Source organism: Clostridium brassicae (assembly GCF_026738875.1).
GTDB classification, from domain to species: domain Bacteria; phylum Bacillota; class Clostridia; order Clostridiales; family Clostridiaceae; genus Clostridium_H; species Clostridium_H brassicae.
This window is the reverse complement of sequence record NZ_JAPQFJ010000018.1, coordinates 1-57,671: the sequence shown is the minus strand read 5'-3', so window position 1 is coordinate 57,671 and position 57,671 is coordinate 1. Positions and strand designations below refer to the sequence as shown.

The window sequence follows — 57,671 nt, the reverse complement described above, 5'->3', positions numbered from 1 at the left end:
TAATTTTATATTGTTTTTCTTTACTTCTTGCACTATTTTTTCCTCAGGAACATCTTTTCCCAAATCCAAAATATCAAACCCGTAATTTTCTAATATAACTTTCACTATGTTTTTTCCTATATCATGAATATCTCCCTTAACAGTAGCCATTAATATTCTCCCTTTATTTATTTTAGGACAATTTTCGTTTCTAAGTTTTTCTTTTATGGCTGTAAAGGCTCTTTTTACTGTTTCCGCTGATTGAATTAACTGTGGCAAGAAAATTATTCCTTTTTCATATTTTTCTCCAACTTCATCTAGTGCGGGAATCAGTTCTTCATTTATTATTAAAAGTTCATCAGTATATTTGAGAAGTTCCTTTGTTTTACTATATGCCTCTTTCTTTATTCCTTTAATAACTATTTCTTTTAAAGTTAATTTTTCACTTTCAATTTTTACTGTCTTTTTAATTAAGGTTTCATTACCATATACTTCTATATAATTTATAGCTCCTTTGTCCTCATTATTTAAAACTTTAAAAGCATTTATAACATTTATCATTTCTTTATTGTTAGGATTTAATATTGGTAAATCCAATCCAGCTTGAAGGCTCATAGCTAAAAAAGTTTTGTTTATAAGTTCTCTATTGGGTAATCCAAAAGATATATTAGATACCCCCAGCACTGTTTTAACTTTCAATTTTTCTTTAACTAAAGCTACAGCTTTAAGTGTTTCTCTAACCTCTTCTTGTTGTGCTGACACCGTTAAAACTAAACAATCAATAAATATATCTTCTCTTCTTATTCCATACTCTAATGCTTTATTAACTATTTTATAAGCTATTTTTAGCCTTTCTTCAGCCTTTTTAGGTATACCATTATCATCCAAAGTTAATCCAACAACTGCTGCTCCATATTTTTTTATTAATGGTAATATATTTTCAAGTACTTTATCTTCTCCACTTACAGAATTAACTATAGGTTTACCATTATATACTCTTAGTGCATTTTCTATAACTTTAGGATTATTTGAATCTATTTGAAGAGGAGTATCAATTATGGATTGAATCTCTTTTATAACTCTCCTCATCATTTCATCTTCATCTATTTCTGGAAGTCCTACATTTACATCCAATAGTTCTGCACCAAATTCAACCTGGTTTATTGCTTCTTTTAATATATAATCCATATCATTATTGCGTAATGCTTCTTTAAATAACCTCTTACCTGTTGGATTAATTCTTTCTCCTATTATCTTAACACCATCTATTAAAACTGTTTTTGTAGAAGAACATACACCGCATATATTTTTTTCTTCTAGCTTTCTTACCCCTATGTTATTTAGCTTATTTACAATTTCTCTTATAAATTCATCATCTGTTCCACAACAACCACCTACAATTCTTACTCCTTTATCTACAATACTCTTTTGAAAGTTTGCGAATTCTTTAGGTTTAATATTATAAATAGTCTTTCCATTTTTAACTATTGGAAGTCCTGCATTAGGTTGAACCATAATAGGTATGCTTGAATATTTTATTATATCATCTACAATGTCACCTAATTCATTTGGTCCTAGTGAACAATTAACACCTAAAGCATCTACACCTAATCCCTCTAAAGTAAGAACCATAGATAATGGAGTGCATCCTGTGAAAGTTCTCTTATTTTTTTCAAAAGTCATAGTGCAAAACACAGGAAGATTTGTGTTTTCTTTTGCTGCCAAAATAGCTGCCTTAGCTTCGTAAAGATCCGTCATGGTTTCTATTAAAATTATGTCTGCACCACTTTTTTCCCCTTGTATGATCTGTCTTTTGAAGATTTCATAGGCTTTTTCAAATTTTAATGTCCCCATAGGCTCTAAAAGTTGTCCTATTGGTCCTATATCCAATGCTATAAATATTTCTTTGTTTTCCCTTGCTATTTTTACATTATCTATTGCTTTATCTATAATACTTTCTACAGAAAATTCACTATTATTAAGCTTAAGCTCATTTGCACCAAAAGTATTAGTTGTTATAACCTTTGCTCCTGCCTTTATATACTTTTTGTGTATATTTATTATTTTTTCAGGCTCCTTTATATTTAATTCCTCTGGTAAATCAGAAAATTTTAGCCCTAATTTTTGAAGCATTGTTCCCATAGCACCATCAAATATTAGTATATTTTCCTTTATATATTCTCTAATGTTCACATATATCACCTATCTTTCTAAATTCACAACTATTAAATTTATTACATTGACTACAAGTCTTTTTCTTTACTATAACTTCTTTTTGAATTATCCCTATAATAGCAGTTACAGATTTTCTAGGTATTAATATATTATAGGTTGAAACCGTTAATCCTATAGATCTTTCAGCATCTAATGCTTTTAATAAACTTCCTTGTACATATATATCCAAATCTCCATAACCTGGACTATATCTGAAATTTATACTTAATTTATCTTTTTCTACTTCTCTTTTTATCTGATTTTCTATAAAATCACAATATTCCTCTATTGCTGTTGTAGCACAAGCATCTAAAATTACTGCTTTAGTCATATTAGCTTTTTCGTAATACAATATTTTTCTATCAACTGCACTACCTAAAGTTGCAGCCATTATACAACATTTACTAGATTTATTTAAATGATGTATAATATCATTTCCATTTAATTTTAAATTAATATCTATTAAATTAACCTGATTATCTATTTTAACCATAGAATACATATAAGTACTTCTTAAATTAACTAAGTTTCTCATTTCTTTTATACATTCTTCTATAAGGTCATTTATTTCATTAGTTATTTCCTGTCCCCTATATCCTAAGTACCTTAAAACCTGATTCTTATCTATATTTAGATTATTATTGTCCATTTTACATTCACCCTACCTATTAAATTCAAAAATTTTTGTTTTTTAGGATATATATTTTTAGTCTTTTTATATTCTAAGTAAAAATTTTCTGTTATTTAATCATCAGTACCAATCAATATATTTTTAACTAGTATTAATTTTCAAACTGCCATTTCTTTATTTATTGAATTAAATATTGACTTTGTACTTTCTGTTATTTTTCTAGCTACATAAGGATTATTCATTGTATATAAATGTATTCCTTTTACTCCACTAGATACTAAATCAACTATTTGTTCTACTGCATAAGCTATCCCTGCATCCCTAATAGCTTCTTTATCATATTCATATTTATCTAATATTTTTATAAATTTTCTTGGTAATGTTGCACCAGTTATTTCAACTATTCTCTTAATTTGCTTTTTATTGACTACAGGCATTATTCCCGCTTGTATAGGTACGTTTATATTGTTTTGATATACTTTATTTAAAAATTCATAGAATATAGCATTATCGAAAAATAACTGAGATATTAAATGTTCTGCTCCTCCATCTACTTTTCTTTTTAATTCTTTTATATCTTTTTCTAAACTTTCACATTCAATGTGACCTTCTGGATAACAAGCCCCTGCTATTCCAAAGCTTTTATTTTCATTTATTTTTCTTATAAGTTCAAATGCATAATTGTATTCTCCAATAATACTTTTCTCCTGTGGAATATCTCCTCTCAAGGCTAATATATTTTCAATATTATTTTCCTTGAGTTCATTTAGTATTAAATCTATATCCTGTTTTGTTGAGTTTATACAAGTTAGATGTGCTAATGATTCTATGCCATATTTATTTTTTACAAGTGAAGATAATTCACAGGTTTTATTATGTTTTAAACTTCCACCTGCTCCATAAGTTACACTTATAAAATCTGGTGTTAAATCTTTTAATTCTTCTAAAGTTTGATATATTGTTTTTATAGATGATGTTGCTTTTGGAGGAAAAATTTCAAAAGAAAACACCAAATTTTTTTCATTAAATAAATTTTTTATACGCATTTTAAATCCCCCTAATTAAAATATTTTTAGCCCCTTTAAAATTTATAAATCTGTTTGAAAACTATATAAATCTGGAAATATTAAATTTTTAATTTTTTACATTGTCTACTTATTCTTTAACTGGTAATCTAAGATATTATTTTATTTATTGAACATATTAACTATATTAATATTTAAAAAAGTTTTGTTATAATGGCATTTCATTATATTCTAAAGATTTGCCTTCTTATAAAGTTACATATATTTAAATCTTGAGAAACTAAAAAAACCTAAAGGATAATTCCCTTAGGTTTAATATTCCTAGACATATCCTCATCTCCCAGCTTCTGCTGCAGGATTTAGCACCTTATATGCTTTTTTACATATAGGTTGCTGGGTTTCATAGGGCCAGTCCCTCCACCACTCTTGATAAGTATTAATTTTAATTGTAATTATATAATAAAAATTTGTTATTGTAAATAGCTTTTGCAACTTATGTTATATTTAACTATCCTTATGTTCTCTCTATTGTGCACTTTTGTATTTACATAAAACTGCTTTTATAGCATTATAGTCCACTTCATTTGGCAATAATTCCTTAATAGGTTTCAGTCTGTCAGTAGCAGCTTCTTGAATCTTTTCTAAGATAAGCTTTTCATACTTTTCTGGAATAAATATATCCCAATTTACTTCTAAACCTTCTAATCCACATCTCATCAAATGATCTTGTACAGTAAGGAGTTTTAACCCTCTCCTCTGTGAAATTTCATCTAATGACTTACCTTCATTATACATATTTAAAGTTACAATATGACTTGGTACTTTATCCTCTTTTTCTTTATCCGCTTGAGTTATCGCTATCTCTTCAAAGTTTCTAATTTTATTTTCATTATTATACTCTATTAAAACATTCAAGAACTCTTCTCCATATCTTTCAAATTTCTTTTCCCCTACTCCTTTAATATTTAACATCTCTTCTTTATTTAAAGGTATCTTTTCACTCATATCCTTTAGGGAAGTATCCGCAAATACTATATATGGTGGAACTGCTTCTCTTTGAGCAATTTTCTTTCTAATATCACGAAGCATATCAAATAAAGATGTATCCACCTGAATTCTCTCTTTCTTCTTATAAACTTTTTGTGTAACTTTTAGTTTATTTTTAAGAACATCTATTGCTTTATTTTTAAGTTTGACTACTGCAAATTCCTCTTCTGTTAAATTTAAATAATCCTCTGCAATAAGCACATTTATTAAGTCTTTTATACCATTTATTGTGTAATTCTTCATTATTGCATAAGTAGATAATTTATCAAAATTTAAATTCAATACTTTTTGATTTTTAGATCCTCTCAGAACTTCTGCTATGAGAGTAACACCATACTTTTCTCTCATTCTGTATATACAAGAAAATATTTTTTGAGCTTCTATTGTAATATCAATAATTTCACTATCACTATTACAATTACTACAATTATCACAGGTTTCTTTAATATTTTCTTCTCCAAAATACTCTAATATGTATTTTCTTAAACATCTAGTAGTATGACAGTAATCCACCATTGATTGAAGCTTTCTATACTCATTAATCTTTCTTTCTTCATTAAAAACTGTTTGTTCAATAAAATATTTTTGAAGAATAGTATCTCTAGGTCCAAACAACAAAATACATTCTCCATTTTCTCCATCTCTTCCTGCTCTTCCTGCTTCTTGGTAGTAGGCTTCAATATTTTTAGGCATATTATAATGAATAACAAATCTAACATTGGATTTATCTATTCCCATTCCAAATGCATTTGTAGCCACCATTATTTTAATATCATCATATAAAAATTCTTCTTGACTTTTTTCTCTTTCATTATCACTCATGCCAGCATGATATTTTCCTACAGAATATCCCTTTTTATTGAGCATACTGCATAGATTATCTACTTCTTTCCTGGTTGACGCATAAATTATACCAGACTTTTCTTTGTTATCATCTAAATATTTTAATATAAATTTTTCTTTATTTTCATTTTTTATAACGGAAAAGGAAAGATTTTCTCTATCAAATCCCGTTACAAAAATATTAGGTTCATCTAATGTTAGAAGATTTACTACATCTTCTCTAACATCTGTAGTTGCCGTTGCTGTAAAGGCAGATACAACTGGTCTTGGATTAAACCTCTTAATAAATGGAGCAATTGATCTATAACTTCCTCTAAAATCATGACCCCATTGTGAAGCACAGTGAGCTTCATCTACTGCAATTTGAGAAACATTCAAGGTTTCAAATAATCTATAAAAAGATTCTACTTCCAATCTTTCTGGAGCCACATATAAAAGTTTTAATCTTCCAAAAGCAGCTTTATGTATTGTATCCTTTACTTCATTTATACTTTGACTACTATTTATAACTCCTGCTGATATACCTAAACTATTTAAAGAGTCCACTTGATCTTTCATAAGAGAAATCAATGGAGATATAACAATAGTAAGTCCTTTCATTATTACTGCAGGTATTTGGTAACAAAGAGATTTTCCTCCTCCTGTAGGCATAATAGCAAAGGTATCTCTACCTTCTAATATGCTATCTATAATCTCCTTCTGTCCTTTTCTAAATTCACTATACCCATAATACCTTTTTAAAATTTCTTCTGCTTGCATTTCTGCCTCCTATATAATAAAACCTTATTCCTATAATAACACATCTATAATTATAAAACATATCCATATATAAATAAATGCCCCTTATAAGGAGCATTATATTTCATATTATTAATACTTTTATTTTTTATCCCTTAAGAACTATTTTTATATTAATATTATTTCAATAGATCTTAATTCATCTATATTTATATCCTTATCTAAAATTTTTATAACTTTTCCTTCAACCTTTTTTGAGCCCTTTATATATTTAATTAATTTTAGATAATTAATTCCTGCTATTATACTTTTTGTATCGGTTTCATTGAATACTTCTTTTTTCCCATTTTTGTAGTTAAGTCCAAGCCTCATTTCTATTCCCCCATTATAATAGATCTTACATATAATTTATATTCGTCATCTATTATAATATGTATTAATTTCACACTAATTATTTTATATAGTGTTATCTTTAAAGTTACATTTAATATTTAAATTTCATATATTAAATTAACTATTAAATAAATTATGATATAATAATATAAATTTATATTTTATTTTGAAACTTTTCTAAAATTGATTAATTTAAAACTTATTATAGACAGAATAAAAATTCTTAATTTAGGTGGATTCTTAATCTCACATCAAATATATAAAATAGTATGTAAAATGAGTATATAAACCATATAAGAATAAAAGGAGTAATTTATGATTTATTATTTAGTTGGATTATTGGATAAACATTCTTATAAAGCTGTAGAGAAAATTCAAAAATATCTTTCAGATAAATTTGACTTATATACCGATTTACCTGTTCTTCATATAACATTAGAAGTTATTAAAGACCCAAATATAAATAGCCTTTTACCAGTATTAGAGCAAATAATAAAAAAATATAATAAGTTTTATATTAATATTGATGGAGCTATTTGTTTCAATCCTCCATATAAATCTGTAAATCTAAAAGTTGAAAAAAATGACTATATAATGGATCTAATAATTGATATAAACTCAACTTTGAAAAATAATAAATTTACTGTAAGAGAAAATGTAGATGATTGGGATTTGCATATCTCCTTAGCTAATCCATATTTCGCCAAAAGAGATTGGTCAGAAGAGGATTTTTCTAATGCTTGTATAATTGCACATGAAAATAACTTTCAAAAAACTGGACAAATAACAAAAATTGAACTTTGGAAACCTGTTAATGATAAAGATTCTATGGTAGTTCAAAGCTTTGATCTGTATTCTGAAGCTTAGATTTACACTAGTTTTCCTACACTTTACAATTTAATAGGGGTAATAAAGTAGTAACTTCTCTTTAACATTTAACTTTTTAAAATTTATTAATTTAAAAATATGTTTTTAAATTGCTGAGTTTAATTATAATAGGGTTTATTTTAAAAGTATGCTAACTCAACAATTTAAAAACAATAAAAAATAAATTAGATATTGTTTCTATTTAAATATTTTTTTGAATATATTTCTAGGCTTAGATGGAGACTTATCATCTATTTTACATTTTAAATCTTTTTGGAAAATAGTTTCACCATTTTTATATAATACAAATTTTCCAAAATAATCTTCTGGATATATAGTTGAGTGAATAACCTTAGGTTTTATTACTTTTGTTTCATAACTTTCTCCTTTTTTAAAAGGAAGGATTATATCTTCGTCACTTATTAAACTTACTTGTTTATTTTCATCATAATTATATTTCTCGATGATTTGATCTTTACTTGCTACTTTTTTAAATTCATAATTATTTTTTACATAATCATATATTTTTTTTGTCTCACTCCATCTTGGGGTACAATTAAGTACTACTATAATAATATCGTCTTCTCCCATATCTACAGAACTTACTAAACATTTACCCGCACCACCTGTATACCCAGTTTTAACACCATTAGCATTAGGAATTTGATACAATATTTTATTTATATTGTGATAGCTTCTGCTAAAACCATATTCTGAAGCTTCTACATCTTTCACACTTACAATTTTATTAAATAAAGGTTCCTCTTTAGCTTTAGCTGTTATTAAGGCTAAGTCATACGCAGTAGAATAATGATATTGACTATCTAATCCATGAGGAGACTCAAAATGAGAATTTGTAACACCTATTTCCTCGGCATATTCATTCATAAGCTTTGAAAACTCATCTACACTACCACACATACCTTCTGCTATGGTAATAGCAGCATCATTACCAGATCTTAGCATAAGGCCATATAGAAGCTCTTTTAATGTTATCATTTCTCCTTTTTTATACCCTACTTCTGAACCATGAATATTAGCCGCATTAGATGAAACTTCAAATTTCTCATCTAAATTACCATATTTTAAAGCTACCAATGTAGTCATAATTTTTGTCGTACTTGCAATGGATACTATCATATCTGAGTTTTTTTCGTATAATACACATTTTGATTTACTATCTATAGCAATTGCACTTCTAGCATTAATATACATTGGACTTGCTTTTACGTTACTTACTGGTACACTAAAAAAAAATAAGGTACATAAAAATACACATATAGTATTTTTTAGTTTCATACTTTAAATTTCACCTACCTTTATTTCTTATTCTTTTCAAAAATAAAATTAATAATCGTGTAATGTTTTTCTTTATCTGATGTCTATCTACCAATATTGCCATATCATTTGAAATAGAAATTAAGAATATGTTACGACCTTAGATAATCAATTTTTATTTTTAATTAAAATAAAAAAGCTCCACTTAAGAATAAGAATTCTGCTTATAATTGTTATATTAAATAGATATTAGGTAAATAATAATAACTATAATAATATTTGGAGGATTTACAGTGAATTGGTTATTAATTGTATTGATTATGTTGATTTTCATATTTTTACCTTTTCCTATATTAGTAAATATAAAATATGAAAATTCATCCCTTTTAATATATCTATTTAAAATTAAAATATATCCAAGAAAAAAAACAAAAAAACCCTCAAAAAATAAAAGGAAAAAATCTAAAAATTATTCTATAAATCAATATCTTTCTATATGGAATAGTATAAAAACAAATGCATTTAAGCCAAATTTAAATTTTGATTTACACATAACTTATGGACTCGATGATGCTGCACAAACAGCAATATTTAACGGTATACTATGGAGTTTTTCTTCGATTTTATATAACTTATTTTATTCAATTTTTAATGTTAAAAAATTCAAACTAAATATTAACCCTAATTTTGATAAATCTATGTTATATATAAATATTAAAAGTATAATTTTTATTAATATAGCTAAAATTATCTACATAAGCCTTATATTGTTTTTTTCATTAAAATTTAAATATAAAACTTTTTTAAAACCAAAGGAGGTAATTTAATTGGATAATCATCCTATAGAAGGTCTAATGAAAAGCACATTAGAAAATTTAAAAGACATGATCGATGTTAACACTATAGTAGGTGATACTATTGAAACCAAAGATGGAACTCTAATCATTCCTATATCCTGTGTGTCTTTAGGTTTTGCTGCTGGTGGCAGTGAATTTTATCAGAAAAATGTTCCATCAACTGATACAAAATATCCTTTTGGTGGTGGATCTGGTTCCGGAGTTACTGTCAAGCCCATAGCCTTTTTAGTTATAAAGGGAGACATGATAAGACTTCTTCCTGTTAATCAAAAAAATACATATGATAAACTTGTAGATAGTATTCCCCAGATAATTGACACATTAAAAAATTCATTTTCTCAAAAATCTTGCAAAAAAAACAAGGAAGAAATTAAACAAGAGATTAAAGACGCAGTAGAACAAGAGTTAAAAAGAGAAGTAACTGTAGAGGAATATTAATATTACTCCTCTACAGACATGGTAGTTTCTTCTTCAATAGATGTTGATTCTTTATCATAATCTATAAAACTCTCCAAAAGAGGCATTTGATTTAAGTTCTCAAGACCAAAATGCTTTAAAAATTCATCTGTTGTTGCATACATAATTGGTCTTCCAGGAACTTTTTTTCTTCCTGCCTCTTTAATTAACTCTTTTTCCATTAAAGTTTGAATAGCTTTATCACTCTTAACTCCTCTAATTTCATCAATTTCTATTCTCGTTATAGGTTGTCTATAAACTATTATTGCAAGAGTCTCTAATGCTGCTTTAGACAAACCTTGCCTAGAATTGGTTTTTAAAAGTTTTTGTATGTAATCACTATTTTCAGACTTTGTTACAAACATATACTCATCATTAATATTTATAAGGGTTAATCCCCTATCTTTTAACTCATATTTTTTTCTAAACTCTTCTAATAAATCTTTAGTATAATTTTCACTACAATTTATGATTGAAGCTATTTCTTTATAAGCTAATGGTTCTCCACTTACAAAAAGTAAAGATTCTATTATTGAAAAATATCTATCTTTAGTAGATGCTTCATTCATTTCAATTTGATTTATGTCATTAACGTTCATTAACACCTATCTCCTCTACATATATTTCCTTAAAGTTATTTTCTTGCACTACAGATATTACTCTTAATCTTATAAGTTCTAATAATGCTAAAAAAGTAACTACTTTTTCAATTTTACTTGAACAATTTTTTATAACTTTTGAGAAATATAGCTTTTTATTATCTATTAATTTATTAGTTATTTCAGCCATCTTATCTTCAATTTTAAATTTATCTAAAGGTATTTCTTTATCCATTGCATTTTCAGTATTCATCTTATTTCTATACGTAGATATTAATCCATTATACAAATTAAATAACTTTAGAATTGTTATATCCTTTAAAATATCCACATCTTTAGTTTTGTCTTTTTTTTCTTCTATTATCTCAGGCTTTTTCTTAAAAACAACTCCTACCTTCTGTTCTCTTTTTTCTAAAAATTCAGCAACCAACTTATATTTCTTATATTCTATCAACTTATTTATAAGCTCTTTTCTAGGATCATTTTCCTCCTCGTTTTCTTCCTCTTTGGATATTGGAAGAAGCATTCGAGATTTTATTTCAAGTAAAGTAGCTGCCATAACAATAAATTCAGATGTAATTTCAAGGTCCACTTCCTTCATGCTATCTAGATATTTCAAATATTGAGTAGTTATCTCATAAATCTTAATATCATATATATCCATCTCATTTTTTTTAATTAAGTGTAAAAGCAAGTCAAAAGGTCCTTCAAAATTTTCAATTTTTATATTCAATATCATTTAAAATCTCTCCTAAATTTCTTATAAGATACTCTTTTTCTATAGAGATTAACGTATTCATTCTTAATTGCATTAGAATTTTTATTACTGATCCTATAAGTTTACCATTGTTTACTCCTAAATTACCTACATCTTTTCCAGTTATAGAAAGATTCACTTCCATAAGGTTGTTTAAGTAATTTATTATTTTATATTTTAATTTTTTTTCTAAACTTAATAGCTTTAACTCATTTAAACTAAAATTTTTCATTAATTTATATATTTTATAGTTATCTGATGTAGTAAATAGATTATCACAAATAGTAAATCTTGAATTAGCAAAATTTTTAAATGATTTGATTAATTGCTTTTTTAAAATAGAATTATTAATAAAAATATCTATAAATTTTTCATCTCTTAAAACTGAGAATAAATTTAAAATTCTATCATCAATCTTATTATAATCAAAAAATTTATTTTTTTTACCAAGCAAACTAGAATCTATACTAAATATATTATAATAGTCACATAATATCATGTTTTCTATCCATTTCTTTTCAGAACACATTAAAAATATTTCTCTTATAATTCTATCATTGCTGATATTAAAAATCATTTTATTATCTATAGCTAATCTAATTTCTTCTTTATCATAAATCTCAAAATCATATCTTACTGAATATCGTATAGCTCTAAATATTCTAGTAGGATCTTCTGCATAGCTATATTTATGTATTTTTTTTATCTTTTTTAACCTAATATCCTCTATGCCTTTATAGGGATCAACAATCTTTCCACTTGAAATATTATATGCTACAGCATTTACAGTAAAATCTCTTCTGAAAAGATCATCCTTTAATTTAGACGGTATAATGTTTGGAAGAGCACCATTATAGCTATAAGATTCCTTTCTACATCTTATAAGGTCTATTTCTATGCCATTATTAAACTTTATATTACTTGTTTGGAATTCTTTATGATATCTATACTCTTTTATATAAGATAGTTTGTTTATTATATTAATAGGATCTTCTGTAATACAAATATCTATATCATTAATTTCACTATTTAAAATTATATCCCTAACTGCTCCACCTACTATGTAAGCATCTATTTTCTCTCTATCACATATATTTTTAATTAAATTTACTATATACCGCTGCTCTTTGTTGAGCTTATTTATTAAATCCATAACCTTCCCCTCTATCTTTAAATACTTATTTATATTATAATACAAAATAATAATCTATGTATATAAACTATATATAACTGTATAAATTATTAATATATCTATGTTTATAGAGTATAACATTAAACTTTAATTAGAGAAAATTGATATATTTGAGAGAATAATTTTTGCCGAATTTTTGACGTCAAAACAAAAGACTAAGATTAATTCTTAGTCTTTTGTTGCTATATATAATAGTAGAGATTTTTCTATTGCAAATTATCTTTTAATTTCAAAACAAAATCAAAAATAGCTCCAAGTATAAATAAATCTATAAACTTTCCAGTATAATATTGTAATATACTTACAGTGCACAATAACTTTTTTTCAGGAAATACATAGAATCCACCTAAAGAATATTTTGAAAGAATAATTAAAGACTTTAAAGATGAATTTGTAATAAATTTATTGATAATTTCGTCTGACCAAAAACCATTAATTAAATAGTACGATCCAAAACTCCAGCTTCCAATAATCACTATTAATAAATATGACAAAATAATGCACCTACTCTAATCCATATACTCTTTGATACAACAAATGACCCAATTAAGCACCCTATAGAAACTACTATAAATATTAAGAAGATTACTAAAAATATCTTCTTGTTTTTAATTGAATATATAGTTGTATAAAATGAAGACATTCCTAAGAAAAATGTAAAGCAATACATAAATAAGACACCTATTATTCTAACTTCCATATTATAATTATAGATAGTATCTCTAAAATAAATAATTATCAATATAGATAAGAGAAGTACTCTTATAATTACAAGACATATTGTTAAATTAGTATTTGTGGAAAACTTAATCATTGATTCAATAAAAAGCAAGTTAGATACTAATAAAAAATATTTAATTCTTATTGGTTGATTAATGAAAAAATTATTAATTTTTATAATCTATATTAGCTCTTTGGACTCTAGTTTTTGTAATTTTCTCCTTTGTAGCTGTCAGCCTTATCTATTTGCAGATAAAGAACTTCATGCCCAGCTGATTTTAATAAATCAGCAGTCTTTACAGCAATTTTTCTTACTTCTTTACTTTCATTTAAAAAACCTACAGCTCCACTACCTGTACCACTTAATGTATGTCCTGCTGCTACTGCTATTTTCATAAATACTACCTCCTACTTTTTTAAAATATTAAAGAGCAACAATTACTGCTGCTCTTTGTTTTCTTTTACTGCTTGTCTAGCACTAGACTGACCAAAGTAAAATCCTATTATTAATGTAAATACAGAAAGAAACTCTGTACTGGATAAGCTACCTTTAGTGCTTAAATAACAAAATACTATAGTAGTCAATAAAGCTATTATCTTTTTTATTTGTAAAAACTCTTTTAGAAATCCCATATAAAAACCTACCTTTCTAATTTTTCTTCTATCTTATCTACACTTTTCTTAACATCATCTAGTACATTAAATTTCTGTGTTAGATCTGATATGATTTCTTGGTATTTACCCTCTCTCTTTGAATTTTCTTTTAAAACATAAAAAAGGAGGTAAGTGAAAAATATCGCAAACACCCCTTGACTAGCAACCATTTTAATTACTTCATTTTCCACATTACACCTCCAAGTATAAAAAATTTAAATTTGCCTAAACTATTTGTATACCTTCACTAGCTTGAATTTAAATAAGAGTAATTGACCACGTAGGGATTACTCTTATTTTTTTACAATAAAAAAAGACCTTATCGGTCTAATATTTTTTAATACATAATAGTTCATTAAAAGACAAAGGTTTTAAAAACAATCTTTCTGATTCTAATACTTTTTTACTCAATATAGCACCTCCGCTCTATACTTTTGCTTATTTAACAATTTTGTCATAACTCAGTGTGCCATATTTGCTACACACTTCTCTTTTAAGATGTTTCAGTTACTTTCTTAAATATTTAATTTTAATAGCGATATTCAATAAATAAGTTTATATTTTCATATTTATAATAATTTATCTATTCAATGCTGGTATATAAAATCTTTTAAACTCAACTCCTTGAATAAATCCAAGTTCATAATAAACTGATTCTGCAGGATTTCCCAAAGTTACAAATAAGCGTAACACAGGATATTTATTATTTAAAACAGTTAATGCCTTTTTAATCATTGTTTTTGCGAGATGCTTTCCTCTATATGAAGGATGAACCCCTATATTATATATTAGAGGCCACTCCTCAAAATATGAGATGAGGCAGCAACCTATTAATTTTCTTCCTTCTTTATCATATATAAGTGTAGATGCTTCAACTAATATCTCTTTAGTACTATCCTTAAAATACTCATTTACTTCTTCTAAAGTATCTTCGTACTTAGAATATGTATCACTATTAAAGCTTTCATAAAACAGTTTAGCAATTTCTATACTATTGCTCTGTTCAGGTGTTTTTACTATTATACTCTCATCCCAATCAAATTCAAAAACTTCAGTAGGTCTTATCATCCATCTCTTATTTTTGTCTGATGAAAACCCCATCATTTCAAAATATTGATATTGTTCTTGTGGAATTTGATAAGCATATATGTTTTTGCTTGAATCTGACCATTTAACCAATAATCTTTTTAGTAACTTTGTTATTTCAAATATGTTTGTAAACGAAGGAATAATAAATAATCGTGATAGTACATTAGGTTCTATTAGTACTCCACCTATTCTCACTTCACGGTATTTTATCCAGTAAAAACTATTATTTTTTGCAAAGGGATTATCTAAACTTACTGCTAATCGCAAATCCCAATGTTTAACTGCAAATCTATTATAAATTTTATCCCCATAAATTGATTCATATATTGCAAATTCTTTAGGATTAGCTCTCACAATTGAATATTCATCTGAAAGTTTATAATAATCTATATTTCTTGACCAATTTTGCATATTATCTAAAACTCCTTTACATAAATATATTAAATGCTGCATATATGTTCATAAATCAAATATATTATATTTTAAACTCTTTACGCCATTATTGCTTTATAATAACCAATAATAATACATGTCCAATTATACCATATTTAATATTAAAATATATATTATGTAAAAACAGGAGTGCTACCTCTATTTAATTGGTTTTTAGAGAGATATTTAGCAACCTAAAAAAGAGCCATCAGGCTCCTTTAATTTTATTACTAAAGTCGTTGGATATATTTTTCCTTTTCCATTTTCCTGCATTGTTCTTCTATGATGAAATCCTAAGAAATCAAAACCTCCTTTGCCATCCCACAAGTTAACAAACTTAGTTTTCTCGGGGTGTAATCCTAGCTCAAGTTTTCTCATTATTAATTTAATTGCATTACAGGCATGATTAATTTCCTTTTTGGTTCTTGAAATAACTATAAAATCATCACAATATCTTATTAACGTTCCTAAATGTGAATAATACTTCTCCTATACTGTATCAAGATAGTTTAAATATATATTTGACTAATTACTCCACCTTGCGGTGAGCCAATTAGGCTCTCTTTGTATTCGCTATTCTCTATAATTCCTACCTTTAGCCATTTCCTAATCAGCTTTAGAATTCTTCTATCACTAATTTTCTGTTCTATTAATATCATTAACTTATTGTGGTTAATATTATCAAAATAGGATTTTATATCAGCGTCTAATACTTAGATTCTGTAAAGAAAATACATGGTATGGTTAAAAAAGGTCTAAAAGAATCTACAATTACAAATGGTAATTATAATTTTGATAATGCAGAAGAAGCTATGCAATTTATTCTAAAACAGCCTAGCATAATGGGCTTTGGTGGATTTGATACTTCGAAAATGAGTGATGATGAAATTGTAGAATTTGCTAATGAATTATTAAATGTACTAAAAATGTTAAGGCCTAAATATAAAAAATAATTATGCAAATGGTGGGGATAAGATGTATTTATGGATAGATAACATATTAGAGGGTCTTAAAGATACATATAATACTAATAATGTTTACGAACTATATGATTATTTAGAAATACAAATGATTAAATTAGAACCAGCTAATATCTTATTAAGATGTAATGAATATTTTTACTACAGGAATTACTTCGGAAATGAAATAGTTCTTGTAAGAAATGATTTAAATTTAGAATATGAAAAATTTATATTAGCACATGAGTTAGGACACGCATTACTCCATACTGAAACCTGTGAAGCAGCTTTTAATAAAAATTTAATTAATACTGGTAAATTAGAAAAACAATCTAATTATTTCGCCTTAAAATTATTAAATTTAGATATAGATCCTGTAGCATTTAAAGGTTTTAATATAGAACAAATTGCTAGTAGTTTATATTTACCAACAAATTGTTTTGAAAATATTACAGATAAGATTTAAGTAGTGTAAGCACCCCGAACTAATTTTATATATTAAAAAGAGGTGATAAAATGTCAAAAGTAACTATTATAGAACCAGATATTACTCCAGAGGGAATGAAGAAAACTTAGAAAAAGTAAAACAAGTATTGGAAAGTATTACACATAGGACTGTTGTAATAACTCATAAGGAAAGAAGGTGAACTAAATGGACTACAACGTTACTTGGAGAAAAAAAGATAAAGGTTGGCAGTGTATTATATCTTATAAAGATTCAATTGGAAAATGGAAACAGAAAAGTAAACAAGGATTTAAAACGCAGAAAGACGGTAAAGCTTGGTTAGATAAAACAGTAAAAGAATTAAAAAAGAAAGTTAAAGACTCTATTGATCCTACGTTAGATAAAATAACTTTTGGTGAATTTTGTGATATGTATTTAGAGCATATAAAATTATATAAGGCTATTAATACCATTAATTCATTTGGAGTTGTTATAAATATGTTTTCTGAACTAAAAGACAAAGACATAAATAAGATCACTAATGTTGACATACAAAAGATAATTGATAAGGTTGTGAAAAAAGGAAATCGAACCTTTGCTACATTAGAACAATATCTTATAAAATTAAGTTTAATATTTAAAGCCGCTTTAAATGATTATCACATTATATCTACTCTACCAACAAAAAATATAAAATTAAAAACTGACAAAAAAAAGAAATCTAAAAAAGCTTTAACTAAACAAGAATTGGATAATTTATTAAAAGATTTTAAAGACTCTAAGTATTATCTAGTTATTCTTATAGCATCTACTTGTGGGTTAAGATTAGGAGAAATATTAGGTATTACATGGGATAATGTAGATTTTAAAAATAATACCTTAACAGTAAATAAACAGTGGAACAAAGTAAGTGGTGGATTTGGATTTTGTGAATGTAAATCTAAAAATTCTTATAGAGTTGTTCCAGTTCCTAAAGAACATTACAGGAACTTAAAAAATATAGAAATGTAATAAATATAGATAATAGAGTATTTGATTTTAGAAGCACTAATTCTATTGGTATAAGTGTTAGTAGATGTTTTAAGATAAAAGGTTATGATATAAGTATCCATGAATTAAGACATACTTATGCCACAATGTTAATAGCTTCTGGATTAGATTTCAAAACCGTTGCTAAACTACTCGGGCATGATATACAACAAACAATGAAAACTTATTCTCATGTCAACGATGATATGATGAAAAAAGCAACAAATATTATTGAAAATATTTTTTAAAAATAATTTTTGACGTTACTTAATATATCCTTATATTTTAAGGATTACGTAAACTTTTTTGTTTTTTAATACAAAAAACAAAAAGTCCACAGTTTTAAACTGCAGACTTTATATAGTTATACCGCTTTATCAAATAAATCCATTAGATGATATTTTATATTATCTATTACACTATTAAGTCTAATATCTCTATCACTGTATATAGGAACCTTTGCATATAGCTTATCATTAACATAGATTTCACAGTGTCCTACTTCTTGATTTTTCTTGTATTCTTTTATTCCTTGCTTTAGAACACATTTTTTTGTTATCTTATTTTCTGTACCTCTTTGTAATATTACATTGAAATCTTTATTAGATTTAGCCATTATGAACTTATCACCTTTTTTATTTAATGGAATCTTTTCCACATCACCATCTTTTGTTAAAACCTTTTTAGATTCAAACTTTGAAAATCCGTAATTCATTAACATACTTGCATCCCTATTTCTTATCTTATAAGTTGGTGCTCCAACAATTACAGCTAAAACTCTTATATTATCTCTTACAGCTGTAGCAGATATACAATACTTAGCTTCACTTGTATATCCTGTTTTTAATCCATCACACCCTCTATAAAATCTTACAAGTTTATTATGGTTAACTAAACCTATAGGTTGTTTTCTACCTTCCGATATAGTCTCCATATATGTTCCTGTATACTTTAAAATTTTTTCATGTTTTAATAATTCTCTAGACATAAGTGATATATCATAAGCACTAGTTAAGTGACCTTCTGCTGAAAGACCATGACAATTTTTAAAAGTAGTATCTTTCATTCCTAATTCTTTGGCTCTTTCATTCATTTTCTTTACAAAAGCTGTCTCACTTCCACTTATGTATTCAGCTAAAGCAACAGCAGCATCATTTCCTGATGCTATAGCAACCCCTTTTAAAATTTCTTCTAATGTTCTTACTTCGCCAGTATCTAATAGCATACTACTGCTTCCATTGCCACCCATTTTTTTTGCATTTTCGCTTATTACAATCTTATCACTTAATTTAATTTTACCTGAATCAACACCCTCCATTGCCAAAAGCATAGTCATTATTTTTGTTACTGATGCAGGCGCAAATTTTTCATGAATATTTTTTTCAAAAATAATTTTGCCTGTATTAGGCTCCATTAAAAGTCCTGATTTAGCTTCTACATCAAGTCCTTTTTCATCTGCCTTAGCTGATAATACAAATATGTTACTTACAAAAAAGCATATTAATAGTATACTAATGATTTTTTTACTTTTATTGTTCATACTTATCCCCTTCCTATAAAACAATCATTTCTAATTTTATTTTTACCAATTTAGTTTAGATTATGACAAAATATAAAAAAAATAAAAATAAGTTCATTTATCACTTATTTTTATTTAAAATTATATATTTGAACCAATTCTATAAAATGAAGTTTTTTAACACAATAATTAGACTTCTACACTCCACATAAAATATTAATATACTAATAATATAAAGATATTTATAAAAAATAAAAGTGCACATCCTAAAACATTAAGCTCTAGGATGTGCACTTTTATATACATCTACAATTTTACTTTGCTTTGATATGCCAGAATAAATTTGAGTTGTAGCTATAGAATTATGTCCTAATAACTCCTGAACTGATTTCATATCCGCTCCATTTTGAAGTAAATGTACTGCAAAAGAATGCCTTAAAGTATACGAATCAATTCTTTTATTTATTCCTGATTCTGTCGCATATTCTTTAACTATCTTCCAAAATCCTTGTCTTGTCATTTTCCCTCCCCTTAAATTAAAAAATAAAAGGTTAGAATTATTTAAGTTTATTCTATTTCGAATTTTAAGATAGCCATTTAAACAATTTACAGCATAAGATCCAATAGGTATTATTCTCTCTTTATTTTTACTTCCTTTGCATTTTATGTAGGATAACTTTGTACTTATATCAAAAATTGATAAAGTTAATAACTCTGATACTTTTATACCTGCTGCATACATAATTTCTAACATAGCTCTATCTCTTACGCCTTTTGAAGTACTTAAATCTGGTGCACTTAGAAGCTTATCCACTTCTTCTACACTAAGTATTTCAGGAATATTTCGTTTGTTTTTAGGTACTTCATAATTGATAAGAGGATTTTCATTTGTTTTTCCTATCTTTATAAGATATTTATAAAAACCTCTAATTGATACTAAATTTCTAATTATGGAGCTATTAGCACTTCCCTCTTTTTTTAATGCTTGTACATAATCCATAATAGAAACTATATCTATTTCCTCTACTTTCTCTTTTCTTTTAGATATAAATTTATTGAATTTACTTATATCTCTCTTGTAAGCTTGTATAGTATTATTGCTTAATTCTTTTTTTCTCATATCTTCTATAAAATTAATTAAATATTCATTCATAATATTTACTCCAATGCTTATAATCTATTTACTATATAGTAAAAAATTCATTTACAACATTAATAAATCTTAGTAGTATGAGTTTATTTTCGTTCAATATATTAAATACTAAAATGCTATCCTTACAGTATTTGTTTTTTATCATAAAAACTTTTATCAATAAATCGAGAAGATGAGGTAGAATTATTCCCAACATAAGTATTATTAAAACACACTTAAGGATTAGTATAAAAAAATCTAATATATTTTTAACATCACTCATGCAAATGCACATCCAGTTTCCATAACTATTAATTTTAGTATACTAGAAGTTAGATATCCTTCAAGTATAAATCCTATAGTCATAAAACAAAGAATAATTAAAAACACTGTTGAATATGGCATAATTTTCATTAAATTATTAGTAGGTTTCAAATTATTTAGTGTATTATTTTTCAAAAGACTTAATGAAAACTCCATAGATGCCACAGATACTATAACAATACATGGAATATATATTATATTTTGAGGAAATACCGTTAACAAATTAACTAATATACCTTTACTGCCTAAACAATTAATCATAAAACTTGCTGTAAATCCCATAGTAAAACCTTTTATACCGTCTAATATTAATATAATAGGTATTCCAATCATAGATAATCCTAAAAACCATATAATGATTAAAAAAGGTATATTGTTTTTTAATGCTTGCAAAAATACTTGTTTTTTACTTACTTGTACAGAGTTAATGTTATTAGTATATTGTAAAATATAGTCTATTAAATTATGTTTCTCAGATTCTCCCATATACTTAACTGCATAAATTCCAAGTACTATACCTATACAAAGAAACAAAAGACTTATAATATATAAAAATAAATTTTTTTGCATGTATTTAAATATCCCACCAAAAAGCTTTTGGTTTTGCATTTTTATTCCTCCTTTTGTTAATCATCTTTTTTAATATTTATGATAACAAAAGAAGTAATATGCACACTTTTAAAGTGATAAATTTAAATAAGCATAAAAGCAGAAATGGTTTTAGCGTCTATTATTTCACCTTTTTTTATCATATCTTTTACTTTTTGTACTTCTACCTCATGTAAATTAATAAATTCATCTTCATCTCCACCTATTTGTCCTTCATATAAATCCTCTGCTTTGAAAATATGAATATACTCATCGCAAAAACCAGGGCTTGTTACAATTTTCCCTAAGAAAGTAATTTTACCAGCCTTGTATCCTGTCTCTTCTTCTAACTCCCTTCTACAACAAGTTTCTATGTCTTCACCTTTTTCTAGTTTACCTGCAGGTATTTCTAATATATTTTTTTCTATAGGACTCCTAAATTGTTCCACTAAGATAATAGTATTATCTGTTTTATACGCTAAAATTGCTACTCCTCCGGGATGTTTTACAATCTCTCTCTCTGAAATTTTTCCATTAGGCAATTCAACGGTTTTTATATCTAAAGTTAGTATTTTGCCTTTAAATTGATTTTTTTCTTCTAGAGTTTTTTCTAAACACTTCATCTTAAGCCTCCATAATATATTAACTTACTTTATTTTTTAATCTTAGTTTATCTGCAACCATAGCAATAAATTCACTATTTGTAGGTTTACCTTTACCATTATGTATAGTATACCCAAATATCTTATTAATAGTTTCCACTTGTCCTCTTGACCATGCTACTTCTATGGCGTGCCTTATTGCTCTTTCAACTCTACTAGCTGTAGTATTATATTTTTTTGCTATTGATGGATATAATTCTTTTGTAACTGCTGACAAAAGTTCTATATCATTTACAACCATAGTTATTGCTTCTCTCAAATACATATATCCTTTAATATGAGCAGGTACACCTATTTCATGAATAATATTTGTGATTTCAGATTCTAAATCTAGAGGTTCATTACTTGATGTTCTAATTTCTTCATTTTCAATTAAGGATACAGGTTTTTTGACTTCGCTGCTTAACACATTATTATTAAACATTTGTCTAATTCTTTTTGTAAATACATCCATATCAAATGGTTTTACTACATAATAATCAGCACCTAATGTTATAGCTCTTTGTGTTATTTTATCCTGTCCTACTGCTGATAATACTATTACTCTTGGCATTGGTTCCATACTTATACTATTTAACCTCTCTAAAACTCCTAATCCATCTAAATGAGGCATTATTATGTCTAATACTACAAGGTCAGGTTTTTTTTCTTGTATTAGCTTTAAAGCTTCAATTCCATCTTTAGCTACACCTGTGACAACTATGTCTCTTTGGTTCAATAGATAATCATTTAGAATACTACAAAATTCTTTATTATCATCTGCAATAACTACACTTATTTTACTATTTTCCATAATTATATCTCTCCTTTAAATTCATTCCATTTCTTAGCTTTAAATTCGACAACTAAGTAATAAATCCTTCTTATTTAGAAAAAATTTCTAAATAATTATGACAACATAAATAAAAGATAGCATATGCTACCTTTTATTTGTTATTATCTATTATTTTACTATCTTTTACATAAGATTGCTAGTGATTAGTTAAAATACCTGCATCTTGAAGCATCCATTCTATATAAATACCATATCCAACTTCGGGTTTATTAATTAATACATGAGTTACAGCTCCAACAATTTTATTATCTTGAATGATTGGACTTCCACTCATTCCTTGAACAATTCCACCCGTTTTGCTTAATAATTTTGGATCTGTTATTCTTATAACCATACTCTTAGGGCCTGGAGTATCTTGAACTAATAATTTTTCAATTTTTATATCATACAACTGCGGTTTATCACCATCTATAGTGGTTAATATTTGTGCTGATCCTTCTTTTATTTCATTTCTTAAAGCTATTTTCATAGGCTTATTGAATTCTTTTCCTACAAGCTTTTTATCTCCATTACCATATATTCCACAAATTGTATTTTTATCTACTTTACCTATATTATTATCTTCGTTTATAAATATACCTCTTAACTCACCTGGATTTCCTTTTTGTCCTTTTCTTACCGATACAATAGATGATTCAAGAATTTCTCCCTTATCTATCTTTAAGATTGTACCTGTATCTACATCTGTAATTGGATGTCCTAGTGCACCAAATCGATTGCTATTTTTATCATAAAAAGTTAAAGTTCCTACTCCTGATGTTGAATCTCTAACCCATAGCCCTATCTTATACCTATTATCTTTTTTATCTTTTATAGGTTTTATTGACTTTTCAATAGTTTTATCATTTCTTTCTAATGTCACTGAAATTTTTTTTCCTTTATTTGTATTTAATTCATTTATCAATTCTTCTGAATTATTTATAACTGTATTATTTAATTTTGTAATAGTATCTCCTACTTGAATTCCACCCTCAGCTGAAGGACTTATATTTATGCCCTTTGTTGTTTCTATATCACAAAATGCAACAACTAAAACTCCTTTAGTATTTAATTTAACTCCAACTGGAGTTCCTCCAGGATAAACTTTCATATCAGGTATAGGCTTAACAGATACTGATTTTAAAGGTAAAACTCCAAGAAAACTTACATCTACTACTTGTTCATCATATTTATATTTTTTATTAAATAAAAACTGTCTATTTATTTTTATGAAGTGGTTGGATTTTAATTCCTGATTTTCTTTTAAAAAAACTACATCAGGTAAACTGGATTTTTTTAAATATATACCCATAGATAAAATTATAATGGGAATTAAAATCCAGCATATTATGCACTTAAATTTATTCTTCATATTTTTACCTCCTGCATAACATACCTTTATTTGATTTTAATTTTCCCTTTTTAAAAATTTATTATGCTATTGTATATATTCAAACAGAGTAATACTTTAATAACAAAACAAATATATGATAATTTACTTAGTAAATAAATAAAGAAATTCATAATCATGTACTAATTACGAATTTCTTTATTATGAACTAATTCTATTTTTCTATCCTTAGCTAATTTTATCATTTCTTTTGAATGTTTAATTGTTAGATCTGTAATTTCTGAGCCACCAATCATTCTTGCAATTTCTTCTTCTTTTTGTGCTTCAGATATCTTTTTTATATTTGTATAGGTTTTTTCATTTTTCACTTCTTTAGATACTAAAAAATGACAGTCTGACATAGCTGCAATCTGAGGTAAATGAGTAACACAGAAAACTTGGCAATTTTTTGATATAAGATACATTTTTTCAGCTACCCTTTGAGCAGTTCTTCCACTTATACCAGTATCTATTTCATCAAATATAATAGATGGAATTTCATCTTTACTAACAAAAACAGTTTTTAATCCCAACATAATTCTTGACAATTCTCCTCCTGACACAACACTCTCTAAAGGTTTAATTGGTTGTCCAGGGTTAGTAGATATTAAAAACTCAATTTTGTCACATCCATTGCTATAAAATTCTTCTTCCATTTTAATATTAACCTTAAAAATACTTTTTTCAAGTCCAACATACTCTAATTCAGCTTTAATTTTGTCTTCTAATAAAGTCGCTATATTTTTTCTAATAATATGTATATCTTCAGCAATCTTTTTCATTTCAGAACATATTTTTTCTTTATCTTTTCTTAAACTTTCAATGATTTCATTGCTATTAATCATCTCATCATATTGATTGGTTATTTTATCTCTATATTCTAAAATTTTTTCAATTGAATCACCATATTTTCTTTTATATGTATCTATCTGGAAAATTCTGCTATTTATAATATCTAATTCATTTTTATCATAAGATGTATTTTCTTGGATATGCCTTATATCTGAAACATTTTGTTCGATATTATAATAAGCCTCTTCTAAAGAATTTGCTATACAAGATATTGTATCTATTTTATCCTCAACATTTCTCAACTCTCTTATAACTTTATTAAGAGAATCATATACAGAAATAAAATTATCATTGCTATTATAAAGTACATTATATGCATAACTTAAAGATTCGCTTATTTTTTCAGCATTATTTAAAATAGTATATTTTTTTTCAAGTTCTACATCTTCTCCTATTTTTAAATTAGCTTTATTTATCTCACTAATTTGATAATTTAAAAAATCTAATAATTTTTCTCTTTCCCCACTATTTACACCTAACTCATCAATTTTTCTATCAATTTCTAATAGTTTTTCATATAATTTTTTATACTCACTTAAACCACTCTTTAATTTGTTTTCTCCTAATCTATCTAAATATAAAATATGAGTAGAACTATTTAACAAATCTTGATTTTCATGTTGTCCATGTATATTTATTAATGTTTCAGCTAATTTTTTTATTTGTGAAATTAAAACTGATTTTCCGTTAACTTTTACTATACTTTTTCCACTCTTAAAAGTTTCTCTACTTATTATCACCAAATCTTCAAATTCTATTTCCATTTTCTCCAAAAAACTTATAGTGTTTTTATTTTCAATATCAAAAATAGCTTCTACAAAAGTTTTCTCTTCCCCAGTTCTTATTAAACCTTTATTAAATTTTCCACCTAACACAAAATTTATTGCATCTATTATTATAGACTTTCCAGCTCCAGTTTCTCCAGTTAAAATATTAAATCCTTTATCAAAAGAAATGCTTAAATTTTCTATTAATGCAAAATTATTTATGTTTAATTGAAGAAGCATAATTACCTCCTATTTTACAGTCAACATCTTTTTTAGTTTTCTAACTAATTCTTGTGCCTTTTCTTCATTAATACACAATATAAAAATTGTATTATCTCCAGCTATACTTCCAACGATGCCCATAAAATCCATGGAATCTATGGCTTCAGCAGCTGCTGATCCTGACCCTGAAATGGTTTTAACTACAACCATATTTTGAACATTTTCAACATTTAGTACAGTATGAGTAAACACATTTACTAACTTATTGGATAAAAAATTTTCATTTGGAGCAATAGCTGCATATTTATATGTTCCTTTATCCGATAAAACTTTAATTAATTTTAATTCTTTAATATCTCTAGATACAGTGGCTTGAGTAACATCCATTCCTGATTTTTTTAATTCTTCAGCTAATTCTTCCTGAGTTTCTACATCCTTCATTTTTATAATTTCTAAAATTTTTCCATGTCTTTCTATTTTCATATACTTTTCTCCTTCCTTTTATTAAAAAATTTTTTTTCTTAAAACATCAAAGTAATTATATCCGTCCAATTTAATAAGCTTACATTTTTTATGATATTTTTCAATTAATATGTTATTGCAAGTTTTCAAATTTACAGATTCTTGCCCATCTACAGTCAAAAAAATCCTTTCATTTTTTTGATGTATTCGTATATTAATTTTACTATTACTTTCTAAAATTATACTCCTCATTTGCATAGAATGAGGGCATATAGGAGTAAGTAATATGACATCTAGTGTTGGATATGCAACAGGACCTCCTGCCGAAAGAGAGTATGCAGTAGAACCTGTAGGTGTAGAAATTATTATTCCATCTGCTTTAAAGGATGTATAGAAATTATCATCTATAAATATTTCATACTTAAATATTCTAGATAATGCTCCCTTTGATATTACAATATCATTAAGAGAAATGTATGTTTCAATCTCTTTTTCACTTGCAATTTGGCATTGAAGCATCATTCTTTCCTCAATATTGTATCTTTCCTCACTTAACTTTAAAATTGCTTCTTCTAATTCTAAACTTTCCACTCCAGTTAAAAAACCTAGATTGCCCATATTAATCCCTAAAATAGGGATATCATATTTTGCTACAACTCTAGCAGTGCTTAATATAGTTCCATCTCCACCTAAAGATATAATAACATCTAAATCTTCACTTTCTATGTTTTCTAACCCTTTTAAATCATAATATATTTTAATATTGGAACCTTTAATATACTTCTTTAATTTATAAATTACATTATCAATTACTTTTTTATCAATAAATTTACTACTATTTATATTAAGGCCTATATTTTTCATTTTATCCTCCACTATAAATTTTCATGTGAAGCATTAACAATCCTGTCTATATTCTCAAAATCAAATTTTTCATTATAACCTATATTCTTAGTAAAATATACAAGATATTCAATATTGCCTTCTGGACCCTTTATAGGAGAGTGATCTAAGCCAATAATTTTAAAATTATTTTCCACTAAAAATTTTAAAATTCCCTCTATTACTTCTTTATGTACACCAGCTTCTCTTACCACACCTTTTTTACCAACCTTTTCTTTACCTGCTTCAAATTGAGGCTTAATCAATGCCACAATCTCTCCCTTATCATTAAGTAAGTTAGCAATAGCTGGTATTATTTTCTTTAAAGATATAAAAGAAACATCTATACTTGCAAAATCACAATACTCACCAATATCTTCTTGAGTTAAATACCTAGCATTTGTTCTTTCCATGCATACAACTCTTTCATCTGTTCTCAACTTCCATGCAAATTGTCCGTATCCCACGTCTATAGCAAAAACTTTTTTTGCTCCATTTTGAAGCATACAATCAGTAAACCCTCCTGTTGATGCTCCTATGTCCATACAGACCTTATTTTCTAATTTTACACCAAAACTTTTCATTGCTTTTTCTAGTTTAAAACCGCCTCTACTTACATAAGGCATTATCTGTCCTTTAAACTCTATATCAAGATTCTCTAAAACTTTTTCTCCACATTTATCTACTCTTTTTCCATCCACAAAAATTTCACCTGCCATAATACTGGCTTGTGCTTTTTCTCTTGAATCAAAAAAATTTTTTTTTACTAACAATACATCCAATCTCTCTTTTTTTGCTGAACTCATTTTATACTCCTTTGTTTTAAGCTTATTGTTCTAAAGAATTTTAACTATATTCTCAACTAAACCATCTACATCTAACTTGTTTAATTTGTACAAAATATCTACATTTCCATGAGGAATAAACCCATCTTCATATCCCATATTAATAATCTTTATGGTATTTTCATATGAATTTATATAATCCAATACCGTACTCCCAAATCCTCCAGGTTTTATATTATCTTCTATAGTTACAATTTTATATTCATTATTTATAAGATAATCTAATAAACCTTTATCTAAAGGCTTTACAAACACAGCATTAATTACTGTTATATTTATACCTTGTTCTTTTAGTCTATCTCTAGCTTTCAAAGCTATTTGCACCATCTTACCTACAGCAATTACAGCAATATTATCACCTTTATGAATAATTTCCCATTTGCCTTTTTGAAAATTTTGTAAAGGCTCTAAACTCACATCTTCCATGTCTCCACCTCTAGGGTATCTTATTGCTATAGGGAAATCTTGTTCTACTGCCCATCTCAACATAAATTTTAGTTCATCAATACACTTTGGACTCATTATTGTCATGTTAGGCATGTGAGATAAATAAGATATATCAAATATTCCTTGATGGGTTTCACCATCATTTCCAACTATTCCCGCTCTATCTATAGCCAGAACTACTGGTAAGTTCTGTAGACATATATCATGAAGAACTTGATCATATGCTCTTTGCAAAAAAGTAGAATAGACAGCAAAAAAAGGTTTAAATCCTGCTCTGGCTAATCCAGCAGATAAAGTAACTGCATGTTGTTCAGCTATACCCACATCAAAAAACCTATCTTTAAAAATTTTACTAAACTCTGAAAGTCCTGTGCCATCTCGCATAGCTGCTGTTATTGCCACTATCTTTTTATTTTCAGAAGCAATATTAACAAGTTCCTTTCCAAATGCCTTAGAATATGTATTTGAATTTGCTTTATTTATTTCTCCAGTACATTTATCAAAAGGAGATACTCCGTGAAATTTACCTGGATTTTCTTCTGCAAATTTATATCCTTTACCTTTTTTTGTTATTGTATGTATAATTACTGGACCATTTATTTTTTTTGCCATAGCAAGAACCGCTGTCAATTCTTTGATATTATGACCATCTATAGGTCCTAAATACTTAATACCCATATCTTCAAAAAACATTCCTGGTACAACCATTTGCTTAATTCCAGACTTTATTTTTCTAATAGAATCTGCAAAGCTGTTCCCTATATTTGTTTTTCTTAAAGCATCGTTAAAATCACTTTTAAATTTATTATATTTAGGATCCACCCTAAGTTTGCTTAAATAAGTAGACAATCCTCCTACGTTCTTTGCAATTGACATTTGATTGTCATTTAAAATTACTATTAAATTAGTCTTTCTATCACCTACATCATTTAATGCTTCTAGAGACATTCCTCCTGTTAATGAACCATCTCCTATAACAGCAATTACATTATAATTTTCTTTTTTTAAATCTCTAGCTCTTGCCATACCTAATGCTGCTGAAATAGATGTGCTACTATGCCCTGTTTCAAACACATCATATTCACTCTCACTTCTCTTTGGAAATCCACTAACTCCACCATATTGTCTTAATTCATCAAATTTATCCTTACGACCTGTTAATATTTTATGTACATAAGTTTGATGCCCTACATCCCATATAACTTTATCTTTATCTATATTAAAAACTTTATATAAACTTAAAGTCAATTCTACAACACCCAAATTGGAAGCTAAGTGACCTCCTGTTTTGGATACCTTATCCACTAAAAACTGCCTTATTTCTTTTGAAAATTGATTTAATTCCTTTAAAGACATGTTTTTTAAGTCACTTACATTATTAAATTTATCAAGAATATTATACATCTTATCCTCTTTCCTTTTTAATAGCATATATTATCTTTGAAACCGTAAAGATAATATCCTTAGAGTTTTTCATAGCAAAACTTTTTCCTAGCGCTTTTCCCCCTACAGTTAAAGCAGCAATCAAAGCACCTATTGTTGAAGCTAAAAATAAATTGTATTTTACATTTGTGTTAGTCGCTGCAATAGGTATTTTAGATAATATAGCAGCTCCTATGGCACCGCTTACAACTCCACATACATCGCCTATTACATCGTTACAAAAATTTGATACTTTATCTGCATTTCTAATTAATTTTATAGCAATTTTTGCTTCTTTAATTTTTTTTGAAGACATTGCATGAAAAGGCCTCTCATTTGCAGCTGTAACTGCTACTCCTATAACATCAAAAATAATTCCTATTAAAATTATCATAATCAAAATAACAATAGCTAAGGTTAAATTCACTTTAGGCATTGCCAAATTAGAAAAAAATGAAATACTACCTGAGAGTATAATTGTCCAAATTACAATAATAAATATCCACAACTTATTACTATTTTTTTTCTTTTTTCTTCTTGTTTTTTCATTTTTTCTTTCAGTTTTGTCTTTGTCCTTTTCCAAAAAAACTCTCCTCCATAATATAAGAGAGAGTGGTAGTATACTAAGTAAATCTTACGGCTTAGGTCTAGTAGGCTTTCCCATAGAGCAATCGAGATGTCACCATCTTGATAGTTTCCTTTTAATGCTCTATTTATAGTGTCACCAGCTATAAGACTAGACTACCACTTAGTCCGTACTGCAATCCCTAGCATACCTCTTCAGAACAGTCTAGGAGTTTTCCTCTACAGTTAGGTATTTCCCTAGCCTCTTTTGCAAAATGGGTTTAAGTAAAATTACCTCCACCCACTTCACTCAAGGCAGGCTACACTGTACATAGCTTTTCACCACAATACAGGTTTAATCCATTGTCGTAACATAGGTATCTCTCCCATGCCACAATCAATGGTCTCCGCGAAGGTAGGGTCAGTTGCGCATGCCTTTGCGGTTGCCCCATCCCCCTTACTCCCAGCACCAACCCATAACTGGGCGTTACAAGCCAGCACCAGAAGCTTCATCGATGTGCCCTTTGACGGATTTTTAGCCCCGCCTTCAAGAAATACTTACCTGACTAGAATACTGCACCACTCTCACATATAGGGATTATATCACAGCATATACAATATTTCAAAACATGTTTACACCATTCTAGTATAAATAATGTAATATTATAATTAATTTCTGTATTTTTCAAATACACTTTTTATTTAAATTTTCTACTAAATATATTGGATTTATAATCAATAGTTTGTAAAAATATCTTAAAATTCTCTATCTAAAAGAAAAAGAGTTATATCTTTTAAATATTTTGTATCCTTAGTTATACTATCTAAAATAAGTAGACATTCATCAGTAAGAACTTTACATCTTTTTTTACACTCTTCTAATCCATATTTAGTTATAAAAGTTGTTTTTTCTTTTTCACAATCACTATTTATATTTTTGCCTAAAATATTTTTATCACCAATTACATCTAAAATATCATCTTTTATTTGAAAAGCTAGACCTAATTTTTCACTATACTCAGTAAGCAATTCTATATCTTTATTATCTGCTTCTCCTAGAATTGCTCCACTCAATATAGCTGCTTTAATTAATTCACCAGTTTTCTTACTATGCATATAATTAAGTTGCTCTTCTTTTATAGTTTTTCCCTCACTAATTATATCAACAACTTGACCACCAATCATACCTTCTACACCAGAAGCATTAGAAATTAATTTACATGCCTCTATAACACTTTTCTGTGGATTATTAAGACAATAACCAAAAAGTATATTAAAAGATTCATTTAATAATCCATCCCCAGCCAAAATAGCTATTGCTTCTCCAAAAACTTTATGATTTGTAGGTTTGCCTCTTCTTAGATCATCATTATCCATGGCTGGCAAATCATCATGTATTAAAGAATATGTATGAATCATTTCCAATGCACAAGATACAGGTAAAATTTCCTTGTAATTTTTATTGTACATACTATATGTTAGAATCATTAGAATAGGCCTTATTCTTTTCCCACCAACTTCTATACTATAGTCCATAGCATCATATATCAGTTTGTTATAAGTACCTTTATCCTTAAAATAAATTTTTAACCACTTATTTATTTCTTGTTTTACACCATTCATATAATTCATCATCACTCATCAACCTCTATAAATTCTTTTTCTCCTTGATCTGTAACAATCTTTATCTTACCTTCTGCCTCATTAAGAATTTTATATAGTTTATTACATATATTTATGCCTTCCTCATAATTCTTAATAGAATTTTCCAAAGATATTTCTTCTTTTTCCATAGTTTCTATAATATTTTCTACTTTTTCTATTAAAGTCTCATAGGACTCTTTCTTTTTAGGCATAGCATGATCTCCTTTATTTTACTTCTTCTACCTTAGCAACATTTAAATTAACTGTTCCATCTTTCAAAACAATTTTTAGTTGTCTTAATTTTTGTATATCCTTTGTACTACTTATAACATTATTATTTTTATCCTGAATTACTGCATATCCCTTATTTAATACATTTAAAGGATTATGAGCATTTAAAAGAGAATTTACTTTAGCTAAACGACTTTTTTCATAATCAATTTTGGAGGTGATTTTATATGTAAGATTTTGCTTTAGATTATCTATTTTTATGTATTGATTAGCTATATAATTAGTTGGATTATGAAGTCTTAGTTTATTTTCTAGTAATTTTAGTTCTCTACATTTTTCATCTATTTTTTTTTGTATTTCATATTTTAGTATATCTTTATAACTCTTAATTTTTACATTTGTATCATAAAGATTAAATGAAGCAACTTCTGCAGCAGCCGAAGGAGTAGGTGCCCTAAGATCACTCACAAAATCACAAATTGTAATATCTGTCTCATGTCCCACTCCACTAATTATAGGTTTATTACACTTATAAATGGCGTATGCTAAATCTTCATTATTAAAAGCCCAAAGCTCTTCTATAGCGCCTCCGCCTCTAGCTAATATAATAGTATCGATATCTTCCCGTTTGTCAAAGTATTTTATACCCCTTATAATATCCTTGCTTGCCTTTTCACCTTGGACAAGGGATGGATATATCAATATGTCTAATCTTGGATTTCTTCTTTTTATTACATTTATAATATCTCGAATAGCAGCCCCTGTTGGAGAAGTTATTACCCCTATTTTTTTTGGATATCTAGGAATAGTTTTTTTATATATTTCATCGAATATACCTTCATTGGAAAGCTTTTCTTTTAATTTTAGGAAAGCCATATAAAGCTCTCCTAAACCATCTTTCTCCATTTCTTCACAATAAAATTGATATAGTCCTTCTTTGGAATATACTGAGACCCTTCCTTTAATTAATACCCTTTCACCTTCTTCAGGACAAAAATTCAGTGTATTAACAGCAGACCTAAACATAATACAGTTTATTTTTCCATATTCATCTTTTAAAGAAAAATACATATGTCCACTACTATGAAGTTTTAAATTTGAAATTTCTCCTTTAACACAAGCATTTCTTAATATAAAGTCATTGTCTACAACTTTTTTAATATAGCTATTGAGCTGGGAAACTGTTAATGTTTTAATATACATGTTTACTTCAATCCCTCACAAAGATTTTTTAAAAGCATAGTTGTTGTCATAGCTCCTACTCCACCAGGAACGGGAGTTACAAAAGCAGCCTTTTCTATAACCTCATTATATATAACGTCTCCTTGGATTTTACCGTCTATCATAGTGGTACCAACATCAATAACAACTGCATTTTCTTTAACATAATCTGCTGTTACAAAGCCTGGTTTTCCTATAGCTGCAACTAAAATATCTGCTTTATTACATATTTTTTTTAGATCTTTAGTTTTTGAATGGCATATAGTTACAGTAGCATTTTCGTTAAGCAAGAGCTGTGCTATTGGTTTGCCAACTATATTACTTCTTCCTATAACTACTGCATTTTTACCTTCAAGCTCTATATTACTGCTTTTTATCAACTCAATTATTCCCTTTGGAGTACATGGTATAAAACACTTTTCTCCTTTGTAAAATTTCCCTGTACTGATTGTACTTAATCCATCTATATCCTTCTCATAAGAAATTTTCTCTGTAACATAATCCTCATTTATATGCTTAGGAAGTGGAAGTTGGAGAATTATGCCTTGTACTTCAACATCTTCATTTAATTTTTCAATAATTTCTAGCAACTCTGCTTGACTTACATTCTCTTCTAAGTGAATGCTCTTAACTTTTATACCTAGTTTTTCACATAGCTTATTTTGATTATTTACATAATAAACTGACCCACCATCATTGCCTACTAATATATTGGCTAGACATGGAGGGTTATAACCTAGATTTAACTTGTTATTAATTAATATTTTTATATCTTCTCTATATTTTTCCGCAATTTTTTTGCCATCTAATTTTTTTCCCATGATAAACCCTCCAATATCATTTTATCTTATTTTATTTTTAGATAGATTAATTTTCAAATACTTTCCTAATTGAATCCTTAAAACCCATTACTTCTTTTTTATCATATTCCCAAGTACTCCATTAATAAATGCTGGTGAATTATCATCAGAATATTTTTTTGTAAGCTCTATAGCTTCATTAACAGAAACTTTATCAGGAACATCATCTAAAAACATAATTTCATATGTTGCAAGTCTAAGTATGGACATATCTATTTTGGATAATCTATTTAATTTCCAATTTCTTAGATTGTTTTCAATTTCACTATCAATAGTTTGAATATTTTCTTTAATCCCTTGGATTATTTTCGTAATATATTCAAAATCAACATCTTGTAATTTAATTTCTGTATTTTCCTTAAATCTCTCAAGTATGTACTTATATTCTTCCTTATTAATAGTCATTTCAAATAATAATTTCATTGCTATTTCTCTTGATTTTCTTCTGTTCATAAATTCCTCCTATATTGGGTCTGACAATATAAATTTTATTCTTATCTGAATTATTGTCAACATTTTATTTTTTATTCCTTTGTTAATAAACATGGAAACACCCTCTGTTTTCAGAGGGTGTATTTATTATTCTTCTTTATTACTATCATTTGCTTTAGGAAGCACAACATCTTGTATATAAACATTAACCATTGAAACATTAAGACCTGTCATAGATTCAACAGACTTTTTAACATTTTGTTGAACCTTTTGAGCTACTTCATGAATCTTTACACCGTATCTAACTACGACATATAAATCTATAGTAGCACTTTCTTCACCTACGCTTACTTTTACACCTTTAGATGCATTTTTCTTCCCACTTAACATTTGAGTTATTCCACCAACTAAGGTAGCGCTCATTCCTTCTATACCATCTATTTCTGAAGCTGCTAAGCCAGCAATAACCTCTACTACTTCATCAGATATTTTTACAATTCCCATCTCTATTTCATTTTTCATATCTTCATTCATTTTTGTACCTCCTTTGCTACTATTTTTCAAAGAAAATTATTGTTATGCTTATTATAGCAAAGACAGTATGATTTTACAAATATATTTATTGTTTTACTTGAATTTCTACATCCCTAACTTGTGTTACATCCATTACTACATCTTGAATCTGTTTCTTTTGCTCATCTGTTAGTTTCTGAATTGTTTTTAAAATAATAGTAACTTTATTTTCTCTGATATAACAAAGAGTGTCTTGATAACCTTTCCCTTGTAAAACACCTTCAATTTGAGATTGTTTAGGGCCATTTAAAGCTAATTGTGCATATTTTTTAGATAATTCTGCTCTTTCCTCTTTTGCTGTATGTTCATCATCTATCAATGACTTTAATGTTTGAAGAGCGGTAGATTGCTCATTATCCCTTATTATCTGCTGTTCTTTAAAATAACTGCTTGAACTACTTTTGCTTGAAGTACTTTTAGCTGAGGTATTCTTGTTTGAGTTATCAGTAGAAACAGTATCTTTCCCATTTGAAATATCATTTCCAGCTACATAATCTAAATCTGAATTTAATTTTGTAGCTAATATTCCCATACAAACGATTAAAACCAACAAAACACTAATTATAACACCTTGTTTTTTATTCATTTATACTCCTCCCATTTTCTATATGTTATTAACCTTTCTAAGAGATTAATATGCAATATTTTATGAATATATGTTATTTTTTCATAGGATAAACATTAACTTTACTTTCTTCTAAGCTAAATAAATTAATTATGGCGTTTCGAATTTGAAGCTTTATTAATTTATCATCTGCTCCTTCCGCTACAACACATACTCCTGTGACATTAGCATTATTCTTTTTAATTATCAAAGGTTCAGTACCATTTCCATTATTCATCATTACAACTGTTCTTCCATCATTTTTTTGAGTTGTCTTCCTTGTTCCACCCTCTACATCTTTTTCTTCTGTGAGGCTTGTAGAGTCATTTATATTGAACGCTGGTACTTTTTCTTCACCTCCTTTAAAATAAATCATTACTTTTACCCTTCCAACACCTGAAATATTTTCTAATATTTCTTTAAGCTTTGTTTCCATCTCATATTGCTCATTTTTATATTTAGTGCTAGTATCCTCAGTAGCATCCTTATCCTCTTTTTTCTCCTCTGAAGCAACTTTATTTCCCTTAGTACTACCTCCATTTAAATTAAAGGTACTAGTATTTTTAACTGTGCTTCCAAATATAGCTAACAGTATGCCTACTAAAACAAGTATAACTAAATTTGTAATGTACTTTTTACCACCTACATCTTTGGTTTTCCCTAAAATTTTATCCATATCAAATTTGAAAAAACCTTTTTTACTCATTTTTTCACCTCTTTTAATTTTATGGGTTATCCAATACTAAATTGTGTGAACTTTGATTTTACTTTTAGGTATATTCAAGGCAACACTCAAATAATCTTTTATATCATCACATTTTTTATTATTTGACACGTCTGATTTTTCTGGCCCCTTAGAATCCCCAATCTTAATCTTTTTAATTTTTTTTATTTTTTTATCTGTAAATCCCACATTTACTAAATCTATCACAAAGTTTTCTTTTTCTTTATCAAAACTTACATCTATTAAAACTTCATAATTATCTTTTGGAAATTTTTCTTTTAATTTATCTAAGCATATTTTTTCAAGGTTTTTTGAGAAAACACTAGCTGTATTATCTATATTGCTAATTTTATATTTATCATAATTTTTTTTATAATTTTTATTTTCAAAATATTCATAAGCTGTATCTACATAGCTATTTATATTAAAATCTTTATCAAAAATTTTAATTATTGGGTTCATAATAACAGTTATCAAAATTAATCCTAAAACAAATTTCGCATATTTTTTCATTTTATTATTAGGAAGAATCATTTCAACAGCTGTAATAAAAAATACGGCTGTACAAATATTTATTATCCATATTTTTATATATTGCAACAAATATAATCCTCCCTTCTAACCACCTATAACAATTTTTCCTGCTGATGCAATTATGGATACCATAATGAAAAACATAACAGATATACAAATAAGACAGGAAGTTATAAGTATAAGAGAATCGCCTGCTGAAGTAATACACTTAACTAATCTTTTATCACTAACAGGTTCAATCAATGCAGCTGTTATTTTATATACCAGAGCCATTATACTCATCTTGATTAAAGGAAAAACTATTATTACAATCATTATTATTAGCCCAATACTACTTAATGCATTCTTTAAAAGCAAAGAGTACCCTGCTACAGTTGATATAGCATCTGATAAGCTCTTACCCACTATTGGTATAAAATTATCAATCGCAAACTTCACAGTTTTCTCTGCCACTGCATCTATTGTGGAAGATGTTATTCCTCTTATAGTTATAATCCCTATAAATATTGTCATAAGAATTCCTTGCATCCATAGTGCTCCTTTATTTAGGAGTTTAGATAATCTGTCTATCTTATGTTCTTCTGAAATATTATTAACAAACTCCACAACAAAAGACATACATATAATAGGTATGATTAAATCTACAAACACCCTTGCACTAATATTTATTACTCCAATTACTATAGGATCCATAATTGCAGCTTGTGTAAATCCTCCTACACTAGCTAAAAGCATTAGTAATACTGGAATTAATGCTGCCATAAAATCAGTCATACTTTTTATAGCATGCTTAGCAGTGGATACTCCTATATAAAAACTTTTTGTCATTAAAATTATCAGAAGAGCATAACATGCAAAATACGCTATATTTGATAAATTCCCATTGCTAAATGCATTTTCTAAGTTACTAATCAAAGCACAAATTATACATATTACAACTATTGCAGACATTAACTTTATACAGGCTGTTACTTCTTTAAATCCATAGCTTGTCAGAGCTTTTATAATTTTTTTACTAGAGAATTTTCCATCTCCAGTTTTCATATATTGCTTAACATAGTCCTTTACATCAATGTCATTTAAAATTTCATATTCTGTTTTCATATTTGTCATATAATCATATAATTGTTCAACTTGTGCATCTTCCTTAGTCTCAGTAATAGGCTCCTTTGCATAAGCTTGTACATTAAAAGTGATTACTAATAAAAAGATTCCCAGTATAAATAATATTTTTTTCATCATAAATTACCCCGTATCTTTTTTACATAATCTTTAATATTCCCTGTAATACTGCCATTAAAATAGGAATTGCAAGAACTAATATCAAAATTTTACCTGCAAACTCTACTTTTGAAGCAAGGCTTCCTTCTCCTGCGTCTCTACATATCTCACTGCAAAAGGAAGCAAGATAAGCAATTCCTAATATTTTAAAAACAACATTTAAATATACAAAATCGATATTCGCTTTTAACGCAAGTTCCTGTAATAATTGTAAGACTGATGTTACTTTATCTATCATAAATATAAATATTAAAATCCCCGCAGCAAGGCTTATATGTACGGCTAAATCACTTCGTTTGTTTTTGATTACCAATATAATTGACAAAGCTACAAAAGCAAATCCTACAATTTTCACTATTTCCATATAAAATATTCCTCCTAAAATTGGAACAGAGTTTTAACCGTACTAAATAGTTTATTTATAAGATCAATTACCATCATCAATACAATCACGATACCTGCCAAGTTTGCTATTACTGCATAATCATCTTTTCCTGTTGTTTTTAAAACCTTATCTAATACAATTATTACTATACTAACCGCACCTATTTTGAATATTAAGTTAACATCCAACAATTTTCCCCCCTATAAAATCATAATTACTAATATGGCTCCAAATGAAAAGCCAAGATATCTATACATTTTTGTATTTTTTTGCATAATACTATCAGCATCTTTTATTTGCTTTTTTATGTTGTTAATAGTTAGATTCATTATACTTCTTTGACCTTCTATATCAGATTCTCCTAGGGTTCTAGCCATGTCCATAAGTACATTTATATCTTCTTTTTTTAAACTAATTAAGTCACAATTACCTTGAAAACTCTTTTCAAACCCCTCATATACACTATCTACCTTATTATCACTTAAAAGTTTCGAGACCTGACAAAATATATAACTTATTGGTTTATTACATTTTTCACCTACATGGAAAAATATTTCTGGTAATGATGTTCTTGTATATACAATTTTGTTTTGTAATACGTAAAGGGCTTGTTCAATTTCTTTTAATTGTAAAAGCCTATTCTTTAAATTTTCTCCTAAGATAAATCCTATTAAAGTACATCCTCCTAGTATAAAAATACATCCTAATGTTTTTAAAGCCATTTCATCTCCTCCAAAGTTTATCTTTTTTATCAAAATCATAGATATACTTTATTTTTCCTACCTCTTTAGAATCACTAAGAACGATCGCTCTTTTAAAAACATTATTATCTAATATATCTTTAAAAACTCCTCGCATATATAAATCTTCAATTCCAAACCCATGTATTGTAGTTATTAGGTTTACCCCTGAATTCAATGCTGTAAGTATACTTTCTATATCCTTATAAGTTCCTATTTCATCACAAACAATAACATCTGGAGACATACTTCTTACTGCCATCATAATACCTTCACTTTTCAAACAACTGTCTAATACATCAGTCCTTATGCCTACATCCATTTGAGGTACACCATTACTGCATCCAGCAATTTCACTTCTTTCATCTATTACACATATTTTTTTACCTGATAACCTCATACCATTGTTCATTCTCATTCCATTAGATAAATTCTTTGTTATATCTCTTATCAGAGTGGTTTTGCCGCATTTAGGTGGAGATATAACTATAGTATTTAAAACTTTATCTTCCTCCACTATTGAAGGAATTATTTCATTAGAACATCCTATAATTTGCCTACATATTCTAATGTTTAATGATGCTATATTTTTTATTGTTTTTACCTTATCTCCTTCCATTACACAAGACCCACAAATACCTACTCTATGACCACCTTTTATTGTTATATATCCATTCTTTATTTCTTCTTCAAAAGCGTAAATAGAGTAATTACTCATTCGTTGAAGAATAATTCTCACATCCTCTTCTGTTATAATATATTTAGTAATAACCTCTTTCTTTCCAAGGTAATACTGCAGAGGCATTTTTATTTTAATTCTTATCTCTTGCATATTTTCTATTCCATTTATATTCTCTAATTGTTCTCTTATACTTTGTGGTAAAATATAAAAAACATCTTTAGTATTCATTTTTTTCCTCCTCCCTTCTTATTAAATTTTTATTTATATTCTGATGAAATTATTCCAAATAACATAAATATAAATTATTAAAATATAAAATTTAATAAAAAAACTATATAAATTAAGAAATCATTTCCTCTCTTAATTTATATAGTTTCTAAAATTATTCTAATTTTTAAAGATAGTATTAAGCTACTTATGAAGAATTTTAAAGATAGTATTTATATTTTTAAAATAGACATAAAAAATAAGTTGTCAGATGATTTATAATTACAAAATTATCCGACAACTTATTTTAGTTCACAGTAAACATTACATAGATATTATCTTTGCGTTTTTACTTTTTAACTGATAACTATGTCTTGTTCACTAAATATAATCATATCTAAGACTAATATAATATTAAAAATATTCTTAATAATTTTCAACAAAAACTTCAAAATAGCCCTGAGGATGAATACAGGATGGACAAACTTTAGGAGCTTCTTTACCTTCATAAATATATCCACAATTAGAACATTTCCATAAAATCACTTCATCTTTCTTAAACACTTGATCATTTTCTATATTTTCTAAAAGTTTTTTATATCTTTCTTCATGTCTTTTTTCAACCTTGCTTATATTATAAAAGGCTTGTGCAATTTCATCAAAGCCCTCTTTTTTTGCTACTTCTGCAAAGTGAGGATAAAGCTCTGACCATTCCTCATGTTCTCCATTTGCTGCATATTTTAGATTTTCTACTGTAGTTCCAAGTCCAGCTCCATAACAGGCAGTTATTTCTACCCCATCATTCTGCATATCATTATTTAAAAACTTTAGAAAACGTTTTGCATGTTCTTTTTCATTTTCTGCTGTTTCCATAAAAATATTGGCTATTTGAACATATCCTTCTTTTTTGGCTGTTGATGAATAATAAGTATACTTTGTTCTTGCTTGACATTCTCCTGCAAAAGCTTTCATTAAGTTCTCAGCAGTTTTAGTTCCTTTCAATGTTTTCAATTTCACCACTCCTCACCCTATAAACTATTTTGCTTCACTAAGTTTTTTATTTACATCATCCCAATTTATAAGATTCCACCAATTATTAATAAACTCTGGTCTTCTATTTTGATATTTCAAATAATATGCGTGTTCCCATACATCAACAACAAGTATTGGTATACTTCCCCATTGTGTCAAATTTTGATGTTTTTCAATTTGTAAAATTTCTAATTTATTAAACATTCTATTCCATACAAGAGCACACCATCCTGAGCCTTCAACAGCGGCTGCAGCTTTAGTAAACTGTTCTTTAAAGCTTTCAAAACTTCCAAAGAATTCATTTATTTTCTGTGCAACTTCACCTGTTGGATTTCCTCCTCCATTAGGTTTCATATTCTCCCAAAAAATTGTGTGTAATATATGTCCACTACCATGAAATGCCAATTCTTTTTCCCAATGCTTTACTAATGAAAAATCACCTATTTCTCTTGCCTCTTTGAGTTTAGTTTCTGCACTATTAAGTCCATCAACATATCCTTTATGATGGATGTCATGATGAAGTTTTACTGTTTCCTCATCGTAATATGGCTCTAATGCATTATAATCATAAGGTAATTTAGGTAAAGTATGACTCATTTTAATGTCCCCTTTCTATCATTAAATTTATATTATTAATAGTATTAACAAATTAAACAAAAATAAATTATATTTATTAACCAAATTTTAAGTTTTATTGTATAATTTAGATTACTTAAATTCTATAACATTAGATAATTATTGTCAACATTTTTAAATTGTTTGTTATTTATTTTTATTTGTTGATAATATATGTTTATAAATAATATAATCAAAAATACTGTTTAGTGTTTATTTTGTCAAAATTCAGACAATTAATTATTTTTAATAGAACATAGAAAACTTATCTAATCTAAAAAGCATTCTTGCCTTTATAGTAAAATTTTGGTAAAATAAAATCATTAGATATTTACGTATTTATTAAAAAAAGATGGAGTTAATGTGAATGGATAATAGAGATTTTTTTAATAAACTTGCTTTTCAATGGGATGACATTTCTCATCATCAACCTGAAAAATTTAAAAAAAATTGTAAAATTAGCAAACATTCAAAATAAATGTAAAATAATTGATATCGGTACAGGCACAGGTGTTATGTTAGAATATCTTTTAGATACAAATCCTCAAAAAATAGCAGCCATAGATATTTCAGAGAATATGATAGCTATTGCCAAATCAAAATATAAGGACAATAGAATATCATTTATAAATGAAGATATACTTAACTTTAAAGAAAATGGCTATGATTTTGCCATTCTCTACTCTGTATATCCACATTTCAAAAATAAAGATATTCTTTTCAAACAAATTTCAAATTTACTAAATAAAAATGGGAAAATAGTTATTGCTCATTCTGAAAGTAAAGAAAAGATTAATTCTGTTCATTTTCGTAGTCATACTATTAAAAACGATATTCTTTCTCCAATTGAAATCACCTTTAAAATTATGTCAAAATATTTTAAAGTAGGTACAATGATTGACAATGAAGAAATGTACTTTATTGATGGAATTAAACTATAACAATAATAAAAATACTACCCTTAATAAGGGTAGTATTTTTATTATTGTGGTGGGTGGCAATTACCACAAGGTCCATATCCTTGAGATTTAGCCTTTTCTAAACTTATAGATATTTTACTTTTCTTTAAAGATGAGCATCCATTTACATGATATTTTTTACCTGTATTAGTTATATAAACTCCAACCCCTTTAGTTTGAGGTATTTGAGATGAACTATTTCCTGTAGCTAAAATCCTGTTAGATTTATTATTTTTGCTTGTAGAATAGGTATCTGTTTTTTTAGTTTTCTCACTAGTGTTTTTAGTTGTATTACTGTTTCCATTGTAATTATATGTTCCAGGTTTTTTATCAAAAGTTATTTTAGTTCCATCACTAGTAGCTACTACAGTTCCACATTCATCAGTTCTATATGTAGTGATTTTTTTATTTTGTAACTTAATCATAGTTTCCTTATGTGGATGTCCATAGTCATTTCCTTTTTCACACATAATTACTGCATATTTAGGATTAACTTTAGCTAAGAAAGCATCTGTAGTTGATGAATGGCTTCCATGATGTCCAACTTTCAAAACATCTGCCTTAATATCAAGTTGTTTTTTTAAAATTTCTCCTTCACTTATAGATTCCGCATCTCCAGTAAATATAAATGAGTTATTACCATACTTCATTTTTATTACAATACTATAGTTATTTAAATCTTGATAACTTGAATTATTGGGTGCTAATATACTCCAGGTGGCTCCACCTAACTTATAGTTATCTCCCACTTTTGGTGCTGTTACTTTCATGTTTTTATTTTGTACCGCTGTTATAACATCTTTAAATGTTTTGGTTGTAGTACTGATTTTAGGCATCAATATTTTATCTATATTGAAAGTCTTAATTACTACATCTAATCCTCCTATATGATCCTCATGAGGATGAGTTCCTATGACATAATCCAGCTTAGATATTCCTTGCTTTTTAAGATAATTTACCACTAAATTTGAGTCAGCATTATTTCCTGCATCTATTAGCATATTATGTGAATCTTGTTGAATTAAAATACTATCTGCTTGTCCTACATTAATATAATGTACTTTTAGCTTACCACTTATATTTGTAGAATTTTTATCTGAATATGATAAATCTCCATTCTTTTTATTAGAAGTATCTTGTGTCACAATACCTTGTTTTTCTTCAACCTTTTTTGAACTGTTTTTACTATTGGAATTACATCCAACTAAAGAGATTATAAAAATAAATATTGTAATTAAATTTAAAAGTCTTTTCTTGTTATTTGCCATACTCGTACTCCTTAAATTAAATCATCTAAATATATAATTTCATTTTTAAATTACTGTTTTTTATATTATTTTTAAATTTTTTCAATAATTCTTAAATCGTATCCAACGTTTTAAAAGTATATCCTCTATTTTTCCATTCATTTATTAAAGATTCTAATATCTCTGTATTAGTCTTAGATATTGCATGTAAAAGCATAATCCCCCCATTATGAGTTCTTTTTAAAATTAAATTTTTAGCATATTCATTAGAAGGCTGTTTTTCAGGCTCATAATCTTTATATGCAAAACTCCAAAAAATAGTTTTATATCCAAGCTTTTGTGTATTATATAATGAAAGCTCGTTATATGCTCCCATTGGAGGTCTAAAAAATTTGTCCATCTTTCTTCCTGTAATTTGCTCAAAGGTCTTTTCAGTAGATAAAATCTCATTATTAAATTTTTCCTTATTAGTTTTAGCTAATTTAGCCATTGAAAGATGACTTTTTGAGTGATTTCCCACTAAATGCCCTTCTTGAACCATTCTTTTAACTAAATCTTTATTTTGCTTAATATATGGTTCTGTTACGAAAAACATAGCTTTTACTTTATTTTTCTTTAAAGTATCTAATATTTTAGGAGTATACCCATTTTCATATCCTTCATCAAAAGTCAAATATAATGCCTTTTCATCAGATTTACCTACATAATAAGCATCTTTATTTTTTATTATAGATAAAACTTCTTTTGGTTCTTCTGGCTGTATGCCTTTATCATTAGGAATAAAAAACCACTCTCTATCCTTCATATTAAACTTACTTGTATCAACCTTTTCTTCTTTTTTAGCAGTTTTTACTTCATTTTCGTTTGCTTGTTTATTTTTATTTAATCCTTGTTTTTTCTCATCCTTTTCTGTTGCTTGTACAGTTCTATCATTATTCTTCTCACTTTTGGTGGGTATATTCTGTGATTGCACAGATTTATTATTTTTAACCTCTCCAGTCTCTTTTTCTTTATTGGCACATCCCATTAGTGCCAAAGCTAATCCTAAAGAAATTAGTCCTATAAGAAACTTGCTTTTCATTATGTCACCTTCTTATTATAATTTTTCTTTTACAATGTTTTTTATATAAACTATCTTTCGATTTTATTATTATTTTAAAATATTTATAGATTAATTACATTACAAAGTTATGACATTTTATTACTTTATATGTGTAATATAGCTCTTGCAATGGAAAAATACACCATAAGAGAAGCGGCATCAACTATAGTTGTTATTAATGGGCTTGCCATTATAGCTGGATCAAGTTTTAGCTTTTTAGCTATTATAGGAAGAACTGCCCCTACAATTTTAGCTAAAACTACTGTGAAAAGTAAAGTTATACATACAGTAACTGATATATATAAAGATACTTTTTCTATAAAATATATCCTTAGAAAATTTATAAAAGATAAACTTATTCCAACAATTAAGCTTACTCTTAATTCTTTCCAAATTACTTTTAATGTATCTTTAACTTTAATTTCTCCTAGAGCAATGCTTCTAATAACTAAAGTTGCTGATTGTGATCCTGCATTACCGCCTGTATCCATAAGCATAGGAATGAATGCAGTTAATATTACTACAGATTGAAGTACATCTTCAAATTTTTTTATTATATGTCCAGTAAAAGTAGCAGATACCATAAGAATAATGAGCCAAACTAATCTATTTTTAGCTAAAGTCCAAACTCCAGTATTTAAATATTCTTCTTCTGAAGGGGAAATAGCAGCCATTCTCTGGAAATCCTCTGTATTTTCTTGATCAATAACATCTACTACATCATCTATAGTAATAATTCCTGTAAGCCTATTTTCTAAATCAACTACTGGTAACGAAATTAAATCATATTTTCTAAATACTCTAGCTACTTCTTCTTGATCCTCATTAGTATTTACATGAACTATATCTTTTTTCATAATGTCTTTAATCTTTATATCGTAATCACTAAGTATAAGCTTTCTTAAAGATATTATTCCATCTAATTTTCTTCTTTTACCTGTTACATAACATGTATAAATAGTTTCTTTATTTAATCCAGTATCTTTTATATGACGTAAAGCCTCTTCCACTGTCATATCTTTTTTTAGATCTACATACTCTATAGTCATTAAACTTCCTGCTGAATAATCAGGATAATTCAAAAATTCATTTATAAGCTTTCTTTCCTCTACATTAGAGTACTTAAGAATCTTTTTTACTACATGGGCCGGCATTTCTTCCAATAAGTCAATCATATCATCAAAATATATTTCTTCTATTATGTATTCTAATTCCTTATCTGTAATAGAAGATATTATTTTTTCTTGTGATTCACTACTAATATAATTAAAGACTTCGGCCGCTAAATTTTTTGGTAACATTCTAAAAACTAGTATTGCTTCTGAAACATCTAACTCTTCAATTAATTCTTCAATTAATTCCCCAATGTGTACAGAGTTAAAATTTATTATTGTTTTTCTTACTTCTGTATATCTTTTTTCTTTGATAAGATATACTATATTTTCCAAATCCTTTTTCATTTAACTCAGCTCCCACTAACACCATATCTTTGATAGTTATGGTGTTTTTTATTTTATTTTTATAATACTTGTCTATATTCGGACTAGGACCACTATCCATAACTATCACCTTCTTTAAAAGATATTTTGTAGAGAAAGCTTAAATAAACTTAGATCCCACTATTTAAGAGGAATTCTAAGTTTTTACCATATTTAAATATTAACATAAGAATAATATTATGACAAATAGTATCATACTTTATCATATGATATAAGATTAATAATTGATTATACTTTTTATAAAAAATCCCATAACAATCCTGTAACTTATGGAATTGTATGTGATAAAGAGTTACTTGATTTAATATAAGCTGTAGATAATAAAGGTTCTTTAAATATGGATAATATTAGAAAAAATATTCACCCTAACCTTTGTTCAATAATACTAGTTAAATGAAAAAAAGGATTAGTGCTAATATGATTTATAGCTCTTTTTAAAACACATCTTCCTGATAAAAAACTATTATAGTTATTAATTTCATTTGTATAGAAATAGATCATTTTTCATATACTAAATTTCGTGTGAAGAATCAAAATAAAAGGAGTGTTTTGAATGGGTATAGCAACTATGACTGTAAACAATTATCAAAAATGTATCGATGAATGTAATAGATGTACTCAAGCATGTTATGAATGTTTTGAGGCATGTATTAATGAACCTGATTTAAATAATAGAAGAAGTTGTGTGAAAATGCTCATTGAATGTGCAAAGATGTGTGAAATGTCAGCAAGCATTATGTCTATGAATGGGCAATTTGCAAAAGAACATTGTAAAATGTGTGCTACTGCTTGTGATTCATGTGCTAAAGAATGTGAAATGTTTACAGATGAACATTGTAAAAAATGTGCACAAGAATGCCGTACATGTGCAGATGAATGTAGAAGAATGTCTACTATGTAAACAGTCTGTAAAAACAGTTGGTAATTTTACTATTACTGACTGTTTTTTTGTTTTCAAATTAATTATTTTCTCTATAAAATCTGAAATTTTGTTTTATTGAAAATATATATTTTTTTATTAGTTTCTTCACATTTTCTACATATCTCAATGATATAATGTTCATATAGAAAATTAATCAATATCCATCCTTAAATTGATTAATAGTCTTTGGTAAATATGATTTCTAAAAAATCTACATTCATCCTTACTTAATAAAAAGAAGTCTATTTTTTATCTAGACTTCTTTTTATTATTTTGTCTTTTAAAACCATACTACAAAATTTACACACCTTTTTCTTTACTTGTTTTGGGTATTGGCTTTTTAGATGTATTTAAGTTACAACAATCTAGCTTTCCATTTCCAAATGATTTTTCATTTTCTTTTACAATTTTCTTTACGCTGTTTTTAAAATATTCTTTTATAAAGTTTTTCATAATATATTTCCCCCTCAATAATTGTTTTATCTATTACAAAGTAATTAATTATAATAATATTTGTTCTATCGTTATACTAATAGATACTTAAATTTAAATAAAATACTTATTTCTTTAAACTTATAATAACTAATTGTTATGAAGATTGTATGAAAACCTGTTATAATTGGAGAAAATATTTATCTTTTTAATAAAAGAATTAGAAATAAAAAAGATAGACTTTATAGTCCATCTCCTTATCTTATAACTCTTTTAATAGTTATATAATCTTATTATTTTAGAGAAAACTTTTATACTTTTTACTTTTTATCATTATTAAACATAGCCATTAATTCTCCAAATGGATTGTTTATATCTTTTTCTGCTTCTCTTTTCATTTTATTCATGTAATTTTGAACTTCTCTTTTATTTATTTTATCATTCTTATTATTAAATCTCTTATTAAATGATGATGCTTTTTGTCTAAAGTTGCAATTTGTATTTGTACAAACGTAAATTTGACCTTCCCCATGTCCCCTAAGCTCTAACCTTTTTTTACACTCCGGGCATCTTGCATTAGTAAATTTACTTATATTTTCTCTATGGCCACACTCTCTATCCTGACATACATTCATTACTCCATGCTTACTTTTAACTTCTAGCATATACTTGCCACATTTAGGGCATTTTTTGCCGGTAAGATTGTCATGCTTAAACTTATCGCTGCTTTTCTTAACATCTTGAACTAATTCAGTTGCATATTTTTTCATTTCCTCTGTAAAATTTCTTGGATTTTTCTTGCCTTTGCTTATAAGTTCTAGCTCAAGCTCCCATTTAGCAGTCATTAACGGTGATTTCAATTCCTCTGGCACAAACTCTATAAGCTGCTTTCCTTTTGATGTAGGTAATATTTCTTTTCCGTTCTTTTCTATATAGAACATATTAAATAGTTTTTCGATAATATCAGCTCTTGTAGCAACGGTTCCTATGCCACCAGTTTCTCCTAATGTTTTAGCAGAAACCTTATCTACAGCTACATATTTTTGAGGTTTCTCCATTGCTGATAATAAAGTACCTTCATTAAATCTTGCTGGTGCTTTTGTTTTAAGCTTCTTACTTTCTACTGATGTTATGCTTAATTTATCACCTTTTTTAATTATGGGTAACACTTGACTATTTCTTTCATCCTCATCCTCTGCTAAATCATCAACTCTATCGTATACCTTTTTCCAGCCTTTTGATTTTATTACATTTCCCTTTGCAACAAAAATCTCATCATTAATACTTACTTTTATAGTAGTTTGTAAATATTCATATGGTGGTAACATAACAGCTAGAAATCTTTTAACTACTAAATCATAAATATGTTTTTCTTCATTACTTAAAAGAGATATTTTCCCTCTTTCTTCTGTTGGAATTATTGCATGATGGTCACTTACCTTACTATTATCTACAAAACCCTTATGAGCATTTATCTTACTATTTAGTATTTCTGTGGCACAAGTTTTATAACTACCTATTGAAATAGCTCTTAGTCGTTCTGGTAATGTAGCTACTATATCAGTAGAGATATATCTAGAATCTGTTCTAGGATAAGTTAATATCTTGTAATTTTCGTATAGTCTTTGCATTATAGACAATGTTTGTTTAGCTGAATATCCAAAAATTCTATTGGCATCTCTTTGTAGCTCTGTTAAATCATATAATGCAGGGGCAAATTGCTTTTTAGCACTTTCATTAACTTCAACTACATTTCCTTCTTTATTCTTTGTTTTTAAAAGAATTTTATTTGCCTTATCCTCTTCAAAAATATTACTATTATTGTTTTTATCTCTCCATTGAAGTGTAAAACCTTTAGTCTTTGCATTTATTACAAAATAATCTCGTGGTTTAAAATTTTTTATTTCTTCTTCACGATTAACTATCATAGCAAGCGTTGCTGACTGTACTCTACCTGCTGTTAATTGAGCATTATGCTTACAAGTAAGAGCTCTTGTAATATTTAAGCCTACAACCCAGTCAGCTTCTGCTCTACATTGTGCTGCCTTATATAAATTATCGTACTTTGATGAAGGTCTTAAATTTCTAAAACCTTCTTTAATAGCCTTATCTGTTTGTGAAGAAATCCAAAGTCTTTTAAGTGGTTTTTTTACTCTTGCTTTGTCAATTATCCATCTAGCTACCAATTCACCTTCTCTTCCCGCATCTGTTGCAATCACTATTTCACTAACATCATTTCTTTTCATTAAATCCTTAACTACGTTGAATTGTTTTCCAGACTTTTTAATTACAACAAGCTTCATTTTTTCAGGAAGCATAGGCAAATCTTCTATTTTCCATTGCTTATATCTATCATCGTATACTTCAGGATCTGCAAGAGTTACTAAATGTCCTAAAGCCCATGTAACAATATATTCTTTTCCTTCCATATAACCATTTCTTTTTTCTTTGCAATTTAAAACTTTTGCTAAGTCCCTTCCCACTGATGGCTTTTCTGCTAATACTAAAACTTTTCCCATATATTTTTGTCCTTTCATCGTCCTATAGTGTATATTTAACAACTTTAAAATAGTATACACTAAATACTAATTTTATGCTAACTTCTTATATCTAGTTAACTCTATTCCTATTATTATATAACTGATAATTTATAGAAAATTAAGAAATAATTAAGAAATTTGCATTTTTTATTTTAATAATTATCTTGTATTATTATAAACATAAATAAAATATAATCGCTTATTAGGGGGAATATTATGGGAAATTTTATAGAAAAAATATGCTTTATAAAAGAATACATTTTAAATTGGAAAGTAATAGGCGCAATATCACCAAGTTCCAAAAAATTAGCATACAAAATGGTAGAAAATATAGACTTTCAAACTGCAAAAAACATAGTTGAATATGGTCCTGGGACAGGAGTTTTTACAGAAGAATTAGTAAATCGAAAAAGAAAAGGCACTAAACTTTTTGTAATCGAATATAACTTAAAATTTTATAACATATTGAAAGAAAAATATGGTCATATAGAGGATGTTTATATAATAAACGATTCTGCAGAAAAAATAGATATTCATTTGAATAAATATGAAGTTTATAAAATAGATTACATTGTATCTGGATTACCTTTTGCTAGCCTTGAAAAAGCTACTTCTATAAATATACTAAAAAAATCTAATGAATTGTTAAAAGAAAATGGAAAATTTATAACATTTCAATATACCTTATTAAAAAAAGATTTTATAAATAAGTTCTTTTTTAATATAGAAACTAGTAGAGTTATGAAAAACCTTCCTCCAGCTTATGTACTTTCTTGCGATAAGCTGTCTTAGTAACTTAAACGGATTTCTAAAATTTATGTGGGATTTTTAGATTTATCTGAATATTAAAAATTTCTACAATAAATCATATACATAAATAAATAGGTACTACATATTATTAATTCCTTATAGTACCTACTATTTATATTTATTTCATTTTTAAAAGAATATAAAAGTCCATATCTTTTACAATAATTGTTTCTGATGAAACATTTTTTGTTACACCTATATGATTAAAAATGACTTTAATTTTTACTTTATTATTTTCATCCATAAAAGTCATATCTTCACTTGGTACTGAGTCTAATCCTATCTGTTCTTTATATTTATTATAAACTAAATTTGCATATTCATCTAACCTTTTACTATAAACCTTATTTTTCTCATAAAAAACTTCAAAAGAAAATGTATCCCTATTGTATATTATTTTGATTAAGTCATTGACTTTTGTTTCATTATTCAAACTCATTATGTTAAATAAATAGTCATAGCCATTAACATTTACAGGTTTCTGAAAGCTATTGCTATTGTAGTATATATAATCATTACCTATACCAGTACCTACACTCGTAAATTTAAATCCAAATACATTCTTCATATCATTAATATTAAATTTATCAGGAAGATACTTTACATTTTCTAGACTATGATTATTCTTAAAATATTTGAGTATCATACTTATTTGAGTTTTATCATTTTCAGAAACATTCTTATTAGAATTTATATTCTTTTTGTCTTTTAACATATTGTTTCTTAATAAAATTTTTTCTAACCTTTTATTTTGACTGTATTTAGATAAAGAATAACTACTAAACGGACCTAATACTGAATTTAATACTATTATAGAAAGAGATATAGGAATAACTATATTTTTAAGTTTTTTATTATTAATAGAAAAATAGATCATAATTCCTAATATCCATATTCCAAGTACAACTACAAAATACCTTTTTTCCGTTATCCCATAAGCTTTTATTCTAATTCCTATTGAACAGAACATCATTGCCATAAGAGGTAATATAATTTTAGGAAACCATAGTGCGAAACTTCGGGCTAAGATGCTTTCATTGTTTATTGGATATATAAAGAAAATTACCCCTACACTTATTAACGAATACCATAACACCAGATGAGATACAATACCTATAGGCCATTTCATTGTAATTACAACTTTTGCAAAGTATACATATAATATGATTGTATAAACTGAAATTAAAGGTATTACTATATATAAAATGAGTATTTTAAAGGCTTTTGGGTAATTAGATACTTTAAATTCATCTTTTTTAAAAGGTAATTTTCCTAAAAACAAAGATAAAGCAAAGACTAACGCCGTAAACAAAAACATATAATAATAAATTTTTCCTGGTATGTGTATATAAAAAAGCTTATCTATAGAAAAAACTATAGCTGAAATTCCCAAAAACAATACAAAAGAATATATAATTGTAAGAAAAAATTTCGAGATTACTTTTATAACATATAATTCATAATAGTCTTTATTTCCTATCCATAGTATATACATAAAAGATATATACAAAAACAAACTAACTCCCATGTATCTTGTTATACTCACCATATTAAATTCTTTAAGAAAGAAAGTATAATAAAATACTAAAATTATCCCATCTAATATATATAAAATACCTTTAAACTCTTTTTTTAATTCTTCTTTTTTTTCAATTATAAGTTTTATACATAAAGATAGAGGTATTCCAAGGGCTATAGTCATATTAATACGTCTTAGGTTATTCATTGTAACATTACTTAAAAAATTTTGTTTTTCAGACATAATTATAAGCATTATTGTTAACATCGTAGAGAAGCCTATAGTTAAGGGAAATCTTTTAATACTATTGTAAATTCCTTTTAAATTGTTTTTTGCTACTGACTTAAATTTCATTTTTCATCACCTTCCTAAATTGATGAACTAAATAATTAAAAACTCAGAATTGAAATATAAATTAGCAACTCTTCTTATATATAATAAAGTATCTACTATTAATAGATACTTTATTATACAAATACTTATATTTTATTTTATAAATTAATATTTAAGGTTAAATTTTAAAATCCAACTTCTCTTTTGGGTCTTACACTTAAGTCTATAATATCTTTAGAATCATAAAATTTCATAAATCTTTCTCTTCTCTTTCTTAATGTTATACCATCTACAGCCATTCTATCAGCCAATACACCACAACTGTCTTTCAATATTTGTTCATAAGGTTCTTTCCCAACAGAATAAAATATTTTAAATCCTTTAGACTGAAGATATTTTAATTTAGAATCTGATGACTTTACACTAAAACCATGAGGATATACATATATAGGGGTTTGTCCAATCAGAGAAGCCACTTCTCTTTCCCACTTATCTGTGTCTATTTTAAATTTGTCTAAAGGCATTTTTTGTGTATTATTATGCCCATAAGAATGTGAAGCAAAACTCCATCCAAGCTTTTTTAGTTTATCAACTACTTTTTTAGCTTCCTTTCTTTCTGATTCATAATTTTTAGAACTAAGATCAGTAGAATAACCTAATATTCCTTGATAACCCGTTAAAGCTATAGTAGGTCTAGCTCCATTTAAACTAAATTCAGGATGAATTTTTATAAACCCTTCTATTATAGGTATAATTTCATTATCCTTTGATATTTTTTCTTCTTCATTATCACCCTTGGTGAAAGTTGCTATATCTCCCTTTGAATCTAATATAATTTTATCACTGGTTCCTCCTCTCATTCCATCATTATAAGACAAATCGTCTACTGACATAATAATTGGTTTTTTCCCCTCTGGAATAAGTAATTCCTTTCTTCTCATTCTCTTTTGTCCATTTTGTTCATATTCTTCATAGACATCTTTTATATTTACTAAAATATAATCTTTATCATAGATAGACTTTAAAATTTTATTAAATTCTCCTACAGTTATAAACCAATCGTCAAAATTATTACTTCTTTTATCTCCATTAAAGGCTACTTCAGGATTTGAGATTAATGGATGAAAAAATATATTTTCAATAGATCCTTTCCATGGCTTTTTTTTGATATTTTTTTGTGTTGATATTTCCCCATTTCCCCCTATTCTTTGTGTTTTTTTATCACTATTTGTTTGTACAACTTTACTACTATGTACTAATTTTGCATCCTGTTTTCCAAGATTAAACCCTAAAAATATAGAACCAATAAAAACAAATGTAAAGATTATACCTGCAATAACTTTTTTATTCAATTCTATCACCTCAAAATTTGCATATTATACTTCTAGCACCATAATAATACAAGAAAATTTGTATATATAAGTTACAATTGTTTAACAATTAATATTATTTTTCTTTTTAATATTATTCATTTTTAAGTGATCCTATTTACAAATAATAAGAGCATCCGTTTGTAGATGCTCTTACATAAAAAATTTATTTTTTATAACTTAATCCCATAAGTTTAAATCCACCTATTATTCCAAATACAAAACCACTCCAAGTAAGCATTCTATAAATTGTTGAATTGCTTTCAAATTTTATGGATAATAAAACTAAAATCAACCCTAATAAAAAAATTATTAAAGGATTATATTTTTTTAATGTTTTCATAACTCTGCACCTTTCTAAATGAAATATTATTAGTAAAAATTAAATCATTTATGTACCTTTGTCCAAACTTATTATTTACAGCAAATATTATAGCATACTATTTTATTTATTGAAAATGAATTCATTTTTATTCTTACAGATAATACACTTACCCATATATCTGTTTTTTTAAGTCCATAAACAAATGTTAAGCTATCTTCAATACATACAATGCTCACTTAAATTTCACCTTTTCTTATCATATTTTTAAAAGTTTTGCTACATTTCCACCTAAAACTTGCTCTATAACTCCTTTATCTTTACAAACCCTTTCTATTGAAAATTTGGATACTATTAAATCTCCATAAGGAATATCTGAACTAAACAAACATTTTTCAGGAAGTTCTTTAATTGTCATACTTAAAGCTACAGTAGTATAAGAAGCTGATAAATCAATATATACATTTTTAGTTCCTTTTGTCCTTTTAATTACATCAAGCCAATTAACGCCACCCAAATGTCCTATTATTACAGGTACATCAGGATACTGCTGAGCTAAATTAAATATTTCCTTTATATCATCTGAATTCAAAGGCCAAAATGCATGAATCCAAATTGGTAAGTTAGAAAAATCATGTGAAGCTTGAAATACAGTTTCTAAACTTCTTACTTTACCTGTAGCTACTGAAAATTCTCCAAGACCAATAAATCTATTTTTAATTACATATTCTTCTATCCATGAAGCAGTTTTTTCATAATCTAAACCTACTGGCACACTACCAAAGCCATAAAATTTTGATGGATATTTATCAATAATCTCCTTTTGTTCCTTGATTGAAGCTATTTTTGTTTCAATAGAATTTTTTCTACCAGAAATGATTTCGTATAACTTATTTAGTTCCTTTTCAAATTCACCTAAACTATTAGTAACTTCCGGATGTATAGAAGTAGAAAACAATATAGTTTTATCAACTCCGGCTTCATCCATTAAAGAAATATGTTTTTTAACTGGCAATATAACATGTGCATGGCTATCAATTATCATTTAGTATCACTCCTTATAAATATTTCATATATGAAGTATTTTATTAAAAGAAAAACCTTATTCTTTATTAAGGCTTTCTTCTATCTTCGCAAGTAAACAATATAATGTTTTCTGTTCTTCCTCTTCCAGAACACTATACATATCAATTAAAAATTTTTGATATACACTCTCCATAGTCTCTCTAACATCAATTCCTTTTTGAGTTAGTGACACCAATGTCTGTCGTTTATCTACTGGATTCTTAAAAGTGCCAACAAGCTCTTGCTTTTCCATTCTTCTTATTATTGTTGTCATATTACTTGCAACACACTTTACTTTATTCGTTAATTCAGACATAGTAATGCTTCCTTCAAGTGGAATGTTCCTTAGAACCCCGAACTGAACTCCTGTAGCACTATATCCAGAGGTTGAATGAACAAAATTTTCAACTGAAACATCATTAATATGGCGAATTTTCATGTAAATATCACGTAATAATTCTTTTGACATATTTCACCTCTAAATTACTTCATATATGAATTATATTTATAATAAGGCATATTTTATATTTTGTCAATTAAAATAAAATAGGTCTTTTTTCTTTTCTGATTGATATATGATAATGTCTTAATATAACACATGTGATTATGTCCCAAATATAAATTTTAGTATACAATAAACCTCATAACTTGAAATGAGGTGGACATACTGAGAAAGGTTGCTTTAAGAAT

General features: G+C 26.9%; 65 protein-coding genes and 1 riboswitch (1 of these 66 running past the window's edge). Of the genes, 10 read left to right on the top strand and 55 right to left on the bottom strand.

All coding sequences use genetic code 11. The annotated features are described in order from the left end of the window. From OW729_RS15365 to OW729_RS15345, 5 genes are all read right to left on the bottom strand, one after another. Nucleotides 1-2,172 carry the 5' portion of a homocysteine S-methyltransferase family protein gene (locus OW729_RS15365; protein WP_268062432.1) on the bottom strand. It extends 207 nt beyond the left edge of the window, so 2,172 of the gene's 2,379 nt are visible here — the first part of the coding sequence; the start codon lies at nucleotides 2,170-2,172; its stop codon lies beyond the left edge, outside the window. Further along, a complete protein-coding gene (locus OW729_RS15360) occupies nucleotides 2,162-2,842 on the bottom strand; it encodes a methionine synthase (RefSeq protein ID WP_268062431.1) in 681 nt (226 codons plus the stop codon). Before OW729_RS15360 ends, OW729_RS15365 begins: the two co-directional genes overlap by 11 nt. 140 nt (nucleotides 2,843-2,982) lie before the next feature. Then, nucleotides 2,983-3,870, bottom strand: a complete 888-nt coding sequence (metF, locus tag OW729_RS15355) for a methylenetetrahydrofolate reductase [NAD(P)H] (RefSeq protein WP_268062430.1) — start codon at nucleotides 3,868-3,870, stop codon at nucleotides 2,983-2,985. A 309-nt stretch (nucleotides 3,871-4,179) separates the two neighbouring features. Next, a riboswitch (SAM riboswitch) is annotated at nucleotides 4,180-4,285 on the bottom strand. An 89-nt stretch (nucleotides 4,286-4,374) separates the two neighbouring features. Next, a complete protein-coding gene (gene recQ, locus OW729_RS15350; RefSeq protein WP_268062429.1) occupies nucleotides 4,375-6,498 on the bottom strand; it encodes a DNA helicase RecQ in 2,124 nt (707 codons plus the stop codon). Between the two features lie 147 nt (nucleotides 6,499-6,645). Next, complete coding sequence (locus OW729_RS15345) at nucleotides 6,646-6,849, bottom strand: hypothetical protein (RefSeq protein ID WP_268062428.1); 204 nt, start codon at nucleotides 6,847-6,849, stop codon at nucleotides 6,646-6,648. Between the two features lie 336 nt (nucleotides 6,850-7,185). On the opposite strand from OW729_RS15345, the gene OW729_RS15340 reads away from it, so the two are divergent. Beyond that, nucleotides 7,186-7,737 carry a 2'-5' RNA ligase family protein gene (locus tag OW729_RS15340; RefSeq protein WP_268062427.1) on the top strand — a complete coding sequence of 184 codons (552 nt, stop codon included), beginning with the start codon at nucleotides 7,186-7,188 and terminating at the stop codon, nucleotides 7,735-7,737. 198 nt (nucleotides 7,738-7,935) lie between these two features. Here the strand turns inward: OW729_RS15340 and OW729_RS15335 are convergent, their stop codons facing one another. Continuing rightward, the gene (locus OW729_RS15335) at nucleotides 7,936-9,036 is read right to left on the bottom strand and encodes a D-alanyl-D-alanine carboxypeptidase family protein (protein ID WP_268062426.1); all 1,101 of its coding nucleotides are present in this window, start codon (nucleotides 9,034-9,036) and stop codon (nucleotides 7,936-7,938) included. Between the two features lie 299 nt (nucleotides 9,037-9,335). On the opposite strand from OW729_RS15335, the gene OW729_RS19510 reads away from it, so the two are divergent. Continuing rightward, nucleotides 9,336-9,842 carry a DUF2953 domain-containing protein gene (locus OW729_RS19510; protein WP_407647695.1) on the top strand — a complete coding sequence of 169 codons (507 nt, stop codon included), beginning with the start codon at nucleotides 9,336-9,338 and terminating at the stop codon, nucleotides 9,840-9,842. Further along, a complete protein-coding gene (gene ytfJ / locus OW729_RS15330; RefSeq protein ID WP_268062425.1) occupies nucleotides 9,843-10,310 on the top strand; it encodes a GerW family sporulation protein in 468 nt (155 codons plus the stop codon). Nucleotides 10,311-10,312: 2 nt separating this feature from the next. On the opposite strand, the gene scpB is transcribed toward ytfJ, so the two are convergent. The 9 genes from scpB to OW729_RS15285 all read right to left on the bottom strand — a co-directional run bounded on the left by scpB (nucleotide 10,313) and on the right by OW729_RS15285 (nucleotide 16,182). Further along, nucleotides 10,313-10,927 carry an SMC-Scp complex subunit ScpB gene (gene scpB / locus OW729_RS15325; protein WP_268062424.1) on the bottom strand — a complete coding sequence of 205 codons (615 nt, stop codon included), beginning with the start codon at nucleotides 10,925-10,927 and terminating at the stop codon, nucleotides 10,313-10,315. Continuing rightward, nucleotides 10,917-11,666 (bottom strand): segregation/condensation protein A, encoded by a 750-nt coding sequence (locus OW729_RS15320; RefSeq protein ID WP_268062423.1) that lies wholly within the window; start codon nucleotides 11,664-11,666, stop codon nucleotides 10,917-10,919. Before OW729_RS15320 ends, scpB begins: the two co-directional genes overlap by 11 nt. Continuing rightward, a complete protein-coding gene (locus OW729_RS15315) occupies nucleotides 11,644-12,837 on the bottom strand; it encodes a tRNA nucleotidyltransferase/poly(A) polymerase family protein (RefSeq protein ID WP_268062422.1) in 1,194 nt (397 codons plus the stop codon). Before OW729_RS15315 ends, OW729_RS15320 begins: the two co-directional genes overlap by 23 nt. Nucleotides 12,838-13,082: 245 nt before the next feature. Beyond that, nucleotides 13,083-13,370: a hypothetical protein gene (locus OW729_RS15310; protein WP_268062421.1), complete on the bottom strand. Its 288-nt coding sequence runs from the start codon at nucleotides 13,368-13,370 to the stop codon at nucleotides 13,083-13,085. Nucleotides 13,371-13,797: 427 nt separating this feature from the next. Next, entirely contained in the window at nucleotides 13,798-13,992 is a 195-nt protein-coding gene (locus OW729_RS15305) for an N-acetylmuramoyl-L-alanine amidase (RefSeq protein WP_268062420.1), read from the bottom strand. A gap of 42 nt (nucleotides 13,993-14,034) precedes the next feature. Further along, entirely contained in the window at nucleotides 14,035-14,229 is a 195-nt protein-coding gene (locus OW729_RS15300) for a hypothetical protein (RefSeq protein ID WP_268062419.1), read from the bottom strand. Nucleotides 14,230-14,237: 8 nt separating this feature from the next. Beyond that, a complete protein-coding gene (locus tag OW729_RS15295) occupies nucleotides 14,238-14,441 on the bottom strand; it encodes a BhlA/UviB family holin-like peptide (protein WP_268062418.1) in 204 nt (67 codons plus the stop codon). A gap of 388 nt (nucleotides 14,442-14,829) precedes the next feature. Then, nucleotides 14,830-15,750, bottom strand: coding sequence for a GNAT family N-acetyltransferase (locus OW729_RS15290; RefSeq protein WP_268062417.1), 921 nt, complete (start codon nucleotides 15,748-15,750; stop codon nucleotides 14,830-14,832). A gap of 207 nt (nucleotides 15,751-15,957) precedes the next feature. Beyond that, the gene (locus OW729_RS15285) at nucleotides 15,958-16,182 is read right to left on the bottom strand and encodes a hypothetical protein (protein WP_268062466.1); all 225 of its coding nucleotides are present in this window, start codon (nucleotides 16,180-16,182) and stop codon (nucleotides 15,958-15,960) included. Between the two features lie 329 nt (nucleotides 16,183-16,511). Here OW729_RS15285 and OW729_RS15280 point away from each other — a divergent pair, with 329 nt between their 5' ends. From OW729_RS15280 to OW729_RS19440, 4 genes are all read left to right on the top strand, one after another. Continuing rightward, nucleotides 16,512-16,724 (top strand): hypothetical protein, encoded by a 213-nt coding sequence (locus OW729_RS15280; protein ID WP_407647690.1) that lies wholly within the window; start codon nucleotides 16,512-16,514, stop codon nucleotides 16,722-16,724. Between the two features lie 22 nt (nucleotides 16,725-16,746). Beyond that, nucleotides 16,747-17,196, top strand: coding sequence for an ImmA/IrrE family metallo-endopeptidase (locus OW729_RS15275; RefSeq protein WP_268062416.1), 450 nt, complete (start codon nucleotides 16,747-16,749; stop codon nucleotides 17,194-17,196). Nucleotides 17,197-17,382: 186 nt separating this feature from the next. Then, nucleotides 17,383-18,186: an Arm DNA-binding domain-containing protein gene (locus tag OW729_RS15270; protein WP_326498384.1), complete on the top strand. Its 804-nt coding sequence runs from the start codon at nucleotides 17,383-17,385 to the stop codon at nucleotides 18,184-18,186. Between the two features lie 125 nt (nucleotides 18,187-18,311). Then, entirely contained in the window at nucleotides 18,312-18,452 is a 141-nt protein-coding gene (locus OW729_RS19440) for a hypothetical protein (RefSeq protein WP_326498383.1), read from the top strand. 116 nt (nucleotides 18,453-18,568) lie between these two features. On the opposite strand, the gene OW729_RS15265 is transcribed toward OW729_RS19440, so the two are convergent. The 28 genes from OW729_RS15265 to OW729_RS15130 all read right to left on the bottom strand — a co-directional run bounded on the left by OW729_RS15265 (nucleotide 18,569) and on the right by OW729_RS15130 (nucleotide 42,843). Beyond that, on the bottom strand, nucleotides 18,569-19,744 hold the full coding sequence (locus tag OW729_RS15265; RefSeq protein ID WP_268062415.1) for a D-alanyl-D-alanine carboxypeptidase family protein: 1,176 nt from the start codon (nucleotides 19,742-19,744) through the stop codon (nucleotides 18,569-18,571). A gap of 253 nt (nucleotides 19,745-19,997) precedes the next feature. After that, on the bottom strand, nucleotides 19,998-20,876 hold the full coding sequence (gene xerD, locus OW729_RS15260; RefSeq protein WP_268062414.1) for a site-specific tyrosine recombinase XerD: 879 nt from the start codon (nucleotides 20,874-20,876) through the stop codon (nucleotides 19,998-20,000). 258 nt (nucleotides 20,877-21,134) lie between these two features. Continuing rightward, nucleotides 21,135-21,788, bottom strand: coding sequence for a stage II sporulation protein M (spoIIM, locus tag OW729_RS15255; RefSeq protein ID WP_268062413.1), 654 nt, complete (start codon nucleotides 21,786-21,788; stop codon nucleotides 21,135-21,137). 83 nt (nucleotides 21,789-21,871) lie between these two features. After that, nucleotides 21,872-22,390, bottom strand: a complete 519-nt coding sequence (locus OW729_RS15250; RefSeq protein ID WP_268062412.1) for an NUDIX hydrolase — start codon at nucleotides 22,388-22,390, stop codon at nucleotides 21,872-21,874. A gap of 19 nt (nucleotides 22,391-22,409) precedes the next feature. Beyond that, nucleotides 22,410-23,222, bottom strand: coding sequence for a sporulation transcription factor Spo0A (spo0A, locus tag OW729_RS15245; RefSeq protein ID WP_268062411.1), 813 nt, complete (start codon nucleotides 23,220-23,222; stop codon nucleotides 22,410-22,412). A 178-nt stretch (nucleotides 23,223-23,400) separates the two neighbouring features. Further along, nucleotides 23,401-24,615, bottom strand: a complete 1,215-nt coding sequence (spoIVB, locus tag OW729_RS15240) for a SpoIVB peptidase (protein WP_268062410.1) — start codon at nucleotides 24,613-24,615, stop codon at nucleotides 23,401-23,403. A 161-nt stretch (nucleotides 24,616-24,776) separates the two neighbouring features. Beyond that, the gene (recN, locus tag OW729_RS15235) at nucleotides 24,777-26,492 is read right to left on the bottom strand and encodes a DNA repair protein RecN (RefSeq protein WP_268062409.1); all 1,716 of its coding nucleotides are present in this window, start codon (nucleotides 26,490-26,492) and stop codon (nucleotides 24,777-24,779) included. Between the two features lie 9 nt (nucleotides 26,493-26,501). Continuing rightward, nucleotides 26,502-26,957 (bottom strand): arginine repressor, encoded by a 456-nt coding sequence (locus OW729_RS15230; RefSeq protein WP_268062408.1) that lies wholly within the window; start codon nucleotides 26,955-26,957, stop codon nucleotides 26,502-26,504. A 21-nt stretch (nucleotides 26,958-26,978) separates the two neighbouring features. After that, a complete protein-coding gene (locus OW729_RS15225) occupies nucleotides 26,979-27,800 on the bottom strand; it encodes an NAD(+)/NADH kinase (RefSeq protein WP_268062407.1) in 822 nt (273 codons plus the stop codon). An 11-nt stretch (nucleotides 27,801-27,811) separates the two neighbouring features. Beyond that, nucleotides 27,812-28,624, bottom strand: a complete 813-nt coding sequence (locus OW729_RS15220) for a TlyA family RNA methyltransferase (RefSeq protein WP_268062406.1) — start codon at nucleotides 28,622-28,624, stop codon at nucleotides 27,812-27,814. 30 nt (nucleotides 28,625-28,654) lie between these two features. After that, complete coding sequence (dxs, locus tag OW729_RS15215) at nucleotides 28,655-30,514, bottom strand: 1-deoxy-D-xylulose-5-phosphate synthase (RefSeq protein WP_268062405.1); 1,860 nt, start codon at nucleotides 30,512-30,514, stop codon at nucleotides 28,655-28,657. Between the two features lies 1 nt (nucleotide 30,515). Next, nucleotides 30,516-31,115 carry a hypothetical protein gene (locus tag OW729_RS15210; protein WP_268062404.1) on the bottom strand — a complete coding sequence of 200 codons (600 nt, stop codon included), beginning with the start codon at nucleotides 31,113-31,115 and terminating at the stop codon, nucleotides 30,516-30,518. Between the two features lie 737 nt (nucleotides 31,116-31,852). Continuing rightward, nucleotides 31,853-32,731 (bottom strand): polyprenyl synthetase family protein, encoded by an 879-nt coding sequence (locus OW729_RS15205; RefSeq protein ID WP_407647693.1) that lies wholly within the window; start codon nucleotides 32,729-32,731, stop codon nucleotides 31,853-31,855. After that, nucleotides 32,731-32,952 carry an exodeoxyribonuclease VII small subunit gene (locus OW729_RS15200; RefSeq protein ID WP_268062403.1) on the bottom strand — a complete coding sequence of 74 codons (222 nt, stop codon included), beginning with the start codon at nucleotides 32,950-32,952 and terminating at the stop codon, nucleotides 32,731-32,733. The genes OW729_RS15205 and OW729_RS15200 overlap by 1 nt, the downstream gene beginning before the upstream one ends. Nucleotides 32,953-32,965: 13 nt before the next feature. After that, the gene (xseA, locus tag OW729_RS15195) at nucleotides 32,966-34,174 is read right to left on the bottom strand and encodes an exodeoxyribonuclease VII large subunit (protein WP_268062402.1); all 1,209 of its coding nucleotides are present in this window, start codon (nucleotides 34,172-34,174) and stop codon (nucleotides 32,966-32,968) included. 2 nt (nucleotides 34,175-34,176) lie between these two features. After that, on the bottom strand, nucleotides 34,177-35,013 hold the full coding sequence (locus OW729_RS15190) for a bifunctional 5,10-methylenetetrahydrofolate dehydrogenase/5,10-methenyltetrahydrofolate cyclohydrolase (protein WP_268062401.1): 837 nt from the start codon (nucleotides 35,011-35,013) through the stop codon (nucleotides 34,177-34,179). Nucleotides 35,014-35,100: 87 nt separating this feature from the next. Next, nucleotides 35,101-35,505: a transcription antitermination factor NusB gene (gene nusB / locus OW729_RS15185; RefSeq protein ID WP_268062400.1), complete on the bottom strand. Its 405-nt coding sequence runs from the start codon at nucleotides 35,503-35,505 to the stop codon at nucleotides 35,101-35,103. A gap of 126 nt (nucleotides 35,506-35,631) precedes the next feature. Continuing rightward, nucleotides 35,632-36,018: an Asp23/Gls24 family envelope stress response protein gene (locus OW729_RS15180; protein WP_268062399.1), complete on the bottom strand. Its 387-nt coding sequence runs from the start codon at nucleotides 36,016-36,018 to the stop codon at nucleotides 35,632-35,634. Nucleotides 36,019-36,103: 85 nt separating this feature from the next. Continuing rightward, entirely contained in the window at nucleotides 36,104-36,643 is a 540-nt protein-coding gene (locus tag OW729_RS15175) for a SpoIIIAH-like family protein (RefSeq protein WP_268062398.1), read from the bottom strand. A 73-nt stretch (nucleotides 36,644-36,716) separates the two neighbouring features. Next, entirely contained in the window at nucleotides 36,717-37,367 is a 651-nt protein-coding gene (gene spoIIIAG, locus OW729_RS15170; RefSeq protein ID WP_268062397.1) for a stage III sporulation protein AG, read from the bottom strand. Between the two features lie 36 nt (nucleotides 37,368-37,403). Beyond that, nucleotides 37,404-37,988, bottom strand: a complete 585-nt coding sequence (spoIIIAF, locus tag OW729_RS15165) for a stage III sporulation protein AF (RefSeq protein WP_268062396.1) — start codon at nucleotides 37,986-37,988, stop codon at nucleotides 37,404-37,406. A 15-nt stretch (nucleotides 37,989-38,003) separates the two neighbouring features. Further along, nucleotides 38,004-39,158, bottom strand: coding sequence for a stage III sporulation protein AE (gene spoIIIAE, locus OW729_RS15160; RefSeq protein ID WP_268062464.1), 1,155 nt, complete (start codon nucleotides 39,156-39,158; stop codon nucleotides 38,004-38,006). A 22-nt stretch (nucleotides 39,159-39,180) separates the two neighbouring features. Continuing rightward, nucleotides 39,181-39,564, bottom strand: coding sequence for a stage III sporulation protein AD (gene spoIIIAD, locus OW729_RS15155; protein ID WP_268062395.1), 384 nt, complete (start codon nucleotides 39,562-39,564; stop codon nucleotides 39,181-39,183). A 14-nt stretch (nucleotides 39,565-39,578) separates the two neighbouring features. Continuing rightward, on the bottom strand, nucleotides 39,579-39,776 hold the full coding sequence (gene spoIIIAC / locus OW729_RS15150; protein WP_268062394.1) for a stage III sporulation protein AC: 198 nt from the start codon (nucleotides 39,774-39,776) through the stop codon (nucleotides 39,579-39,581). Nucleotides 39,777-39,785: 9 nt separating this feature from the next. Beyond that, complete coding sequence (gene spoIIIAB, locus OW729_RS15145; RefSeq protein ID WP_268062393.1) at nucleotides 39,786-40,307, bottom strand: stage III sporulation protein SpoIIIAB; 522 nt, start codon at nucleotides 40,305-40,307, stop codon at nucleotides 39,786-39,788. 1 nt (nucleotide 40,308) lies between these two features. Then, entirely contained in the window at nucleotides 40,309-41,235 is a 927-nt protein-coding gene (spoIIIAA, locus tag OW729_RS15140; protein ID WP_268062392.1) for a stage III sporulation protein AA, read from the bottom strand. A 405-nt stretch (nucleotides 41,236-41,640) separates the two neighbouring features. Continuing rightward, entirely contained in the window at nucleotides 41,641-42,225 is a 585-nt protein-coding gene (rbr, locus tag OW729_RS15135; protein ID WP_268062391.1) for a rubrerythrin, read from the bottom strand. Between the two features lie 24 nt (nucleotides 42,226-42,249). Beyond that, nucleotides 42,250-42,843: a superoxide dismutase gene (locus OW729_RS15130; protein WP_268062390.1), complete on the bottom strand. Its 594-nt coding sequence runs from the start codon at nucleotides 42,841-42,843 to the stop codon at nucleotides 42,250-42,252. A gap of 443 nt (nucleotides 42,844-43,286) precedes the next feature. Here OW729_RS15130 and OW729_RS15125 point away from each other — a divergent pair, with 443 nt between their 5' ends. Beyond that, nucleotides 43,287-43,802: a class I SAM-dependent methyltransferase gene (locus OW729_RS15125; RefSeq protein WP_268062463.1), complete on the top strand. Its 516-nt coding sequence runs from the start codon at nucleotides 43,287-43,289 to the stop codon at nucleotides 43,800-43,802. 41 nt (nucleotides 43,803-43,843) lie between these two features. Here OW729_RS15125 and OW729_RS15120 read toward each other — a convergent pair whose 3' ends face one another. The 4 genes from OW729_RS15120 to OW729_RS15105 form a co-directional block, all read right to left on the bottom strand. Next, on the bottom strand, nucleotides 43,844-45,088 hold the full coding sequence (locus OW729_RS15120) for a ComEC/Rec2 family competence protein (protein WP_268062389.1): 1,245 nt from the start codon (nucleotides 45,086-45,088) through the stop codon (nucleotides 43,844-43,846). A 91-nt stretch (nucleotides 45,089-45,179) separates the two neighbouring features. Then, the gene (pdaA, locus tag OW729_RS15115) at nucleotides 45,180-46,148 is read right to left on the bottom strand and encodes a delta-lactam-biosynthetic de-N-acetylase (RefSeq protein WP_268062388.1); all 969 of its coding nucleotides are present in this window, start codon (nucleotides 46,146-46,148) and stop codon (nucleotides 45,180-45,182) included. A 125-nt stretch (nucleotides 46,149-46,273) separates the two neighbouring features. After that, nucleotides 46,274-47,617 (bottom strand): magnesium transporter, encoded by a 1,344-nt coding sequence (gene mgtE, locus OW729_RS15110; protein WP_407647692.1) that lies wholly within the window; start codon nucleotides 47,615-47,617, stop codon nucleotides 46,274-46,276. Then, nucleotides 47,547-47,729: a hypothetical protein gene (locus tag OW729_RS15105; RefSeq protein WP_268062386.1), complete on the bottom strand. Its 183-nt coding sequence runs from the start codon at nucleotides 47,727-47,729 to the stop codon at nucleotides 47,547-47,549. Before OW729_RS15105 ends, mgtE begins: the two co-directional genes overlap by 71 nt. 492 nt (nucleotides 47,730-48,221) lie before the next feature. Here OW729_RS15105 and OW729_RS15100 point away from each other — a divergent pair, with 492 nt between their 5' ends. Then, entirely contained in the window at nucleotides 48,222-48,569 is a 348-nt protein-coding gene (locus OW729_RS15100) for a four-helix bundle copper-binding protein (RefSeq protein WP_268062385.1), read from the top strand. Between the two features lie 321 nt (nucleotides 48,570-48,890). Here OW729_RS15100 and OW729_RS15095 read toward each other — a convergent pair whose 3' ends face one another. Both OW729_RS15095 and OW729_RS15090 read right to left on the bottom strand, forming a co-directional pair. After that, nucleotides 48,891-49,043 carry an LDCC motif putative metal-binding protein gene (locus OW729_RS15095; protein WP_268062384.1) on the bottom strand — a complete coding sequence of 51 codons (153 nt, stop codon included), beginning with the start codon at nucleotides 49,041-49,043 and terminating at the stop codon, nucleotides 48,891-48,893. A 299-nt stretch (nucleotides 49,044-49,342) separates the two neighbouring features. Beyond that, nucleotides 49,343-51,541 carry a DNA topoisomerase III gene (locus OW729_RS15090; RefSeq protein ID WP_268062462.1) on the bottom strand — a complete coding sequence of 733 codons (2,199 nt, stop codon included), beginning with the start codon at nucleotides 51,539-51,541 and terminating at the stop codon, nucleotides 49,343-49,345. A 237-nt stretch (nucleotides 51,542-51,778) separates the two neighbouring features. Here OW729_RS15090 and OW729_RS15085 point away from each other — a divergent pair, with 237 nt between their 5' ends. Further along, a complete protein-coding gene (locus OW729_RS15085; protein ID WP_268062383.1) occupies nucleotides 51,779-52,354 on the top strand; it encodes a class I SAM-dependent methyltransferase in 576 nt (191 codons plus the stop codon). Between the two features lie 136 nt (nucleotides 52,355-52,490). Here OW729_RS15085 and OW729_RS15080 read toward each other — a convergent pair whose 3' ends face one another. From OW729_RS15080 to OW729_RS15055, 6 genes are all read right to left on the bottom strand, one after another. Then, a complete protein-coding gene (locus OW729_RS15080) occupies nucleotides 52,491-54,245 on the bottom strand; it encodes a DUF4153 domain-containing protein (RefSeq protein ID WP_268062382.1) in 1,755 nt (584 codons plus the stop codon). Between the two features lie 164 nt (nucleotides 54,246-54,409). Beyond that, nucleotides 54,410-55,576 carry a polysaccharide deacetylase family protein gene (locus OW729_RS15075; protein ID WP_268062381.1) on the bottom strand — a complete coding sequence of 389 codons (1,167 nt, stop codon included), beginning with the start codon at nucleotides 55,574-55,576 and terminating at the stop codon, nucleotides 54,410-54,412. A gap of 184 nt (nucleotides 55,577-55,760) precedes the next feature. Next, a complete protein-coding gene (locus OW729_RS15070; protein WP_268062380.1) occupies nucleotides 55,761-55,937 on the bottom strand; it encodes a hypothetical protein in 177 nt (58 codons plus the stop codon). Nucleotides 55,938-56,008: 71 nt separating this feature from the next. Then, a complete protein-coding gene (locus OW729_RS15065; RefSeq protein WP_268062379.1) occupies nucleotides 56,009-56,155 on the bottom strand; it encodes a hypothetical protein in 147 nt (48 codons plus the stop codon). Between the two features lie 20 nt (nucleotides 56,156-56,175). After that, a complete protein-coding gene (locus tag OW729_RS15060; RefSeq protein ID WP_268062378.1) occupies nucleotides 56,176-56,961 on the bottom strand; it encodes an amidohydrolase family protein in 786 nt (261 codons plus the stop codon). A gap of 57 nt (nucleotides 56,962-57,018) precedes the next feature. Continuing rightward, nucleotides 57,019-57,420: a MarR family winged helix-turn-helix transcriptional regulator gene (locus tag OW729_RS15055; protein ID WP_268062377.1), complete on the bottom strand. Its 402-nt coding sequence runs from the start codon at nucleotides 57,418-57,420 to the stop codon at nucleotides 57,019-57,021. Nucleotides 57,421-57,671 lie beyond the last annotated feature (251 nt).

Bases quoted from the DNA above. Each gene is read 5' to 3' on its own strand.
- OW729_RS15130 (WP_268062390.1), bottom strand. From the start codon at position 42,843: ATGAGTCATACTTTACCTAAATTACCTTATGATTATAATGCATTAGAG.
- OW729_RS15250 (WP_268062412.1), bottom strand. From the start codon at position 22,390: ATGAAGTGTTTAGAAAAAACTCTAGAAGAAAAAAATCAATTTAAAGGC.
- OW729_RS15360 (WP_268062431.1), bottom strand. From the start codon at position 2,842: ATGGACAATAATAATCTAAATATAGATAAGAATCAGGTTTTAAGGTAC.
- spoIIM (WP_268062413.1), bottom strand. From the start codon at position 21,788: ATGCAAAACCAAAAGCTTTTTGGTGGGATATTTAAATACATGCAAAAA.
- scpB (WP_268062424.1), bottom strand. From the start codon at position 10,927: ATGAACGTTAATGACATAAATCAAATTGAAATGAATGAAGCATCTACT.
- nusB (WP_268062400.1), bottom strand. From the start codon at position 35,505: ATGAACAGAAGAAAATCAAGAGAAATAGCAATGAAATTATTATTTGAA.
- spoIVB (WP_268062410.1), bottom strand. From the start codon at position 24,615: ATGAAGAATAAATTTAAGTGCATAATATGCTGGATTTTAATTCCCATT.
- OW729_RS15190 (WP_268062401.1), bottom strand. From the start codon at position 35,013: ATGGGAAAAAAATTAGATGGCAAAAAAATTGCGGAAAAATATAGAGAA.
- OW729_RS15315 (WP_268062422.1), bottom strand. From the start codon at position 12,837: ATGGATTTAATAAATAAGCTCAACAAAGAGCAGCGGTATATAGTAAAT.
- OW729_RS15270 (WP_326498384.1), top strand. From the start codon at position 17,383: ATGGACTACAACGTTACTTGGAGAAAAAAAGATAAAGGTTGGCAGTGT.
- OW729_RS19440 (WP_326498383.1), top strand. From the start codon at position 18,312: ATGTTAATAGCTTCTGGATTAGATTTCAAAACCGTTGCTAAACTACTC.
- pdaA (WP_268062388.1), bottom strand. From the start codon at position 46,148: ATGAAAAGCAAGTTTCTTATAGGACTAATTTCTTTAGGATTAGCTTTG.
- OW729_RS15180 (WP_268062399.1), bottom strand. From the start codon at position 36,018: ATGAATGAAGATATGAAAAATGAAATAGAGATGGGAATTGTAAAAATA.
- OW729_RS15205 (WP_407647693.1), bottom strand. From the start codon at position 32,731: ATGATGAATTATATGAATGGTGTAAAACAAGAAATAAATAAGTGGTTA.
- OW729_RS15220 (WP_268062406.1), bottom strand. From the start codon at position 28,624: ATGAGTTCAGCAAAAAAAGAGAGATTGGATGTATTGTTAGTAAAAAAA.
- xerD (WP_268062414.1), bottom strand. From the start codon at position 20,876: ATGAATGAATATTTAATTAATTTTATAGAAGATATGAGAAAAAAAGAA.
- spoIIIAA (WP_268062392.1), bottom strand. From the start codon at position 41,235: ATGAATACTAAAGATGTTTTTTATATTTTACCACAAAGTATAAGAGAA.
- OW729_RS15230 (WP_268062408.1), bottom strand. From the start codon at position 26,957: ATGAAAATAGAAAGACATGGAAAAATTTTAGAAATTATAAAAATGAAG.
- recQ (WP_268062429.1), bottom strand. From the start codon at position 6,498: ATGCAAGCAGAAGAAATTTTAAAAAGGTATTATGGGTATAGTGAATTT.
- OW729_RS15080 (WP_268062382.1), bottom strand. From the start codon at position 54,245: ATGAAATTTAAGTCAGTAGCAAAAAACAATTTAAAAGGAATTTACAAT.
- OW729_RS15055 (WP_268062377.1), bottom strand. From the start codon at position 57,420: ATGAAAATTCGCCATATTAATGATGTTTCAGTTGAAAATTTTGTTCAT.
- OW729_RS15060 (WP_268062378.1), bottom strand. From the start codon at position 56,961: ATGATAATTGATAGCCATGCACATGTTATATTGCCAGTTAAAAAACAT.
- OW729_RS15305 (WP_268062420.1), bottom strand. From the start codon at position 13,992: ATGAAAATAGCAGTAGCAGCAGGACATACATTAAGTGGTACAGGTAGT.
- OW729_RS15120 (WP_268062389.1), bottom strand. From the start codon at position 45,088: ATGGCAAATAACAAGAAAAGACTTTTAAATTTAATTACAATATTTATT.
- OW729_RS15280 (WP_407647690.1), top strand. From the start codon at position 16,512: ATGGTTAAAAAAGGTCTAAAAGAATCTACAATTACAAATGGTAATTAT.
- OW729_RS15070 (WP_268062380.1), bottom strand. From the start codon at position 55,937: ATGAAAACATTAAAAAAATATAATCCTTTAATAATTTTTTTATTAGGG.
- xseA (WP_268062402.1), bottom strand. From the start codon at position 34,174: ATGTATATTAAAACATTAACAGTTTCCCAGCTCAATAGCTATATTAAA.
- OW729_RS15225 (WP_268062407.1), bottom strand. From the start codon at position 27,800: ATGAAAAATATAGGCCTTAATATAAATAGTAGTAAATTTATTGATAAA.
- recN (WP_268062409.1), bottom strand. From the start codon at position 26,492: ATGCTTCTTCAATTAAACATAAATAATTTTGCATTAATAGAAAATTTA.
- OW729_RS15265 (WP_268062415.1), bottom strand. From the start codon at position 19,744: ATGAACAATAAAAGTAAAAAAATCATTAGTATACTATTAATATGCTTT.
- OW729_RS15090 (WP_268062462.1), bottom strand. From the start codon at position 51,541: ATGGGAAAAGTTTTAGTATTAGCAGAAAAGCCATCAGTGGGAAGGGAC.
- OW729_RS15200 (WP_268062403.1), bottom strand. From the start codon at position 32,952: ATGCCTAAAAAGAAAGAGTCCTATGAGACTTTAATAGAAAAAGTAGAA.
- metF (WP_268062430.1), bottom strand. From the start codon at position 3,870: ATGCGTATAAAAAATTTATTTAATGAAAAAAATTTGGTGTTTTCTTTT.
- OW729_RS15345 (WP_268062428.1), bottom strand. From the start codon at position 6,849: ATGAGGCTTGGACTTAACTACAAAAATGGGAAAAAAGAAGTATTCAAT.
- OW729_RS15320 (WP_268062423.1), bottom strand. From the start codon at position 11,666: ATGATATTGAATATAAAAATTGAAAATTTTGAAGGACCTTTTGACTTG.
- OW729_RS15095 (WP_268062384.1), bottom strand. From the start codon at position 49,043: ATGAAAAACTTTATAAAAGAATATTTTAAAAACAGCGTAAAGAAAATT.
- OW729_RS15175 (WP_268062398.1), bottom strand. From the start codon at position 36,643: ATGAATAAAAAACAAGGTGTTATAATTAGTGTTTTGTTGGTTTTAATC.
- OW729_RS15100 (WP_268062385.1), top strand. From the start codon at position 48,222: ATGGGTATAGCAACTATGACTGTAAACAATTATCAAAAATGTATCGAT.
- OW729_RS15300 (WP_268062419.1), bottom strand. From the start codon at position 14,229: ATGGGATTTCTAAAAGAGTTTTTACAAATAAAAAAGATAATAGCTTTA.
- spo0A (WP_268062411.1), bottom strand. From the start codon at position 23,222: ATGGAAAATAGTAAAATAAGTGTAGTTATTGCAGATGATAATAAAGAA.
- dxs (WP_268062405.1), bottom strand. From the start codon at position 30,514: ATGTATAATATTCTTGATAAATTTAATAATGTAAGTGACTTAAAAAAC.
- spoIIIAE (WP_268062464.1), bottom strand. From the start codon at position 39,158: ATGAAAAAAATATTATTTATACTGGGAATCTTTTTATTAGTAATCACT.
- OW729_RS15335 (WP_268062426.1), bottom strand. From the start codon at position 9,036: ATGAAACTAAAAAATACTATATGTGTATTTTTATGTACCTTATTTTTT.
- OW729_RS15105 (WP_268062386.1), bottom strand. From the start codon at position 47,729: ATGGATAGTGGTCCTAGTCCGAATATAGACAAGTATTATAAAAATAAA.
- OW729_RS15275 (WP_268062416.1), top strand. From the start codon at position 16,747: ATGTATTTATGGATAGATAACATATTAGAGGGTCTTAAAGATACATAT.
- OW729_RS15085 (WP_268062383.1), top strand. From the start codon at position 51,779: ATGGGAAATTTTATAGAAAAAATATGCTTTATAAAAGAATACATTTTA.
- spoIIIAB (WP_268062393.1), bottom strand. From the start codon at position 40,307: ATGGCTTTAAAAACATTAGGATGTATTTTTATACTAGGAGGATGTACT.
- OW729_RS15290 (WP_268062417.1), bottom strand. From the start codon at position 15,750: ATGCAAAATTGGTCAAGAAATATAGATTATTATAAACTTTCAGATGAA.
- spoIIIAD (WP_268062395.1), bottom strand. From the start codon at position 39,564: ATGGAAATAGTGAAAATTGTAGGATTTGCTTTTGTAGCTTTGTCAATT.
- spoIIIAG (WP_268062397.1), bottom strand. From the start codon at position 37,367: ATGAGTAAAAAAGGTTTTTTCAAATTTGATATGGATAAAATTTTAGGG.
- OW729_RS19510 (WP_407647695.1), top strand. From the start codon at position 9,336: ATGTTGATTTTCATATTTTTACCTTTTCCTATATTAGTAAATATAAAA.
- OW729_RS15340 (WP_268062427.1), top strand. From the start codon at position 7,186: ATGATTTATTATTTAGTTGGATTATTGGATAAACATTCTTATAAAGCT.